This is a genomic window from Pseudomonas sp. P116, from assembly GCF_020149425.1.
In the GTDB taxonomy this organism is placed as follows: Bacteria; Pseudomonadota; Gammaproteobacteria; order Pseudomonadales; family Pseudomonadaceae; genus Aquipseudomonas; species Aquipseudomonas anatoliensis.
This window is the reverse complement of sequence record NZ_JACVHB010000001.1, coordinates 115,003-166,872: the sequence shown is the minus strand read 5'-3', so window position 1 is coordinate 166,872 and position 51,870 is coordinate 115,003. Positions and strand designations below refer to the sequence as shown.

66 protein-coding genes (2 of these 66 cut by a window edge) are annotated in these 51,870 nt (G+C 57.0%); 55 read left to right on the top strand and 11 right to left on the bottom strand.

The features are described 5' to 3' along the window. Nucleotides 1–483, bottom strand: partial view of a helix-turn-helix transcriptional regulator gene (locus tag ICA15_RS00840; protein WP_210555444.1) — the 5' portion only. 384 nt of this gene lie to the left of the window's left edge; 483 of the gene's 867 nt are visible here — the first part of the coding sequence; the start codon lies at nt 481–483; the stop codon falls past the left edge of the window. 107 nt (nt 484–590) lie between these two features. Between ICA15_RS00840 and ICA15_RS00835 the strand changes: the two genes are divergently transcribed. From ICA15_RS00835 to ICA15_RS00765, 15 genes are all read left to right on the top strand, one after another. Further along, complete coding sequence (locus ICA15_RS00835) at nt 591–797, top strand: Cro/CI family transcriptional regulator (RefSeq protein ID WP_007965032.1); 207 nt, start codon at nt 591–593, stop codon at nt 795–797. A gap of 64 nt (nt 798–861) precedes the next feature. After that, nucleotides 862–1,329: a YmfL family putative regulatory protein gene (locus ICA15_RS00830; RefSeq protein WP_210555445.1), complete on the top strand. Its 468-nt coding sequence runs from the start codon at nt 862–864 to the stop codon at nt 1,327–1,329. Between the two features lie 145 nt (nt 1,330–1,474). Beyond that, a complete protein-coding gene (locus ICA15_RS00825) occupies nt 1,475–2,197 on the top strand; it encodes a Rha family transcriptional regulator (protein ID WP_342345755.1) in 723 nt (240 codons plus the stop codon). A 1-nt stretch (nt 2,198) separates the two neighbouring features. Next, nucleotides 2,199–3,170, top strand: a complete 972-nt coding sequence (locus ICA15_RS00820; RefSeq protein WP_210555447.1) for a phage replication protein — start codon at nt 2,199–2,201, stop codon at nt 3,168–3,170. Beyond that, nucleotides 3,157–3,954, top strand: coding sequence for a hypothetical protein (locus ICA15_RS00815; RefSeq protein ID WP_210555448.1), 798 nt, complete (start codon nt 3,157–3,159; stop codon nt 3,952–3,954). The genes ICA15_RS00820 and ICA15_RS00815 overlap by 14 nt, the downstream gene beginning before the upstream one ends. After that, nucleotides 3,951–4,178 carry a hypothetical protein gene (locus tag ICA15_RS00810; protein ID WP_210555449.1) on the top strand — a complete coding sequence of 76 codons (228 nt, stop codon included), beginning with the start codon at nt 3,951–3,953 and terminating at the stop codon, nt 4,176–4,178. The genes ICA15_RS00815 and ICA15_RS00810 overlap by 4 nt, the downstream gene beginning before the upstream one ends. Beyond that, the gene (locus tag ICA15_RS00805) at nt 4,171–4,641 is read left to right on the top strand and encodes a hypothetical protein (protein ID WP_210555450.1); all 471 of its coding nucleotides are present in this window, start codon (nt 4,171–4,173) and stop codon (nt 4,639–4,641) included. Before ICA15_RS00810 ends, ICA15_RS00805 begins: the two co-directional genes overlap by 8 nt. Further along, nucleotides 4,638–5,219 carry a recombination protein NinG gene (locus ICA15_RS00800; RefSeq protein ID WP_210555451.1) on the top strand — a complete coding sequence of 194 codons (582 nt, stop codon included), beginning with the start codon at nt 4,638–4,640 and terminating at the stop codon, nt 5,217–5,219. Before ICA15_RS00805 ends, ICA15_RS00800 begins: the two co-directional genes overlap by 4 nt. Next, complete coding sequence (locus ICA15_RS00795; protein WP_210555452.1) at nt 5,216–5,761, top strand: hypothetical protein; 546 nt, start codon at nt 5,216–5,218, stop codon at nt 5,759–5,761. The genes ICA15_RS00800 and ICA15_RS00795 overlap by 4 nt, the downstream gene beginning before the upstream one ends. A gap of 200 nt (nt 5,762–5,961) precedes the next feature. Beyond that, nucleotides 5,962–6,177: a hypothetical protein gene (locus tag ICA15_RS00790; RefSeq protein WP_210555453.1), complete on the top strand. Its 216-nt coding sequence runs from the start codon at nt 5,962–5,964 to the stop codon at nt 6,175–6,177. Nucleotides 6,178–6,300: 123 nt separating this feature from the next. Beyond that, nucleotides 6,301–6,834 (top strand): hypothetical protein, encoded by a 534-nt coding sequence (locus ICA15_RS00785; protein ID WP_210555454.1) that lies wholly within the window; start codon nt 6,301–6,303, stop codon nt 6,832–6,834. 151 nt (nt 6,835–6,985) lie between these two features. Continuing rightward, nucleotides 6,986–7,438 carry a hypothetical protein gene (locus ICA15_RS00780; RefSeq protein WP_210555455.1) on the top strand — a complete coding sequence of 151 codons (453 nt, stop codon included), beginning with the start codon at nt 6,986–6,988 and terminating at the stop codon, nt 7,436–7,438. An 810-nt stretch (nt 7,439–8,248) separates the two neighbouring features. Further along, a complete protein-coding gene (locus ICA15_RS00775) occupies nt 8,249–8,620 on the top strand; it encodes a chemotaxis protein (RefSeq protein WP_210555456.1) in 372 nt (123 codons plus the stop codon). Next, nucleotides 8,620–8,958, top strand: coding sequence for a hypothetical protein (locus tag ICA15_RS00770; protein ID WP_210555457.1), 339 nt, complete (start codon nt 8,620–8,622; stop codon nt 8,956–8,958). Before ICA15_RS00775 ends, ICA15_RS00770 begins: the two co-directional genes overlap by 1 nt. Further along, nucleotides 8,955–9,455, top strand: coding sequence for a DUF2514 family protein (locus ICA15_RS00765; protein WP_210555458.1), 501 nt, complete (start codon nt 8,955–8,957; stop codon nt 9,453–9,455). The genes ICA15_RS00770 and ICA15_RS00765 overlap by 4 nt, the downstream gene beginning before the upstream one ends. Before the next feature lie 54 nt (nt 9,456–9,509). Here the strand turns inward: ICA15_RS00765 and ICA15_RS00760 are convergent, their stop codons facing one another. Then, nucleotides 9,510–9,818: a hypothetical protein gene (locus ICA15_RS00760; RefSeq protein ID WP_210555459.1), complete on the bottom strand. Its 309-nt coding sequence runs from the start codon at nt 9,816–9,818 to the stop codon at nt 9,510–9,512. Nucleotides 9,819–9,891: 73 nt separating this feature from the next. Here ICA15_RS00760 and ICA15_RS00755 point away from each other — a divergent pair, with 73 nt between their 5' ends. Genes ICA15_RS00755 through ICA15_RS00740 form a run of 4 tightly spaced genes read left to right on the top strand, consistent with a single transcriptional unit; the run spans nt 9,892 to nt 14,482 of the window. Then, nucleotides 9,892–10,509, top strand: a complete 618-nt coding sequence (locus tag ICA15_RS00755; RefSeq protein ID WP_210555460.1) for a hypothetical protein — start codon at nt 9,892–9,894, stop codon at nt 10,507–10,509. Nucleotide 10,510: 1 nt separating this feature from the next. After that, complete coding sequence (locus ICA15_RS00750) at nt 10,511–12,001, top strand: terminase (protein ID WP_210555461.1); 1,491 nt, start codon at nt 10,511–10,513, stop codon at nt 11,999–12,001. Beyond that, nucleotides 12,001–13,461, top strand: coding sequence for a DUF4055 domain-containing protein (locus tag ICA15_RS00745; protein ID WP_210555462.1), 1,461 nt, complete (start codon nt 12,001–12,003; stop codon nt 13,459–13,461). The genes ICA15_RS00750 and ICA15_RS00745 overlap by 1 nt, the downstream gene beginning before the upstream one ends. After that, nucleotides 13,379–14,482 (top strand): minor capsid protein, encoded by a 1,104-nt coding sequence (locus ICA15_RS00740; RefSeq protein ID WP_210555463.1) that lies wholly within the window; start codon nt 13,379–13,381, stop codon nt 14,480–14,482. The genes ICA15_RS00745 and ICA15_RS00740 overlap by 83 nt, the downstream gene beginning before the upstream one ends. Here ICA15_RS00740 and ICA15_RS00735 read toward each other — a convergent pair. Continuing rightward, complete coding sequence (locus ICA15_RS00735; protein WP_210555464.1) at nt 14,474–14,839, bottom strand: hypothetical protein; 366 nt, start codon at nt 14,837–14,839, stop codon at nt 14,474–14,476. The two genes, ICA15_RS00740 and ICA15_RS00735, sit on opposite strands and share 9 nt — an antisense overlap. Nucleotides 14,840–14,869: 30 nt before the next feature. Here ICA15_RS00735 and ICA15_RS00730 point away from each other — a divergent pair, with 30 nt between their 5' ends. The 16 genes from ICA15_RS00730 (at nt 14,870) to ICA15_RS00655 (ending at nt 26,897) form a co-directional block, all read left to right on the top strand. Further along, nucleotides 14,870–15,376, top strand: a complete 507-nt coding sequence (locus ICA15_RS00730) for a DnaT-like ssDNA-binding protein (RefSeq protein ID WP_210555465.1) — start codon at nt 14,870–14,872, stop codon at nt 15,374–15,376. A 3-nt stretch (nt 15,377–15,379) separates the two neighbouring features. Continuing rightward, on the top strand, nt 15,380–16,153 hold the full coding sequence (locus ICA15_RS00725) for a hypothetical protein (RefSeq protein WP_210555466.1): 774 nt from the start codon (nt 15,380–15,382) through the stop codon (nt 16,151–16,153). A gap of 117 nt (nt 16,154–16,270) precedes the next feature. Beyond that, nucleotides 16,271–17,044: a hypothetical protein gene (locus ICA15_RS00720; RefSeq protein WP_210555467.1), complete on the top strand. Its 774-nt coding sequence runs from the start codon at nt 16,271–16,273 to the stop codon at nt 17,042–17,044. 3 nt (nt 17,045–17,047) lie between these two features. Then, on the top strand, nt 17,048–18,025 hold the full coding sequence (locus tag ICA15_RS00715) for a major capsid protein (RefSeq protein WP_073474183.1): 978 nt from the start codon (nt 17,048–17,050) through the stop codon (nt 18,023–18,025). A gap of 58 nt (nt 18,026–18,083) precedes the next feature. Beyond that, nucleotides 18,084–18,389 carry a HeH/LEM domain-containing protein gene (locus ICA15_RS00710; RefSeq protein ID WP_210555468.1) on the top strand — a complete coding sequence of 102 codons (306 nt, stop codon included), beginning with the start codon at nt 18,084–18,086 and terminating at the stop codon, nt 18,387–18,389. 10 nt (nt 18,390–18,399) lie between these two features. Continuing rightward, on the top strand, nt 18,400–18,777 hold the full coding sequence (locus tag ICA15_RS00705; protein ID WP_210555469.1) for a hypothetical protein: 378 nt from the start codon (nt 18,400–18,402) through the stop codon (nt 18,775–18,777). Nucleotides 18,778–18,779: 2 nt separating this feature from the next. Continuing rightward, entirely contained in the window at nt 18,780–19,172 is a 393-nt protein-coding gene (locus ICA15_RS00700; RefSeq protein ID WP_210555470.1) for a hypothetical protein, read from the top strand. A 1-nt stretch (nt 19,173) separates the two neighbouring features. Next, nucleotides 19,174–19,830 (top strand): hypothetical protein, encoded by a 657-nt coding sequence (locus ICA15_RS00695; protein WP_210555471.1) that lies wholly within the window; start codon nt 19,174–19,176, stop codon nt 19,828–19,830. After that, entirely contained in the window at nt 19,827–20,246 is a 420-nt protein-coding gene (locus tag ICA15_RS00690; protein ID WP_210555472.1) for a phage tail terminator-like protein, read from the top strand. Before ICA15_RS00695 ends, ICA15_RS00690 begins: the two co-directional genes overlap by 4 nt. Before the next feature lie 71 nt (nt 20,247–20,317). Then, the gene (locus tag ICA15_RS00685) at nt 20,318–20,974 is read left to right on the top strand and encodes a phage tail protein (protein ID WP_210555473.1); all 657 of its coding nucleotides are present in this window, start codon (nt 20,318–20,320) and stop codon (nt 20,972–20,974) included. Between the two features lie 3 nt (nt 20,975–20,977). Beyond that, on the top strand, nt 20,978–21,358 hold the full coding sequence (locus ICA15_RS00680; protein ID WP_210555474.1) for a phage tail assembly chaperone: 381 nt from the start codon (nt 20,978–20,980) through the stop codon (nt 21,356–21,358). Between the two features lie 47 nt (nt 21,359–21,405). Then, entirely contained in the window at nt 21,406–21,675 is a 270-nt protein-coding gene (locus ICA15_RS00675; protein WP_210555475.1) for a DUF1799 domain-containing protein, read from the top strand. Beyond that, nucleotides 21,672–25,007 carry a phage tail tape measure protein gene (locus ICA15_RS00670; protein WP_210555476.1) on the top strand — a complete coding sequence of 1,112 codons (3,336 nt, stop codon included), beginning with the start codon at nt 21,672–21,674 and terminating at the stop codon, nt 25,005–25,007. The genes ICA15_RS00675 and ICA15_RS00670 overlap by 4 nt, the downstream gene beginning before the upstream one ends. Further along, nucleotides 25,007–25,345 carry a phage tail protein gene (locus ICA15_RS00665; RefSeq protein WP_210555477.1) on the top strand — a complete coding sequence of 113 codons (339 nt, stop codon included), beginning with the start codon at nt 25,007–25,009 and terminating at the stop codon, nt 25,343–25,345. The genes ICA15_RS00670 and ICA15_RS00665 overlap by 1 nt, the downstream gene beginning before the upstream one ends. Before the next feature lie 9 nt (nt 25,346–25,354). Beyond that, nucleotides 25,355–26,104: a phage minor tail protein L gene (locus ICA15_RS00660; RefSeq protein ID WP_210555478.1), complete on the top strand. Its 750-nt coding sequence runs from the start codon at nt 25,355–25,357 to the stop codon at nt 26,102–26,104. A gap of 1 nt (nt 26,105) precedes the next feature. Further along, nucleotides 26,106–26,897 (top strand): C40 family peptidase, encoded by a 792-nt coding sequence (locus ICA15_RS00655; RefSeq protein WP_210555479.1) that lies wholly within the window; start codon nt 26,106–26,108, stop codon nt 26,895–26,897. Between the two features lie 95 nt (nt 26,898–26,992). On the opposite strand, the gene ICA15_RS00650 is transcribed toward ICA15_RS00655, so the two are convergent. Together ICA15_RS00650 and ICA15_RS00645 are read right to left on the bottom strand one after the other, a co-directional pair. Further along, on the bottom strand, nt 26,993–27,223 hold the full coding sequence (locus ICA15_RS00650) for a hypothetical protein (RefSeq protein ID WP_210555480.1): 231 nt from the start codon (nt 27,221–27,223) through the stop codon (nt 26,993–26,995). An 85-nt stretch (nt 27,224–27,308) separates the two neighbouring features. Beyond that, the gene (locus ICA15_RS00645) at nt 27,309–27,575 is read right to left on the bottom strand and encodes a hypothetical protein (RefSeq protein ID WP_210555481.1); all 267 of its coding nucleotides are present in this window, start codon (nt 27,573–27,575) and stop codon (nt 27,309–27,311) included. 185 nt (nt 27,576–27,760) lie between these two features. On the opposite strand from ICA15_RS00645, the gene ICA15_RS00640 reads away from it, so the two are divergent. Then, on the top strand, nt 27,761–28,042 hold the full coding sequence (locus ICA15_RS00640) for a DUF4236 domain-containing protein (protein WP_210555482.1): 282 nt from the start codon (nt 27,761–27,763) through the stop codon (nt 28,040–28,042). A 101-nt stretch (nt 28,043–28,143) separates the two neighbouring features. Here ICA15_RS00640 and ICA15_RS00635 read toward each other — a convergent pair whose 3' ends face one another. Continuing rightward, a complete protein-coding gene (locus ICA15_RS00635) occupies nt 28,144–28,677 on the bottom strand; it encodes a hypothetical protein (protein ID WP_210555483.1) in 534 nt (177 codons plus the stop codon). 344 nt (nt 28,678–29,021) lie between these two features. Then, a complete protein-coding gene (locus ICA15_RS00630; protein WP_210555484.1) occupies nt 29,022–29,498 on the bottom strand; it encodes a hypothetical protein in 477 nt (158 codons plus the stop codon). A gap of 112 nt (nt 29,499–29,610) precedes the next feature. Here ICA15_RS00630 and ICA15_RS00625 point away from each other — a divergent pair, with 112 nt between their 5' ends. From ICA15_RS00625 to ICA15_RS00575, 10 genes are all read left to right on the top strand, one after another. Beyond that, nucleotides 29,611–30,201 carry a hypothetical protein gene (locus ICA15_RS00625; protein ID WP_210555485.1) on the top strand — a complete coding sequence of 197 codons (591 nt, stop codon included), beginning with the start codon at nt 29,611–29,613 and terminating at the stop codon, nt 30,199–30,201. Nucleotides 30,202–30,218: 17 nt separating this feature from the next. After that, nucleotides 30,219–30,620 carry a hypothetical protein gene (locus tag ICA15_RS00620; protein ID WP_210555486.1) on the top strand — a complete coding sequence of 134 codons (402 nt, stop codon included), beginning with the start codon at nt 30,219–30,221 and terminating at the stop codon, nt 30,618–30,620. Nucleotides 30,621–30,670: 50 nt separating this feature from the next. After that, the gene (locus ICA15_RS00615) at nt 30,671–31,279 is read left to right on the top strand and encodes a tail assembly protein (RefSeq protein WP_210555487.1); all 609 of its coding nucleotides are present in this window, start codon (nt 30,671–30,673) and stop codon (nt 31,277–31,279) included. Then, nucleotides 31,276–31,542, top strand: a complete 267-nt coding sequence (locus ICA15_RS00610; protein ID WP_210555488.1) for a hypothetical protein — start codon at nt 31,276–31,278, stop codon at nt 31,540–31,542. The genes ICA15_RS00615 and ICA15_RS00610 overlap by 4 nt, the downstream gene beginning before the upstream one ends. A gap of 332 nt (nt 31,543–31,874) precedes the next feature. After that, nucleotides 31,875–35,480, top strand: a complete 3,606-nt coding sequence (locus ICA15_RS00600) for a DUF1983 domain-containing protein (protein WP_210555489.1) — start codon at nt 31,875–31,877, stop codon at nt 35,478–35,480. Continuing rightward, on the top strand, nt 35,480–35,776 hold the full coding sequence (locus ICA15_RS00595) for a hypothetical protein (protein ID WP_210555490.1): 297 nt from the start codon (nt 35,480–35,482) through the stop codon (nt 35,774–35,776). Before ICA15_RS00600 ends, ICA15_RS00595 begins: the two co-directional genes overlap by 1 nt. A gap of 8 nt (nt 35,777–35,784) precedes the next feature. Beyond that, on the top strand, nt 35,785–36,510 hold the full coding sequence (locus ICA15_RS00590) for a hypothetical protein (protein WP_210555491.1): 726 nt from the start codon (nt 35,785–35,787) through the stop codon (nt 36,508–36,510). 144 nt (nt 36,511–36,654) lie between these two features. Further along, nucleotides 36,655–37,674, top strand: coding sequence for a tail fiber domain-containing protein (locus tag ICA15_RS28510; protein ID WP_210555492.1), 1,020 nt, complete (start codon nt 36,655–36,657; stop codon nt 37,672–37,674). Between the two features lie 171 nt (nt 37,675–37,845). Next, nucleotides 37,846–39,837, top strand: coding sequence for an acyltransferase family protein (locus ICA15_RS00580; protein WP_210555493.1), 1,992 nt, complete (start codon nt 37,846–37,848; stop codon nt 39,835–39,837). 57 nt (nt 39,838–39,894) lie between these two features. Next, nucleotides 39,895–40,317: a cell wall hydrolase gene (locus ICA15_RS00575; protein WP_210555494.1), complete on the top strand. Its 423-nt coding sequence runs from the start codon at nt 39,895–39,897 to the stop codon at nt 40,315–40,317. An 85-nt stretch (nt 40,318–40,402) separates the two neighbouring features. Here ICA15_RS00575 and ICA15_RS00570 read toward each other — a convergent pair whose 3' ends face one another. Both ICA15_RS00570 and ICA15_RS00565 read right to left on the bottom strand, forming a co-directional pair. Next, a complete protein-coding gene (locus tag ICA15_RS00570) occupies nt 40,403–40,867 on the bottom strand; it encodes a hypothetical protein (protein ID WP_210555495.1) in 465 nt (154 codons plus the stop codon). Nucleotides 40,868–41,067: 200 nt separating this feature from the next. Next, nucleotides 41,068–41,409 (bottom strand): hypothetical protein, encoded by a 342-nt coding sequence (locus tag ICA15_RS00565; RefSeq protein ID WP_210555496.1) that lies wholly within the window; start codon nt 41,407–41,409, stop codon nt 41,068–41,070. A 210-nt stretch (nt 41,410–41,619) separates the two neighbouring features. Between ICA15_RS00565 and ICA15_RS00560 the strand changes: the two genes are divergently transcribed. After that, nucleotides 41,620–42,843, top strand: coding sequence for a HEPN domain-containing protein (locus ICA15_RS00560; protein ID WP_210555497.1), 1,224 nt, complete (start codon nt 41,620–41,622; stop codon nt 42,841–42,843). 177 nt (nt 42,844–43,020) lie between these two features. On the opposite strand, the gene ICA15_RS00555 is transcribed toward ICA15_RS00560, so the two are convergent. Next, the gene (locus ICA15_RS00555) at nt 43,021–43,230 is read right to left on the bottom strand and encodes a hypothetical protein (RefSeq protein WP_210555498.1); all 210 of its coding nucleotides are present in this window, start codon (nt 43,228–43,230) and stop codon (nt 43,021–43,023) included. Between the two features lie 519 nt (nt 43,231–43,749). On the opposite strand from ICA15_RS00555, the gene ICA15_RS00550 reads away from it, so the two are divergent. From ICA15_RS00550 to ICA15_RS00520, 7 genes are all read left to right on the top strand, one after another. Beyond that, on the top strand, nt 43,750–44,730 hold the full coding sequence (locus ICA15_RS00550) for a quinone oxidoreductase family protein (protein WP_210555499.1): 981 nt from the start codon (nt 43,750–43,752) through the stop codon (nt 44,728–44,730). Between the two features lie 14 nt (nt 44,731–44,744). After that, on the top strand, nt 44,745–45,593 hold the full coding sequence (locus ICA15_RS00545) for a TauD/TfdA dioxygenase family protein (RefSeq protein WP_210555500.1): 849 nt from the start codon (nt 44,745–44,747) through the stop codon (nt 45,591–45,593). An 86-nt stretch (nt 45,594–45,679) separates the two neighbouring features. Continuing rightward, nucleotides 45,680–46,732 (top strand): 3-keto-5-aminohexanoate cleavage protein, encoded by a 1,053-nt coding sequence (locus ICA15_RS00540; RefSeq protein ID WP_210555501.1) that lies wholly within the window; start codon nt 45,680–45,682, stop codon nt 46,730–46,732. Between the two features lie 92 nt (nt 46,733–46,824). Then, complete coding sequence (locus ICA15_RS00535) at nt 46,825–48,153, top strand: MFS transporter (protein WP_210555502.1); 1,329 nt, start codon at nt 46,825–46,827, stop codon at nt 48,151–48,153. Next, on the top strand, nt 48,150–48,812 hold the full coding sequence (locus ICA15_RS00530; protein WP_210555503.1) for a DsbA family oxidoreductase: 663 nt from the start codon (nt 48,150–48,152) through the stop codon (nt 48,810–48,812). The genes ICA15_RS00535 and ICA15_RS00530 overlap by 4 nt, the downstream gene beginning before the upstream one ends. Then, nucleotides 48,809–49,135 (top strand): Rieske (2Fe-2S) protein, encoded by a 327-nt coding sequence (locus ICA15_RS00525; RefSeq protein WP_210555504.1) that lies wholly within the window; start codon nt 48,809–48,811, stop codon nt 49,133–49,135. The genes ICA15_RS00530 and ICA15_RS00525 overlap by 4 nt, the downstream gene beginning before the upstream one ends. Then, nucleotides 49,132–50,142 (top strand): YeiH family protein, encoded by a 1,011-nt coding sequence (locus ICA15_RS00520; RefSeq protein ID WP_210555505.1) that lies wholly within the window; start codon nt 49,132–49,134, stop codon nt 50,140–50,142. Before ICA15_RS00525 ends, ICA15_RS00520 begins: the two co-directional genes overlap by 4 nt. Before the next feature lie 152 nt (nt 50,143–50,294). On the opposite strand, the gene ICA15_RS00515 is transcribed toward ICA15_RS00520, so the two are convergent. After that, entirely contained in the window at nt 50,295–51,344 is a 1,050-nt protein-coding gene (locus tag ICA15_RS00515) for an AraC family transcriptional regulator (RefSeq protein ID WP_150616577.1), read from the bottom strand. A 355-nt stretch (nt 51,345–51,699) separates the two neighbouring features. Here ICA15_RS00515 and ICA15_RS00510 point away from each other — a divergent pair, with 355 nt between their 5' ends. Continuing rightward, nucleotides 51,700–51,870: the beginning of an RBBP9/YdeN family alpha/beta hydrolase gene (locus tag ICA15_RS00510; protein WP_210555506.1), read on the top strand. The gene runs 396 nt beyond the window's last position; only the first 171 of its 567 coding nucleotides appear in the window; its start codon is at nt 51,700–51,702; the stop codon falls past the right edge of the window.

Below are 51,870 nucleotides of genomic sequence, written 5' to 3'. Positions count from 1 at the left end.
CGCGGCGCGGACGTCATAATGGGCGATCCACACCTCATCCCCCACAGCGCCTGGCCGGTAGTAGTCAATCTCGATGGCGCCTCCGGCATCATCTGCGTCAGCGGCTGCCATCAATCTTTGTCTGGCAGTGTCGGTAAGCCCTTTGCCCTGCTTTTCAAGCATCGCTCGGACCATATCAGCGGCTGAAAGCGTCGAAGCAGATGGCCCTTCGGCGACACTTGTCAGTCCGCTGATCTCGCGCGCAAGTCGCTTGCTGAAGCGCTCGACAGGCACGCCGAGTAGGCGCGATAGAACCGCCGCGAACTTGGCGTTCAGAGGATTGGTTCCGTTCAGGTACATCGCTACCGCAGCGGCCGATATATCAGCCTCCGCCGCAAGACTCGCCTGGGTCAATCCAAGCGCGTTCTTTTTCGATACGAAAAGCGCCTTGGCGGCGTCGCACTCAGCTTTCAGTTCTGGGGACAGCTCTTTCTTTCTGCTCATCCGTGAAATTTAACCGTTGGTTAATTTTATTGCGTCAACCGCCGGTATTGCTTGAAAGCTAACCGGCGGTTAATATTGGGTCTGACAAAGTTTGCTGAGGCAACGACATGAAGAAGACGCCACTGCCAGAACTGGTTGAGCGAATTGGTCAGTCCGCTGTCGCCAAGGGCCTTGGCGTCAGCGCTCCAGCCATTTCAAAAGCCTTGAAGGCGGCCAGGGAAATCCTGGTCATTGAACATGAGGACGGAAAGCTGACAGCGGAGGAGGTTCGTCCATTTCCGTGCCAGTTGCCGGTACAGAGAACCGCCGCCTGACATGCCCGCCCGCCGATCCAGTGCTGCCATTTTGACTGCAACCAACCCAAGGAAAAACTAGGACATGAAAACCCCCGTGCTAGAGACCCGCCGCCAAGTTATGGCAGCCGTGTCCAACGCTTTCCCTGGCGGGATGGACTGTGCAGCCGCTCGTCTTGGCATCAAGGACAAGCGTCTGGAAAACCAGATCTACGAGACAGCAGGCTGCAAGCCGTTGAGCGATGCAGAAATCTTCGTGCTGGAAAGCGAAACGAAAACTGAGCATCTGCCCGACTACATCTGCGGCATGTATGGCGGTGTGTTCGTGAAGATCCCGGAAGCGGGGGAGTTAGACAACGTCGACCTGTACCAGCGCTCGCTGGCTGCATCTGCGCAGCGCGGCGCCCTTGATCAGATGGTGGCGTCAGCTTTGGAAGATGGCGAGATCGACGCGGGCGAAGCAAAGAAAATTCGCGCGCTACATGCCAAGTACATGTCGGCAAGCCTTGAGGCTGTCGGCGCCGTAATCGAGTTGCACAAGGCTCGCGGCTGAATCGCGGGCACAAAAAAGCCAGGTTCGTGGCCTGGCTCATTGCTACATCTGCGAGGCAATAATGAATACACAGAATGCTTACGTCAATACCCCCAACAATGTCGCGACACGTTTTTCTGATTCTGAAAACGTGTCGCGTACCACGATGTCCTCTCGCGAGATCGCTAACGTCACCGGCAAGCGGCACGCCAATGTGAAACGCGACATCGCTGCGATGCTGAAAGAACTGAAATTAGATGTACTCAGTTTTGAGCACATCTATCTGGACGGTCAAAACCGGGAGCAGGTCGAATACATGCTCGACCGCGAACACACCGACTGCCTGCTCACCGGCTACAGCGCCCCGATGCGCATGAAGGTGATTCGCCGTTGGCGGGAGTTGGAGCAGCAGCAGGGCGCTCGCGAGCAGGTTCTGCTCAATGGCACCAAGGTCGTTGGCGAGATCGCCATCATGGAGTGCTTTACGCGCCTGCTGAAGCCGGCTCCATCCTGCCAGATGGCCATGCTCACGAAGATCGCCCAGAACAACGGTCTTGACCCGAAGTTTCTCCCAGGCTACGCCGTCGACGCCGCGCCAGATGCTACCGGCGGATCCTCTATGCCCACCAAGTCAGCCACGGCCTTGCTGAAAGACAACGGCATTCGCGTGTCTCCCGCTGCGTTCAACCGAGCACTGGAAACCAAGGGCGTTCTGAAGCAGCTCCAGCGCAAGAACTCCAAACAGGAAATGGTTCCGTTCTGGTCGGTGACCGAGAAGGGCATGACCTACGGCAAGAACCTGACCAACCCCCAATCCCCACGCGAGACGCAGCCTCACTGGTACGTCGATCGCTTCCTCGAACTGGCCAAACTGGTCGGGAAGGCCTGATATGCAATTCACCGTCACGATCAATCAGGTAAAGGCGTTGGAGTGGGGGCTGAATTCTCAGCAGGCTCTGCTGTTCGCCTTTGTCTATGGCTGCCCAAGCTGGACAAAGCCAATCAAGACTGACGATGGGATCTTCTTCGCGCTGAGCAAGGCCAAGATCATCGAGGAGCTGCCGCTGCTCACTGACAAGCCAGACACTGCTTATCGCATGCTGAAGGCCCTGGAAGAGGCGGGTTTGATTGAGCTTTCCAGCACTTCGAACATCACACTGTTCCGCCTGACCGAAAAGGCGATCGAGTGGAACCAGAAGCTCGACGGGTCGGAAAAATATCCGACCCCACCAAAGAACGAGGGTCGGAAAAAAATCCGATCTACCTCGGAAAAAAATCCGAGCAAGGTCGGAGAAAAATCCGAACTAGGGTCGGAAAAATCTCCGACAAATCAGGATACCAATCATCAGGGTACCAATCAGGATACCAGTCAGGACTTGCAAGACGGCCCGGACAAGCCGGTCCGCAATCTGGTTCTGGTGGTTGATCGCACCGATGCGCCACGGGTTGAGATTCCCGCTGACATGCCGGGCCCCAAAGACCAGTCCTGCAAAACCTTCAAGGTCTGGGCGAACTACGCCATGGCCTACCGCAAGCGCTACAGCACCTGGTCGGTATGGAACGCCAAGGTCGGTGGCCAGCTCGGCCAACTGGTCGACCGCCTCGGCGGCGATGTCGCCCACCACGTCGCCGCGCACTTCCTGAAAACCAGCGATGCCGCCGTTCTGCGCAAGTGCCACAGCCTCAACGATCTGCTGGCCAATGCCGAGAGCTACCACACCCAGTGGGTGACGGGGCAGCGCATCAACGGAACAACCGCGCGCCAGATGGAGCGCACCGAAGCGAACGTCTCCGCCGCCGAGCAGGCCGCGCAAATGGTCTTGGCCAAGCGCCAAGCAGGGGAGCGCAATGAGTACCTTTGAAATGAATGACCAGCAGGTTGCCGGGCTCGCTGCTGCGATCTGCGCCACCGCCGAGGCCATGGGTCAGGAAATGAACCCAGGCACTGCGGCGATCATGGCCGAAGACCTTTGCGCTTACCCGGTACCGGTCGTGAAAGCCGCGCTGAAGGCCTGCCGCTTTGAGGTGAAGGGCAAGTTGGCAATGGCTGACATTCTTCAGCGCGTTCAGATTGCTGACGGCCGGCCGGGCAAGGACGAGGCCTGGGCGATCGCGATGACCACCAACGATGAATTCGAAACTGTGGTGCTGACCGACGAGATCCAGCTCGCACTCGCAGCGGCGAAGCCTGTCCTCGATGCCGGCGACAAGGTTGGTGCGCGCATGGCGTTCAACAGCGCTTACGAGCGTTTGGTAGGGCAAGCACGGGAGGACCGCAAAGAAGTGAACTGGCATGTGTCAGTCGGCTTCGACGCCGACCGCCGCACACAGGCGATCACCAAAGCCGTGCAGATGCAGCGAATCCCTCAGGAGCGCGCTCAGCAGTACCTGGCCGACTTGAGTGTCGTGCCGGTCACTGAAGACGGTCGGGCCGTCGTAGCGCTGCTCACGGGTGAGGTTGCGCGGCCTTCGCCAAAGCTGCGCGAGAGGCTCGCCGCGGTGAAGGATTCGATGCTTTCCATGCGCCAAGCATCAGCCGAGGAAAAAACAGAAATTCGAATTCAGGCAGCCAATGAGCTGGCGGATCGCCGGGCGCTGCTCATTCAGCAGGCCGAACAATTGGAAGCAAGGAGCGCTACTCAATGAGCATCGATAAACAAAAGCTTCAGAAGCTGCTGTGGGCCGAGGCGGCGTCGTACCGCACCGACTGCGCGGACTGGAAGCGCAACACGGAGGCGCTCCAAGACTTTCTCGGGGAGAAAACCGTGGAGGAGGTGGCGCTGGAACTGCTGGCCGAGAACGAGCGACTGACACAGCAACTCAGCGAGCTGATCAGCGGATTGCCGAAAAAGGTGGCCACCCATGGCTGACAAAATATCCGTGAACTGTCAGGCGAAACTCTCCGAGGCCATCACGAGGCTTAGCGCCATGTACCGCGACAAAAAGTTCGTCGTGGTGTCGCTGCGCCCAGGCAAGGACCGCACGCTCGACCAGAACCGGTTGTGGTTCGCGATGTACAAGCGCATCGCGGAAATGACCCAAATCGGCGATGAGGCTGAAGCCCGTCGCTACTGCAAGTTGCACGTCGGCGTGCAGATCCTGCTGAACGAGGACGCCGGGTTTCAGGCTGAGTGGTACCGGGTGATGCGTCATCTGCCATACGAATCGAAGCTGGACATGATGGGCGAATGCCATTTGTTCGGCCCGGACGGCTTCCCGGTGACCAGCCTGTTCAATCGTTCCCAAGGGATTGCGTACACCGACCGCATTGTCGCGCGCTTCGCACCTCAGGGCGTTTACTTCGATGATCTGCTGAGCCAGGAGGCCGCATGACGATCGCAAGGAAGCAGCCCAAAGCAAAAAAATGCTGTGTCGTATCGTGTGGGAAATCTTTCATCCCTTCGCGCATGGGGCAGGCCGTATGCAGTCCGGCTTGTGCGGCAATTGATGCCCCCCGTCATCAAGAGAAAGCTCGCAAAGCAATCGATCAGTGCGAGCGCCGCGAGATTAAAGTCCGTAAGGAGAAACTTAAGAGCAGGGCGGAACACATGCGCGAAGCCCAAGCAGCGTTCAATGAGTGGGTCCGCCTGCGTGATGCCGATCGCCCTTGCGTGAGCTGCGGTCGCCACCATGAAGGCCAATACCACGCCGGGCACTACCGCTCTGTAGGAGCGAACCCCGAGCTGCGATTCGAACCGCTCAACGTGTGGAAGCAATGCGCGCCATGCAACACGCACCTGTCCGGCAACTTGGTCCATTACAGGCTTTCGCTCCTCCAGCTGATCGGTCCGGAAAAGGTCGATTGGCTGGAAGGGCTGCACCCGGCCTGCAAGCACACCGTCGAAGAAATCAAAACTATTAAGGCCGACTGCCGAGCCAAGATCCGCGAACTGAAGAGGGCCGCAGCATGACTTATCGCAATGTGATTTCCGCCGTAGTCCGAGCCTTGGCCGCCGAGACAATTAGCTCCACGGGTGGCTGCGACTTTGAGCCTAAGGTGCAGTGCGCCAAGCAGAAAGGAGAGATCGTAGGTAAGGAGGCGGCGCTCCTCCAGGATTGTTGGGTGTTTGGTCGGCTGCACAAATCGCTAACTCCAGCTCACTGGCGCGCACTCGTGGCGAAGTACTCCACCCACGAGGAGCGTAAGCACGGCGCCATTCTGGAGCTGCTCAACTCGGTGAAAACGCCAGCGCCAAAGCGCTTCCGGGAGTGTGCAGTGCTTACTTGGGCGATTCCTCAAGTTGCCGGCGCTGAGGGTAAGCGTTCTGCCTCCGTACTTCCGGCCGCCTGGTACGACATCACCAACTGGGGCAACGACGGCAAGCCGGAATCCACCCGTTATCGGTGGCGCTCTTCGATTCGCAAGGCTCTGGACGACCAGGTAAATGAGGCTCTCACTGCCGCTCAAGAGCTACTAGACGCAGAGGGTCTAATCGAAAGTTGCGCCGCGTAGCAAAAAGCCATTGCAATTAATGAGAAAGTGAGAGAGTATTTACCCATCCTGTCGATCTTGCGCATTATGGATTGACATTAGGAAGCCTCGCCAACGTGCGGGGCTTTTTTATGGCCGCTCGTCTAGGAGATCGCACTCCTTGTTTTCGAATCTTCTCTCAGTAGTAAGCGCAGCCCCTGCGCGTCTGACGGGAGAGAATCATGATTGACGACAACAACGGCCCTGAAGCGCCATACCCAGGACCAAGCGAGCAAACGCCTGACGCTGGTGAAGGACATGATTCGGGTTTAGAGCAGACCGAATCTGAGCCGAAGCAGGGCACTGACGAACGACCAGAAGATTGGAACCCACCACCCGGAAACCCAGGCTCTGATCAGGATGCCCAGACGGACCGCGATAACGGCGGTGCGAAGTAAAATCCATTGAGCGCGCATTACTCACATAACCCGGCCAAGAGCCGGGTTTTCATTGCCTAGCAAAATGTGAAGACGTCACTAATATCTCCATTGCCCCTTTTGGGGTTCTTGGGAGGGACGCGTATGAAGAATTTGGCAATGATTGCACTAGCATCTGTTTCCATCGCAGGGTGTCACGGAGTTACGACCCCTCCTTTTCCGACTCTTGCCAATTACAGGGCGGTGGCCACGAGCGAGCCTCAATATCTCGCTGCTTGGGCGGATCTGGATGAGGCGAGTGAGTACTGTAGGAAGATCCACAATAATTACGAAGCACGCTCAAAAAACGCCGAAGAAGCCAAGCTAGGTATAGGTAGCGCAGGTGGCGTATTGGGTGTGACTGGCGCAATGCTTGCGGCTGCCGGAACAGGCGGAGTCGCAGGAGGTATTGCGTCGGGCCTTTCGGGGGTTGCGAGTACTGTACTCGGTACTGCAGAAAAGGGCCCCTTAGGGACAGCAGAGTTCACCGCTCAAAAGGTCAGTATTGCGAAAATGGTTCAAACGGCATCTGATGATGCAATAAAGTTGCCTGTCTCAGATCACGCAAAAATTTTTGCGATCGGACACGGCTTGAGAAATTCATGTTTCGCGGCTGAGGCCTCAGACAAGGCAACCTAATTTTTACAAGGTCAGATTCAGTTATCGAATTTTTTAGAAAGCCCGGCCATCGCGTCGGGCTTTTTCATATCCAGCATTCAATCTTCCCAAAATATCCGTGTAGGATTGCTTTGGCATCATTTGGCCAGCTAAGAGTGATAGGGAAATGGATATGAACAAAGCTGCATTTGCGATTTTGCTTTCCTTGGCTTGTGCTTCAGCTACAGCCGCAACCAACGAATGGCAAACTGGCTGGGGCCAAGGGAAGACTGAATTTTTTGCTGGCGATGAGGCAAAAAGTTACCTGAACTTTGCCTGCGACGAGAATGACGAGATGAGCCCTGTAAGCGGCTCGGCAACTATTGCGGGCAAAGAATTCTACTCGCACAACGATAAAGGCGGTTTTGACGTTATCGTTGACGGTGTCGAGTACAGCAACCCTTTCTTTGTTGAGTGCAACGCCTGTTCCGGAAATTTTCCTGAATTTTGGGCTGCAATGCGCAAGGCAAAAACCATTGAGTTGAAGGCTGAAGGTCTGACCAGTCAGATTCCAACCAAAGGGCTGAGCAAATTGACCAAGCCTTATAACTCGAAAGAAAACCCTTGTGGGACGGGTGCCTGGTAAGTCATCTGTATGTCAGAACCCGGCCGCCGCGCCGGGTTTTTTATTGCCTCGAATTTACCTGTAGCCAGGACAGCCCTCGGGAAGGCCTGGACATCGATAGCCGGATAGTGCGACGTACGGAATCAACACCGGCAGCCTGCGCACTCTGACCTCACATGCTTGTGGAGTGGCGCGAGACTGGATCAGCGAGATCGATGCATTGCTGTGTCGACGCTGGGATGGTCTTGGGTGGACTTCGGGAAAGACTGTGCCCCTATTCAAGATTCTTCCCACCGCAGGTGGTTTTTCGTTTCTATGAAAGAACTGGTACCGTGCTCGCTCTCTCATTTTTTCAGGGGCTTGAAGTTGGCGTCTTTCACTGTTGGAAAACCTCTAGACAAAAACGATTCTGAAGAAGATGCGCTATATCCAATTCTTCGGGACGGGGATCCTGTCGGTGAGCCCGTAAGAGGCAAGAAGGCTGCGGCGTCGCGTGCTGCGTATTTGAAGCAGAAAGACCTAATCGCCTTCCTTCGGAAACAGAAAAAAACATCTGCGGCTGATTACAATCGATCTTTGAATAGGCTCAGGGGGGAATTTCTCCGTTTGGGAGAGCAGCGACGCACTGGAATTATTGCTCCTAAAGTACGCTCCATCGACAGCGAGCCTACCCTGAATTAGACAACTGCTCCTCGTATCTAATAGAGCCTCAGCATTCGCTGGGGCTTTTTCGTTTTCGGCTCCCCTCACCCATTGCTCCGAGCTGGGAGTGCTGCGGACGCCGATCTATTGCGCTGGCCTGATGGTCCAGCTTTTCATGATGGAGTTGCGATGGATCCTACTGACCTCGGCCCAGGCACAGCTACCTGGCTGGGCGGTACCGGAACCGTGTTGCTGGCAGCCTTCCTTTGGCTGCGTAAATTCCTCTCGAAGGATGCTGCTGACAGGGCGATGGATAACGCCGACATTTTCACGCTTCGCCGACTGAATGAGCTCCTGGACTCCGAGCGTATTGCACGAAAGGAAGCGGAAGCTCGCGCCGATCAGTTCGCCAAAGAGCGCAACGAGCTCGCCGCAGCAGTAGGGCGGATGGAGGGGAAGATCGAAGCCCTCACCAGTCAAGTAGCACAGCTCACCGCAACGGTTACCTCGCAGAGTGAAGAAATCGCCCGACTGCGTACCAAGCTGGGAGGCATCAACTGATGGACAGATGCGCTATGGAATTCATTGCTCGTCGCTGGTGGCGTCGGGCGGAGGTCTGGGTTATCGCTGCGCTGCTTCTCGCCGGCAGTCTGATACTCGGTTTCCAAGCTGGCGTATGGTCAGCCAGTAGTGAGCAGACAAAACAGCTTGCCGAGGTGCGCGCAGCTTACGACGCCGCGCTGGGCAAACGTGACGTTCGCCTCAACAGCCTTGCAGAGAAGGCGCAGGACGCGGCAGTGAAGGTGCAAGAGGCATCGAACTCGGCAGTCCAAGCGGCGGACACCGCCAGCAAGGCAGCGGAGAAGGTCAACGAAGCCGTCGAACGGCAGGCCCCATGAGCGCCTTGCTGAAGTTGGTCCCGCCATGGATGTGGGTCGTGCTGGCAGCGATGGCCACCGCAGGTTACTTGGCGCTGAGACTGGATAGCGTGAAGGACGATCGAGCAGCCATCACCGCCGAGCGCGACACTGCCACCGCCCGCGTGGACTCACTCACCAACACGCTTCACCTTCAGCGCGAGATCACCAATGACATCAACCGAGTCTCCGACGATGCGAAAGCCAAAACTGAGCATGTGTCGGCTGCCGTTGCTGTTGCTGATAACCGGGCTCGCAGCCTGCAGCAGCAAATCACCGACCTCATCGCCAAGCGAAAGTCTTGTGCTGCCGAGGTTGCCAGCGGAAGCAAGGCAAGAGCCGACCTTACCGTTCTGCTCGCCGACCTGCGTAGAAGCGCTGACGAAGAAGCGGGAAGACTGGCAGAAGCGCTTGATCGAAGCCGAATAGCCGGCTTTGCGTGTGAGGCGGCATACGCCGCAGCACAGAAGAGCAAGTAGGTCGCGACACGTTTCGCGAGAGTGCAAATTGTGTCGCGACACCATCTTTGGCTGTTACGCCCTTACGGGAAACCAGAGCCATCCATCCTCTTCCAATGGATAGTTAAAGGTACGAGTGATCTCGAACGATCTGACCTCGCCACTTTCTTCATCAGAAACGTCAATGCTATACGCCCCGTTCCATCCGGGGAAAGCGGGAGTGTGCAAGGCCAACCAGCCAGCACGTTGTATCACGGTACCCGCGTCTTGCACGCCTTGATAAAAGCTTCGTTCGCCGGGGCTGTGGTGGTACTCCGCGCCGTAGATTACAACCGGATCCGCCACAGTTGTGTGCACGGTGATCGTGGCTTTGGGATGAGTCATGTATTTGCTCCTTGCTGAAAGAACCTAACCAATACCGGCAACCAGCCATCATTTCAAGTCGAAAAGAGTTCCTATGACAACCAAGCAACCCGACTGGGAGCGGATTGAACAGCTCTTCAGGGCTGGTCTGCTCTCTGTCCGAGAGATCGCCGCTGCTTGCGGTGTTTCTCATACAGCAATCAACAAGCGGTCGAAGGCTGAAGGCTGGGATCGCGACCTTAACGCCAAGATCAAGGCTAAAGCGGATTCACTGGTTTCCAAACGGGAGGTTTCCACAAAGGTTTCCACGGAAACGCTGGCAACCGAACGTGGAATCGTAGAGGCCAACGCCGAGGTCATTGCTGACATCAGGATGGCCCACCGAACAGACATTGGCCGCTCTCGTCGCCTGGCCAACAAGCTGCTGGATGAGCTGGAGTCGCTCACCGATGAGCAGGGATCGATCAAGTCTCTGATCAAGCAGTTCAAGGAAGGCGATCACGAAGACGGCGAGGCGATGGCTGACATGCTGGCACTGGCCAACAAGATCGGCGCGCTTCCATCCCGGACCAAGACTATGAAGGAATTGGCCGAGACACTCAAAACGCTGGTTGCCCTGGAGCGCCAAGCTTACGACCTGGACCTGAAAGCCGGCGGTAGCGATGCCGACGAACTCTCAAGCCTGATGGACGAACTATCGAAGGACGCCTGACATGAAGTCCGAGCACATGAAGCTGCTCCGGGATAAGCGTTGGAGGCTCAATAATCTCTACTTCATCACTGACAAACAGGGGAAGAAAACCCGCTTCCGGATGACGGACGAGCAGATTGAATACTTCGATGGGATGCACACGCGGAACATCATCCTTAAGGCTCGTCAGCTCGGCTTCACCACTGAATGCTGCATCATCCAGCTCGACGCCGCTCTATTCGAGTCGGCCAAGTGCGCGCTGATCGCCCATACCCTGAACGACGCCAAGCGCCTGTTCCGGGAGAAGGTGAAGTACGCCTACGACAATCTGCCGAAAGAGATCCGCGCCGCGAACCCTGCGAGCAACGATGCCGCCGGCGAGCTGGTGTTCAGCAAGGGCGGTTCGCTCTACGTCAGCACCTCATTCCGGGGCGGCACGCTGCGTTACCTGCACGTCTCCGAGTTCGGGAAGATCTGCGCCAAGTTTCCGCACAAGGCGCGCGAAATCGTCACCGGCGCATTTGAGGCGGTGGCCACCGATTGCTTCGTCACGATTGAATCGACAGCGGAAGGCCGGGCTGGCTACTTCTTCGACTACTCGCAAACTGCCGAGAAGCAACTGCTCTCCGGCACGCCGCTGGGCAAGCTGGACTGGAAGTTTTTCTTCTTCAGTTGGTGGAAGAACAAGGCCTACTGGCTCGACCCGACCGACGCGGTTATCCCGCAGCGCCTGACCGACTACTTCAACGAGTTGTTCGCCAAGCACGGCATCGAGACCAATCCTGGTCAGCGCGCCTGGTACGCAGCCAAGGAGAAGACGCTCGGCGACGACATGAAACGGGAATACCCGTCTCTGCCGGCCGAAGCGTTCCAGCAGTCGATTGAGGGCGCTTATTACGCCAAGCAGTTCACCAAGCTATACGCCTCTCAGCGCATTGGCGCGCTGCCCGACAATAGTCATTTGCCGGTACACACGATTTGGGATATCGGCGTCGGCGACTCCACGGCCATCTGGTTTGTTCGGATCGTTGGCGAGGAATACCACGTCATCGACTTCTACGAGAACAGCGGGGAAGGTCTTCGGCATTACATGAAGGTGCTCAAGGATCGCAAGTACACATACGGCGATCACTGGGGCCCCCACGACATCGATAACCGTGAATTCGGCAGCGACGGCAAGACCCGGCGCGAACTGGCCCGAGAGGGCTACGAGATCGACGGGCAAAAATACAGCCTCAAGTTCAGCGTTGTTCCAAAGCTCGGTATCGACGAAGGCATTGAGCAGGTTCGGGAGATTCTTCCGGCCTGTGCCTTCGATGAGTCCAAATGCGAACTGGGTATTTCCTGCCTGGAGAACTACCGAAAGGAGTGGGACGACAAGCGCGGCTGCTGGAAAGACAAACCACTTCACGACTGGTCATCGCACGGCGCGGACGCCTTCCGCTACTTCGCTGTCTCGATGGGCCGACGCAAACGCACAGGCGGAACACGCCGAATTGGAGGCTTGGCCTGATGCCAGTGCAATCGACAAACCCCGACTACGACGCGCACATCGCCGAGTGGGAGATGATGGACGACGCCCTCGAAGGCGAATGTGCCGTCAAGCGCAACGACCGCAACCTGCCCAAGCCGAGCGGCATGGTTGAAGCCGAGAAGCTCGACGGTACCGGCAACAAATACCTCTACGAGAACTACACGAACCGGGCTCAGTACGAACACTGGGTGCGTGACTCGCTGCGTTCGATGATGGGCCTAGTCTCGCGACTGATCCCGGAAATTGAACTGCCCGCCGGCCTGAAGGGGCTGGAGGACAATGCCACGGCGGACGGCTTCGGCCTGAAGCAGCTGTTCTTCCGCATGGTGCGCCAGGCGGTCTCGCACGGTCGGGTGCCGCTGGTGGTGAACATCGATGATCGCGGCGAGCCGTACTTCTCGACGTATGCCACGCGCAACGCGATCAACTGGGATACCGCTGATCAAGGTGGGCGGCAGGATCTGGTTCTTTCGGTGTTCCGCGAGTTCCGCAAGAAGGGCGGCGATCGCTACAGCCACGACTGCGACACGGTTTTCCGTGAGTTCTTCCTGAAAGACACTGTCTGCCACACCGCAGTGCGTAATGAGGGGGGCGAGCTCGTCGAGGATGAGAAGCCTTTGGGCACTACTGGCACAGACAACCGGCTGGTCAGAGGCCTGACCTACCTGCCGGTGATCTACTGCGGTTCTACCGACAACTCGCCGGACGTCGACGAGGTGCCTCTACTGACAATGGCGCGCGCCGCGTTGAAGTCGTACCAGCTGAGTGCTGACTACTTCACCGCGCTGCACCAGACTAGTCACCCTCAACCGTGGGTGTCCGGACTTGATGAGTCTGTAGAGCTCAGCGTGACCGGGCCATCAGCTGCTTGGGATCTTGGCCCGAATGGCGAGTGCGGTTACCTGGAGTTCCAAGGTGCCGGCATTGAAGCGGTCCACAAGGCCATGGAGGACCAGAAAAACGCCGCGCTTGAAGCCGGCGCTAAGGTCATGGACGTGGGCGGCACCGAGTCGGGCGAGGCCCGCAAGACCCGCCAAAACGACCAGCACGCCACACTACACAGCATCGTCATTACGGTGGCCGAGGCGGTAGAGCAGGGTCTGCGATACGCCGCTGAGTGGAAGGGGTACGACCCCACGCAGGTCAAGTTCAAGGTGAACCCTGAGTTCGTAACGCCTGAGGTGAGCGCCCAGGTTCTTGCCGAACTGCTCAAGGGCGTGATGGCTGGGACGATCAGCGCCGACACCTACTGGCAGTACCTCACCACCGGCAAGTTGCCGGATCGCCCCTACGAAGACGAAGCCGACCTGATCAGCGATGAGCGCGAGTCGGCCGGCATCAACTTGGACAAAGACGATGCCAACGACAAACCTGGCGCAGGCGGACAGCCAACTGCTGGAGCAGACGACGCGCCACTCGGTAATGCTGGAGCGGCTTAAGGCCGGCGAGGTCAAAAAATTCGAGAAGTACCTGCGCCAGATTGACAAGCTGGTGCGCGAGCAGTTGACCCGCAAGGAGCTGACTACCTACAGCCGGGACCGTCTTGAACAGTTTCTGGCCCGAGTGGACGGCAAGCTGCTGGAGATCTACAAGGCCTATGGTGATCTGGTGCAGGCCGATCTAGTCGATATCGCACTGTACGAGTCGACCTTCGAGGCCAACAGCCTGAGCAATGCGCTGTCCATCAACGCAGTGGTGCCGAGCAATACGGTCATTCGCGCGGCGGTGTTTTCTTATCCGCTGCAGGTGAAAGGCATCGACGGCGGCAAGCTGCTGAAGAGTTTCGTCAGCGGCTGGACGCGCACGGAGACGATGCGTGTGACGAACACAATAAGGCTCGGCTTCGGCCAGGGCCAGACCAATGCCCAGATCATTCAGGCGATTCGCGGCACCGCGGCGCGGAACTTCACGGATGGTGTGTTGGCGGTGAGCAATCGCAACGCTGCATCCGTGGTGCAGACGGCAATCCAGCATGTGGCCACGACGGCACGAATGGAAACGCTGAAAGCCAACAGCGACGTGGTGCTCGGCTATCGCTGGGTTTCGACGCTCGACCGCAAGACCTCGCAGCAGTGCAAGGGCTTGGATGGCATGCGCTTCGACCTCGGCAAAGGGCCTCTGCCGCCGGCGCACATCAATTGCCGGTCGACCACGGTGCCTACAACTAGGCTTTCGGAGCTTTTCGCCAAGGACGCCACGCGCGCTTCGGTGGGCGATAACGGTGGGGAACAGGTCGACGCAGGCTTGAACTATTACGAGTGGCTAGCGACACAACCGGCGAGCTTTCAGGATCATGCGCTCGGACCAGTGCGAGCCAAGTTGTTTCGCGATGGGGGACTGACGCCGGAGAAGTTCGCCAAGCTGCAGCTCGACAAATCGTTCAAGCCGCTGACCCTGGCGCAACTGAGGGCGGCCGAGCCAGACATGTTCATCCGCGCGAATCTATTGGCGTCAGCCTAAGATGCTACCTGGCCAATCCCGCGATACGTTATTGAGCATGGGAGGTTCTTTCCCGATAAAAATTCGTAGGGATCCGACTTTGTAATCTCCGGGAATGTCAGAGCGCATCAGTACGTGCGGGTCTTCTCCTTCTTGGAACTCGTAAGTAGCAATTCCAACCTCGCACTGTGCCTCATTCAGAATGAGCGGCAAACACTCTTCAGTAAGCTGAACCACTACAGGGGCGCTTGACTGTGTCAAGACGCCTTGGAATCCGATGAGAGTTTTGAGGCCGGATTTGTGGCGTATGCAGAAAAGAAGTGCGCCATCTTCACAGCCTTTTGTGGGGTAAAGTTCGCTTAAGACAAAGCGGTACATTTTTCTTCCTTAATTGAGTATTTTGGCGAGATGCTTATATCTGAACGAGTGCTGGTAGTCGAGCATGGTCAGGGGAGTAGGTTTTCCAATAGCTTCGTTACGCTGGAGAAGCTGACTTTCTACCGCGACTACTACGGGTTCCGGATACCTGAAGCTGAGGCTGAGCAGGTCGAACTGCTCCTGCGCGCCGCTGCTGACATCAACGGTCGGCAGTGGAAGGGCCGAAAAGCCAAGCCTGAACAGGCAATGGCCTGGCCCCGGCGTGACTGCAAGATCGAATACCAGACGCTGTCCGAGACGTTCGTGCCCTTTGAACTTGAATGGGGCCAGGTGCGGCTGGCAGTTGAGTTATACGCCGCTGAGCAGGGATTCCAGATCGAAGAGCCGACGCATTGCATGGAGCCAAACGGGCGACGAACTCGGCTCAACCGCGATACGCCGGGCTTTCGCATGCGCCCACCGCCATACGCGCCGAGTAGGACGCAGTTCGCCGATTATCTTAGAATGCGCGGTTTGCGCTTGGTCGCTAAGGAATAGCTGATGTTCAGATTAGTGCGTTGGATGCTTTGGCTTATTGCGCTAGTCGCAATGATCGCTCTGGCCTTTTTGCTCGGCTTGTCTTTTGGGGTCGGAAATAATCATGACAAGTTCATTGCTGAAACCGTACCTATCCTCTCCATGCTAGGAGGGTGGGTGTCGGGTTTAGGCGCACTGCTTGCAGTGGGCTTTGCACTCTTTCAATCTAACAGACAGCAGGAGAAAGAGAGAGCGAGATGCCGAATTATTGTCGAGGAAGGGGAGTGGTTTCTGACAGTTTTAGTAGTATCTGAGGGGATAATTCCAACCAACATCCTGTCAGCCTCCATTTCATTTGACGGCGGTTCCCACGTTTACCATCTATCGAAATTCCCGAGACTAGGTGTGGTATTTCCTACGAAGCTCGAGAGGGGTGACGTTTTAACCCTCGTTGACGTTCATCGTGATGATTATCGAAGGCTAGCGTTATGTATCGCTGACATGGTTGTTGCTGATCTAAAAGCATCCGAATTGACACCAAACATAAATGACAAGCAAAAAGCTGCTGACTATTTCGCTGAGCTAAAAGCATGCGGTGAGCGCGATGCGAAACTTTTATTAAAGACCGCTCACAAGGACATGATTCAATCCCTACCATCCAGCTTAATGCGCACTCTCTTCTCTTTAGTGGAATCAGAACACCGGATGCAGTGGGAAGTAGACAGAGAGGATCAACGCAAAGACCTCGCGAAATACGATTACCTATTCGATGAGACTGATGAGTCGCCATCTAATTGAGAAAGCTTACGTTATCGAGCTATTGATCTAGACGAAACACTTTTAAACGAAAACCTCGGCCTTGCCGGGGTTTTTTTATGCCCGTCAGGCGGGCCAATCCATCCCCAGGGGATACACATGCCATTTGAATTTGACCCGGCCGCCGCTGGCCTCACCCTCGACGCAACTCAGACCGCAGCCCTCCAGGAGGCGCTTGGCGGCAAAGTTCAGGAGTATCTGGACAAGGAAGTAAACGGGCTCAAGTCCAAGAATCAGGAATTACTGGGCTCTAACCGAACCATCAAGACCGAACTGGACAAGCTGAAAGGTCAGTTTGAAGGCCTAGATATCGATGCGGTAAAAGGCTTGCTCGCTAAGGTCGGTCAGGACGAAGAAACCAAGCTGATCGCCGAGGGCAAGCTCGACGAGGTGATCAACCGCCGCACCGAGCGCCTGCGCACTGACTCCGATAAGCAAATTAAGGCCGCGAATGAGCGGGCCGACAAGGCCGAAGCCTTCGCTGCCAAGTACAGCGACAAGGTACTGGCCGATTCTATCCGCGCCGCAGCTATCAAAGCCGGCGCGCTCCCCGAGGCTGCCGAGGACATCATCCTCCGCGCCCGGGGCACTTTCAAACTCAGTGAAGACGGCGAGGCCATCGCCACCGACCGTGACGGCGAGGTCGTTTACGGGAAGGACGGGAAGACCCCGCTGTCACCGCTCGAATGGGCGGAGTCACTGCGTGAAACAGCAACACACCTGTGGCCAAGGGCTCAGGGTGCCGGCCCGACCGGCGATCAAGGTGGCAAGGCCACGAAAAAGTGGGGCGAGTACACGGAAACCGAACGCGCTGCGATCGCCCGCGACAACCCCGAGCTGTTCAAGAAAATCCAGGCCACCAAAGGAACCTAATTCATGGCAACTACCCAACTGACCGACATCTTCGTCGGTGACTACTACGCCTCGCTGGAGCCGGTAAATAGCCCGGAAAAAACCGCTGTCTACGAGTCGGGCATCGTCACCCGCTCGCCTGTCCTGGACGCTATCGCTTCCGGCAGCCAAGGCACCGCCGAGATCAGCTACTGGCAGGATCTCAATGCTGATGAAGCCCCGAACATCAGCAACGATGACCCGAACGACCAGGGCGAAGTCGGCAAAGTCACTCAGGACAGCATGCGTGCTCGCGTCCTGTACCTCAACAAAGGTTATGGCGTGGCCGACCTGACCGCCGAACTCGCGAACAGCGAGCCTCAGCAGCAGATTCGCAACCGCTTCGGCACCTACTGGACGCGCCAGTGGCAGCGTTACGCTCTCGGCGCAGCGCGCGGCATCATCGCGTCGAACATCGCCAACAACGGCGGCGACATGGTGATCGACGCAGGGGCGACCATCAGCGCGAACGCCTTTCAAGATGCCGCTTTCACTGCCGGCGATGCGGCCGACCAGTTCGGAGCGATCGGCGTGCACTCGGTAGTGATGAACCAGATGGTCAAGCAGGATCTCATCGAGTATCTGCGCGACTCCGACGGAAAAATCATCTTGGCCACCTACCTGGGTAAGCCGGTGTTCATGGACGATGGCCTGGTTTACGGCGCTGGCAAGTACCTGTCGGTATTCTTCGGCCAAGGCGCATTCGGCTACGGCGAAGGCACGCCGAAGGTTCCGGTGGAGATCGAGCGCAAACCGGGCGGCGGTAATGGCGGCGGTGCCGAGGTGCTGTGGGAGCGGAAGACGTACATCCTCCAGCCTGCTGGCTTCAGCTGGAAAGGCTCCGAAGCTCAGAACCTCAGCCCGACCGCGACCCAGTATGCCGCTGCTGCCAACTGGGAACGCGTGTTCAGCCGCAAGCAGGTCCCATTCGCCGCCGTCATCAGCGGTACCACCACGCCGTAATCCGGCCTTCACTTACCCTGGCGTCTGCATGGGCGCCGGGCTGCATTTGAGGTGACTCATGAAAGTTATCTATACGGACAAACCGAGCAAAGAGCGCGGCGTGTGCTACCGCCTGCTGAGCGAATTCTTCGGCGTCATTGGCACTGCCACTGAGGTGGTCATCGAGGGTGATGCGCCTGAAATTTACGATGCGTACGAAGCGGCGGGCATCAAAGTTTCGGACGGCAAGGAGCCAGAAAATGCTGAAACCGACCCTCTGAAAATGAAGGTCCCCGAGCTGAAAGACTGGCTGACGGCGAAGGGCATCGCCTTCGACCCAGCCGCCAAGAAAGAAGACCTGCAGGCTCTGGTGCCAGCCGAATAAGGACAAACACATGACCGACTTCATCACCGTTGCCGATGTTGACGCTTCGCTGGGTCCTGGCTGGGCCGGCGCCGGTGATCCGGTCCTTGCTGTGACCATGGCCAACGCTTGGCTCACGGCCAAGATAAAGCGGGCTGTTCCCAATCCGGTTCCGATCGAGATCAAAACAGCCGGCGCTCAGGTCGCCAAAGATGCGGCGGCGGGCAAGCTGTACACGTCCACGCAGAAGGAAGTGCAGAGCAAGACGGTATCGGCACAGTCCGGAACGTCTGTGAGCAAGACCTACGTGGAGGGCTCTACTGATCAGTCGGCGGGCGTGAATTTCGCTCTGGCGCTGCTGGCCCCGTGGATCACGCGCTCCGGCGTGATGATGCTGAAAAGGATCTGATCATGGGCATGCGCGAGGAGATCCGGGCCGAACTGGCCGAAGCGTTCGACGATCCGGATGGCTTGGCCGACGCAGTCAGGCCGGTCACAGGCGTGCGCAAGGTTGCGGGCGAATATGACCCTGACCTCGGTGGCGAAACGCCTGAGACCACTGTGACTTATACCGGACGCGGCGTCATGGGTAGCTACCTTTCAAAGGAAATCGATGGCTCCCTAATCCAGACCACTGACAAGAAGTTGCTGGTGCTGCAGAACGAACTGTTCGTGTCTGAGGCCGGTGTTCCGACGGCGGTACTGGCTGCCCCAGCCATCGGCGATATCGTCAACGGGCTGCGGGTGATGAACGTGTCTGCGGACCCTGCTGATGCAACGTGGACAGTTCAACTGAGGAAGTGACATGGCGAATAAATACGCGAGCATGAACGACAGCTTCGCCGAGAATATCCGCGACTTCGCCGAGCGCGCTCAAGCCGGAATCGACGCAACCATCCGCGAGATCGTGATCGAGATCGGCAGCAGCGTTATCCGCATGTCACCGGTGGGAAATCCTGAAATCTGGGCAGCGAACGTTGCTCACCGCCAGACCAACACCCGCGCAGCCGAAGACTATGACTTCAAGGTCGCAATGCGCAACACGATCATCAACCTCAACGAATCGAACTTCACGAAGGCCGGCAAGCTGCGGCGGGGTGTCAAGTATGCCAAGCCCCTTACAAAGACCGAGCGTGACCAGAATTTCAATGTGAATGGCCTGGTGACGGGCAAGGATTACGTCGGCGGGCGGTTTCGTGGGAACTGGCAGTTTTCCATTGGCACACCTACAGAGGGCACGCTTGATCAGGTCGATCCGGCTGGCGGTGTGACGCTGGCCAAGCTGCGCCTTCAGGTCCAGGCACTCACCGCGGGCGAGACGGCCTACATCGTGAATAACCTGCCATACGCGGTGCCTCTAGAGTACGGCCACTCCAAGCAGGCACCGGGCGGCATGGTGCGCGTCACCCTGGCCCGTTTTCAGCAGATCGTCGACGAAGCCACAAGGAACAACCGGGTATGAGCCACGCCATTATTGCCTCGATCTACGAGGCCAAGCTCATTGCCTGGAGCAAGGCCCGGCTGGAGCCGATCAAGGTTGTATTCGAAAACGTCCAATACGTCCCGGCCGACAGCGAAACCTATCTGCGGGCGTTCTTGCTGCCGGGCGATACCGCGAGCAGCACGCTCGCCGGCGACCACCGCGCGTTCATCGGCGTCTACCAAGTCAGCATTGTGGCGCCGGCCGGCACCGGCAAGGCGAAGACCAACCCGCTTGTGGCGGAGCTGACCACGCTGTTCCCGCTTTATGCGCGAGACACAAAGGCAGGCATCACCGTCGTTACGATGTCGCCAGTTGATGCCGGCCCCGGGATACCTGATCCACCTACATACACTGTACCGGTGTCGTTCGAGTATCGAGCTGACATCGCCACTTGAATACGCCCGTTGGGCATACCCCGAAACCCGCCTCTGTGCGGGTTTTATCATTTCTGAAAGAGGAAACACCCATGGCCGGCATCCAAATGCCCAACGGCGCCACCTTCGAGATTGCTGCCACTTACGGCCCCACGATCCCATTCACTGCCTTGACGAACGCCAATCCAGCCGTCGCTACCGCGGCAGCGCATGGCCTGGCCGAGGGCGATGTTATCGCCGTCAACTCCGGCTGGACTCGCCTTGAAGGGCGGGGCGTACGAGTTGGCGAGATCGCCAGCGGCACTTTCGCGCTGGAAAACGTGAATACCGTGAACGTCCAGCAGTATCCGGCCGGCTCGGGCATTGGCTCGGTACGAGAGGTGACTGGTTTCACTGAGATCTCGCAGATCACCGAGCTGAACTCCAGCGGCGGCGATCAGCAGTTTCTGACCTTTGGCTTCCTGGCCGACGATGATGATCGCCAGATGCCAACCACCAAAAATCCGATCACGCTGACCATCACCGTTGCCGATGATCCCTCCAAACCCTACGTGGAAGTCTGCGAAGCTGCAGACGACGACAAGCAGGCGCGCTTGCTCCGACTCAACCTTCCTGGCGGCAGCAGCATCATCTACAACGGCTACGTGTCTATCACTTCGACACCGACCATGTCCCGCAACAACCTGATGACCCGTGTCATCAGCATCGCGTTGACCGGTCGCCCAACTCGCTACGCGGCCACGGTGTAAGCCATGGCCAAATTCAAGTTGATCCAGAAGCCGACCTTCAAAGCGTCGGTGATGATCCAGCGGGCGGGCTATAGCGCCGAAAAGGTGGAGTTCGAGTTCAAGTACTTGGACCGCACCGAGCTTGCGGACCTGTATACCGCCTGGAATGAGCGACACAACGAATTGAGCACGCAGGTCGGCGACATGGACCTCAAGGCGTTCACGGCTGCTCAAATCGATCTGCAGGTTGAACAGCTCCTGGCGGTGGTAGTCGGCTGGGATATCGAAGAGAAGTTCACGCCTGAAAACGTGCGCATCCTCGTCAACTCGATCAACTCGGCCCCCAAGGCTGTGCTGAACGCATACGCCGAAGCCTTCAGCGAAGCCCGCCTGGGAAACTCCTAAGCGCCTCCCGCGCCCTGTATGAGCCTGGGCCATCAGATGCAGACCTGATGGCCTTCGGCTTATCGCGCCAAGACATTCCCGACAAGGAAGTCGGCATCTGGCCGGACAACTGGGAGGCCTTCAAAGTCTTCGAGGCCATGAGCACCCAGTGGCGCACAGGCGCGTGCGGCGCAACAGGGATGGACTACAGCGTTCTATCCGGTGTGATTCGGATGTGTGGCGTACCGATCAGCCAGCGACAAACCATTTTCAGCGACTTCCGGCGAATGGAGGCTGAAGCCTTGCAGGTGATGGCGGAACAGAGAGATCAAAAATGAGCACCAACTTCGCTTCCCTGGGTATTGCGGTCGAGTCGTCACAGGCTGCAAAGGCTGCTGACGATCTGGATAAGCTCGTCGATTCGGCAGGAGGCGCCCAGAAGGCCATTGATGACCTGGGCAAAACGGGCGAAGGCCTGGCCAACACTGGTAAAAGGGTTTCCCAGGCAGAAGCGGACGTTGCGCAAAGCATCGATAAATCAACGGCGGCAAGGGACCGTCAAGCCGGGGCAAGTCGCAAAGCAACTGACAGCGCAGTAGCGGAAATCTCCGTCATCAGTCAGCTCGACAAGGCGATGACGGGCAATATCTCGAGCATGGAATCGCTGGTTCAGGCCGAGGGATTGCTGGAGCGCGCCCGCAAGGGCGGCTTGGTCACCATCGAGGAGCAGGCCAAGTACCGGGATCAACTGGGTAAGGCCTACGACAAGATTGAAAAGGCGGAAGCCAAAGAGCTGGCCCAGAAGCAAAAGCTGATTGATGCTGAGAATCGCCAGATTGAGGCGCTGAAGCGCACCGTCAACGGTATTGATCCAGTGACCGCCAAGTTGGCGAAGCTGGAGGCTCAGGAGAAGGCGCTAAACGACCTGCACAAAGCTGGGCAGATTGATGCCGAGCGCTATAGCGAAGCCCTGGCCAAGATCGGCAAGGATCGAGCGGGCCTGACTGAAGCCGCGGGAGCATTCGACAAACTAAAGCTCGGCACTCGCCAAGCTCAAGAAAACGTCATGCAGCTCGCCAATGCCATTCAGGCGGGTGATCTGGGCAGTGGTGCGCGCGCGATCGCTCAGCTGGGCGCTGGCGCCGGTGAATCGGCCAAAAATCTCGCGGGGATGCTGATTCCGGCTGGCCTTTTGGTCGCTGTAATTGGGTCGCTGGGCTACGCCTACTTCGATGCGATGAAGCAGGCGCGCGAGTTCAATGCCGCTATCAACGGCGGTACGAATGGTGCTGGGCAGACCATCGCCAGCCTGAAGGACATGGCCGAAGGCGCTGGGCGCGTCACCGGCAATCTGTCCGGCGCCCGCGAGGCAGTTGTTTCGCTTGCATCCGGAGCAGCTACCAGCGGTACGCAAATGCGTAATCTGGCTGAAGCCGCAGCGGCCGTGAGTGAAGTAACTGGCCAAGGCGCTGCCGAACTCGCCAAGTCTTTCGCCACCGCTGGCGACACGGCAACAGAGGCCGCAGGCAAGATCAGTAGCCAGTACGGGTTGCTGACCCTCGAGCAGTATCAGGTTATCAAAGCACTTGATGATCAGGGCGAGAGCCAGCGTGCGCTTGATGTTCTCAGCGAAGATGTGAATCAGGCCGCACTTAAGCGATTGGAAGCCTATCGCGCGTCCCTATCAGATGTTGAGCGCGACTGGGACAAAATCAAATCAGCCATCAAAGGCGCGTACGCCGAGGTCCGTTCGGAAATATTCCCGGACTTGGCCAAGCAGATCGAGATCACTCAGCGCATTCTGGATACCCGCAAGGGTGGCGGAGTAGCGGGCACAATCTCCAATGGTCTCAGCTCTCTGAACACGGCGCTGGGCCTGGGCACTGGCGTGCATGACGACTCAACAGAAGCTTTGGAGAAAAAGCTCGCCGGCCTCAAAGCCAGAATGTCGGCAAGCACCGATTTGGCAATCGCCACCGGTGAGAACACAGATGCCAATCAGAAGGCTATCGAAGTTCAGAAAGCGCTCGATGCTCAGCTTGATGACGTTAATCCGCTAAATAAGCGCAAGGCCGCACTGGATAAGCTCAACCAGCAGTTCAAAACCCTGTACGAGAATGCGGAGAAAACAGGACAGAAGTCACCCCTGCTTGAGGGCGTATTTTACGACGGCAGCAAGTTCTCTGGCGGCGCCTACGACACGCTGAAGAAAGGGCTTGAAAATAAGAACAAAGATCCGAAATCGGCAGCGTCTCAGGTCGACCTGGCAGGCTTCAATGATGCCAAAAACGCTTTGGCCGCCATCAGCGCTGACTATAAAAACGCTCAGAAGGAACTGGAGGCAGCGCAGAAGGCCGGGCTTGTTTCTCAGGCTGACTATGCCCTGAAGCGCGAAGCGTTGATCGGCAACGAGCGTGACGAAGTGAACAGCGCGTACGAGGCTGAGATTGCTGCGCTGGAAGCTGCAAAGGCGAAAAAGACCACGACCGCGGCGCAGAGCATCCAGCTCGACCAAAAGATCGCTGACGCGCGCGCCGGCATGGTCAAGGCGCAAAAAGACGCTGACAGTCAGTTGGAAGTGCTGCGCCTCAATGAAGAGGAAAGGGTCAAGAAGCAGACCTACACGATGGACCAATATGTCCAGGCGCTGAATCAGCAGCAGCGGGCGCTGGAGCTCGCAGGGAAACGTGCGGTCCTAGGTGTCGGTCAAGGCGATCGTCAGAATGCGCTTAATGGTGAGCTGAACAGCCAGCAGGATCGGTTCGCACAGCAAGCATTGGAATTGGCTAACCAGAAGTTCGACCCATCTCGGAAGATGTCCGAAGAAGAGTTCGCACGCAAATCGCAGGCGCTCGCCGATGCGAACAAAGCTGCAACCGATCAGATCCGGCAGAACTACGCCGATGTCGAAAAAGCACAAGGGGACTGGACCAAAGGCGCAACTTCGGCCTGGGCAAATTACCTGGACTCGGCGAGCAACATCGCCGGACAGACAAAGACCTTGTTCGGCAACGCCTTCAGCTCGATGGAAGACGCAGTCGTCAACTTCGCCATGACCGGCAAGCTTTCGTTTGCGGATTTCACCAAGTCGATCTTGGCGGATATGGCTCGGATCGCGACCCGTCAGGCCAGTTCGGCGCTGCTGAGTAGTTTGGTCGGAGCGGGTGCGAGCTACTTCGGCGGAGCCGCGGCCGCTTCGTCAGCAGGCTCAACCGCTGCGGGTTATAGCGGTGATCTCTCTGGTTTCACGCCGGGTAGTATCCAGGCGAACGGTGGTGCATGGTCTGGCGGCGTTCAAATGTTCGCAAAGGGTGCGGCGTTCACGAATTCCATACTGAACCAGCCAACCGCGTTCGGGATGGCTGGCGGCGATATCGGCGTGGCGGGCGAGGCGGGACCAGAGGCGATCATGCCGCTGACCCGAACCGCCGGTGGCCAACTTGGTGTTCGCGCAATCAGTGGCGGCGGGAGTGGTGGCGGCAACGTTTACAACTTCCCTGTCGCGGTATCGGTTCAAACCCAAGGCAGTGTCGGCGCTGCCAGCACGGAAGACACAACACAGCTTGGCAAGGGCATCCAGCAGGCGGCAAAAACTGAAGCTGAAACCGCTATTGCCCGAGCGCTGCAGCCGGGCGGTTCGATCTGGCGTCTTACAAATGGGAGGGGCTGATGGCCATCGAGACATTCACCTGGCCGACTCAGCACGGTGACTCGCCCGAGATTTCCTATCGGGTGCGCACTTCGCAGTTTGGTGGCGGCTACAAGCAGGAAGTCGGCGACGGGCCGAACAACAAGGAAGACGCGTACCCCATAACCTTTAGCGGCTCCCAAGCCAAGGTGCTGGAGATCATGAGCTTCCTTGACCGACACGCCGGCGCGAAAGCCTTCCTCTGGACGACGCCTCTTGGTCAGCTCGGCCTGTTCACCTGCAAGAACCCCGTACCCACTCCGGTGGGCGGCGGCGTGTTCAAACTCACCGCAACGTTCGAGCGGGCATTCCAACCATAAGGGGCAATCATGCCGCTGATCAGTGACATTCAGGTGCTTGAGCCTGGCAGCGAAGTGCTGCTCTTTGAATTGGACGGCACGGAATACGGCGCGGACGTTTTGCGCTTCCACGGGCACGCGATTCCGCACACGGCGGCCGAGTTGATCGCCGCCGGCGACAATTCCGACCAACTGCCGGCGAAAGCGATCTACTGGCAGGGCAACGAGTACAGCGCCTGGCCGATGCAGATTGATGGCATTGAGGCGAACGGCGACGGCACTGCAGTTCGGCCGACACTGTCGGTTGGCAACGTCAATGGTCGCATCACGGCGCTGTGCCTCGCGTTCGAAGATCTGCTCGAGTTCAAGTTGACGATGCGCCACACGCTCGGCAGCTACCTCGACGCGGCGAACTTCCCCGCCGGCAATCCGACGGCAGACCCAACTCAAGAGACGATCGAGGTCTGGTACATCGACCAGAAGACGAGCGAGGACGGGGAGACGGTCAGCTGGGAGCTGGCCAGCCCGGGCGACGTCGGCAACGAGTCAATCGGTCGACAGGCCACAACCCTTTGCCATTGGTGTCTCACCGGCGGCTATCGCGGGCCGAACTGCGGCTACACCGGCCCGTACGTCACGAAAGACGGCGTCATCACCGATAACCCTGAACTGGACCAATGCGACGCCACGCTGGGCAAGGGTTGCATCCCACGTTTCGGCGAAGGCAACCCGCTGCCGTTCGGTGGATTTCCCGCAGTTTCTCTGATTGCCCGGAGCTGACATGCGCAAACACATTTTGAACGCGATCCAGGCGCACGCGCGGCAATGCTATCCCGCAGAATCGTGCGGTCTGCTGCTGGCCGTGGGCCGCAAACAGCAGTATTACCCGTGCCGCAACGTCTCGACCGAGCCGAACGAAGAATTCCGGATCGATCCCGAGCAATACGCAGCGGCCGAGGACGTCGGCGAGGTGATCGGTGTGGTGCACTCGCATCCGGACGCGACCAGCCGGCCGTCACCGCGCGACCTGGCCATGTGCGAAGCGACCGCGTTGCCCTGGCACATCCTGAGCTGGCCCGAAGGCGATTTGCGAACGGTCATGCCGTCCGGTGAAGTGCCGTTGCTGAAACGCCCCTTCGTGCACGGCGCCTGGGACTGCTGGCAGGTCTGCGCTGATTGGTACAAGCGCGAGTGGGGGCTTAAGTTCGAAGCGTTCAAGCGCGCCGACGGCTGGTGGGAGAGCAAGGACAACACCAGCCTGTACGAATCGAACTACGAAGCAGCCGGCTTCTACCGCGTCGACCAGCCTAAGCGCGGCGATATGATCGTGATGGAAGTGGGGCGGACGGTTTACCCAAATCACGCCGGGATATTTCTGGGTGCCGATCCGGCGTTGCCAGGTGAGGATGCGGCGACATTCGGCCCCGGGCCGTTCCTGCTGCACCATCTGTACGGAAGGCCGTCGGAGGTCATCGTTTTCGGAGGGCCATGGTGGGACAGAACACGCCTGATTCTTAGGCACAAAGATGCAAAATCGATCATGATTCGACGTGACCATGGAGAGATAGTATGACGTTACAGATAGCAGTTACTAAAAATGGGCAGATAGCGGTTTCTGGTTTAGGGCTTGGATGGGTGCCGGTAGTAGCTCCAGCACCCACCACTCAGTCAGGAAATGCGTGACTGAAGCAGAGTCAGGATGTCCGTGTATTGGGCCTGATTGCCGTTCTGTACTTGAACTGTTTTCAGGTCTTCAAGCTCAGCCTTCAGTGCTTGCTTGTCCAAAGAGTCTATTTTTGAAATCGATCTGATAATCGCCATCAATGCATTGATGGTTACCGCAGATACAGAGTTGGCTGTTTGTTCCAGCGCAGCTACGCGCTGATCAATGGTTTGCATCTTTCGACCTCCAGGTCATTAACGCGCCGAGATTGGCGCAATCCCAGTCCTTGGGCTTGCAGGCAAAGGACTGGGCACTCTAAGGTCAATCTTCCTCTGGGCCGTTCGGATCCGACGGTTCCGCTATGACGTCCATGTACTTGTTGAAGACTTCAACGAACTCCGGATCTGCTGTTTCATTTTTTACCACAAGGCTAAACGTTTCCTTTTTCTTGGTCGAAAAGTGGGTGTCAATTACAACGCCGCTCACTACGTACTGTGTGCCGCACTGAATAGACGTTTCCTCCTCAAATTTCTCGTGTTGTTTGATGTAATTTACCAGCGGGAGAAGCAGCTCTTTTTTTACGCGCATCGTCTTTACCTTGATCCTTTCTGTTCTCTTGATGCTCTCTCAACAAACATGGCATCAAGGCACAACGCTACTACGCATGGATCCAATTTTTCCACTGGGCTTTCATCCACGCTGGATGGGCGAACAGCTTGGCGTAAATTTTAATCGGACTATGATGGCTTTTCGCTTTCTCAAGGAGTTGAGCAATGGCATTTCGCATTCGTAAAAGCCTTAAAATCGCCCCAGGCATTCGCCTCAATGTCAGTAAGAGCGGCCTCAGCACATCGATAGGCGGAAAAGGCACGACGGTGAATCTGAGCAAGCGCGGGACGAAAGTAACGAGCAGCCTTCCGGGAACAGGGCTTTCTTCATCCAAGCTGTTTGGCGGAGCGAAGAGTGGCGTTGCTAAAACCGCGCCTACACCTATGTGGGCACACATTGTCATATGGCTCATAATTGCCGCTGTTCTCTGGGCAATCTTTAGTTGAGCAAAGCCCCAGCTCGTTGCGGAGTTTTTTCATTCCCTGAATATTACACAGATGAGGCTCTGCGTTTGGCGATGGCTGCTGTTGCAAGTCGGAAAGCTTTCTCAAGGCCGCCTAGCCGCAAGCGCGCCATCCAAATCGCGAGCCAAATCGTCAGCGAGAATTCCTAAAACGGTCCACATCGCAATTATTCGATTGCGAACAGCAATGGCGTGCGTGCTTTCGTCTTCGCCTTCTGGATCATAGGATGCGCCACCTTCGAAGACACTGAGAGCAACCGACTCGCTCTGCTTAAAGAACTTCAGCAAGAGCGTACCTAGTCGCACTGGCTCGTTCCGATGCCCCAAGGCATTGCGCAGGTTGTTGAGTGATTTAACTGCATCCCAAAGCCCGGGTGATGCGGCTAGACCCGCGATTGATTTGCACAGCTCAGTAGCTGTCCCAAAGGTGAATATGTCGTTTCGGTCGTGCGGGCGAGAATATTGAGCGACGCCCGCAGAGATCACATCGTGGAGCCTCTCCTCAATCATCATGTGACCCCGAAGCACAGCCGTTAGAAGCGCATCATCTTGGTCGAAGGCTTGATGAAATTGCGTGATCTTATTACCGATATCCTGCGTAAAAGGCGTTCTCTTCATTTTCATCCTTGAATAAGCGTGGGCGGCGAATGGTGTCAGGTCTTTCGTCCGGGCTCGCGAGAGGCTTCGATCTCAGCGCGGTCATTTGCTTGGGCAAACATCTCGAGAAGCATCTGGTCATGAGCTTTCTGAGTAACCGAGTAAACCATGCATCGGTCAAGCAGGATTGTTTGCATGCTTCGAGCTGAGGCCAAGTGCTTGGGCTCGACGGAAATTGTCGCCGTTCTGCCGCTCCGTTTATCGGTCACTTCCAAGTTGTACCGGCCAATTAAGCCGTCTTCCCGTTTGGTTTGGCCTAGGCATTTGAGGGTTAGATTCTGTTCCGACACGCGGGTCTCCGTTGACTATGATTTGTTCAGGAGATCAGCAAATGCCCAAAGCATCGTCCCTACTGATGCTACGAAGAACGCATGCTTCTTAATTTTTTTAGATAGGATGCGTTGGATCGCATCATTTGCGAGGGTTAAGCGACGCTTGTGCTCTTTTTCTGAAATTTCGATGATGTGCTGTGCGCTTGTTTTGGGATTTATACCATACAGATGAGGATTCCTTTTTACCTGCATCAACACTACTTCGACTGTGACACCTTGGACAAGGCTCATTATTTTCTTGACGTATTGATCAAGAATACCGGTGACTTCAGAAATCATTGCCAAGAAAACGAGAAACGCGCCAAACCTCGCTAACCACATCCAATCTCGTGTCCAGAAGCTGATTCCGATTCCAACTGCAAGGACCATAGTGACGAGCAGATAAGCTGCCGCTAAATAGCGCTTTGGAATGTTGAATCCCTTGCCCATCACCTCATCAATGTCTCTCATGTATTTTCTGCGACCTCGCAAATCTAGTTCGGTCGTGTAAGCCTAGCCAACCGGCTGCTTCGTTTCCTCCATTCTGATGATATCTTTCCTATTTGTCACAGGAGTGACCTGCATGAAACTGATCGTAGGAGCTGTTTTGTCCATGGCGTTGGTCGGGTGTCTCGACCAGAGCAAGCGGCCAGAAGGGCTTGTTAACGCAACGAAGCAGGCAGAAGGAATCGTGATAGCTGCCAAATCCCCTGATGCAGCTGTTAAGTCGTGGTGGGCAGTCAGAGACGCGGGCATAGCCCTTGATCGTGAGGCTTGTTATGAATTCGAGAAAATGAAAAGCCCTACGATCAAGAAACTAAAAGCACTGGCTTCGAAAGATCTCCTAATCCCGGAAGTATGCATCGTCGACGATCCATTGTCGTTTGACCGAAAAATCACCAAGGTTGAAATTGAGTCTGATACTAGATCAGTGGTCATGGCGGTGATTAAAAACTCCACCCCTCCGGACCCTGGAGCAGAATTTGACGATAGCGATAGAGAGGCCAAAGAGTCTGGGGAGAAATACCGGTATACGCTTGAGCGGAAAGACACATCAGGCAACTGGCAAATCTCAAGGATTGAGAATTTCCCCTCCTATGCTCGGGATTGGGAAGATGCATATACAGAGCCTAAACCATCAATCAACCGGTACGTTTACGATCAGTACCAGTAATTAAGGGAGTGACCTGCATGAAATTGATCGTAGGAGCGCTGACGGTAGCGCTGTTGGCGGGGTGTGCGACTTCGCCAGTTCCGGCCGACAAGGCTGATCCAGTGCCGAGCAATCGGCTTTTCGCCTTCAGTGGGAAGTCTGAATCCCAGCTTGTTGTTACGCGCGACAGCGGCCTATATGGATCCGGCTGCAATTACCGGCTGTACATTGATGGAGCCCTGGCAGCTGAATTCGCCTCAGGCGAGGTGGCTCGGTTTGGAGTAAAAGCCGGAAAACATATCCTTGGAATCAAGCCGAGCGCCGCATGTGGCGGCTGGGGCTTGGTTGAGCGCGAGGTCGATGTAAAAACCGGTGAGACGGTCAGGCGTCGAATCACGCTGTCGGGCGACAATTTCGACATTTCACCCACGGCAATTTAAATGCATTCCCAAGCCCGCATCAGCGGGCTTTTTTGTGCTCGGAGAAGAACATGGCTGACGTTGCAGCTGTTTACAATCCAATGACCACGATCCTTCTGTCTGGCTCATTGGCCAAGAAGTTTGGGCGAGTCCATCGTCGTCAAGTGGACAGTAAGCGTGTTTGGGAGGCTTTGAAGGCGTTGAAGGTGACGCTGGAGGGTTTTGAAGATGAGATCCGGCGTCTTGATCGGCTAGGGATGCGATTCGCCATCTTTCGCAATCGGAAGAACGAAGCGGTAGAGGGTTTTGATCTGGGTGGTACTCGTGAGGTCCGAATAGTCCCAGTCGTCTCGGGCAGCAAGCGCGCCGGGTTGATGCAGACCGTTTTGGGAATCGTGCTAATCGCCGTCGGCTTTTTCGCCTACGGGTCTACCACGGCTCAAGGTGCGGCATTGATCGCAGGCGGTATCGCCTCGACCGCAGGCGGCGTGATCCAAATGCTCAGCCCACAAGCAAAGGGGCTCTCGCAAAGCGCCTCCCCCGAAAATTCCCCGTCCTACGCCTTCGGCAGCGCCAAGAACACCACAGCCAGCGGAAACCCGGTTCCGATCTGCATCGGCGAACGCCGGTGGGGCGGGATGATCATCTCGGCCTCAATCCTGGCAGAGGACAAAGCATGACCCTAGTTACCTACGGCATCACGATCCACGACCTGCAGCGACTTGAAGGTGGATTGGTTTGCGGCGAAGAGGCGGTGGTGGCCGTTCTGGATAACGGGCGCGAGATTCATCGCGAGCGTTTCACAGGCAAATGCACATCGCCAAGCGGCTACACGCGAAAGTATCGCGGCAAGCCAGGCCTTACCGCCGCTCTGATCTCTGGCAGCTGCCGTATGGGTTTCAGCTTGAGTGAGCCGGCAAAGGCTGCTCCAGCCCACCCATAAAATCATCTGAGCCAAGTCGGTGAGATCCGTATTCAACTTGGTACCTTGGCCATCGAGATTTGGCCTCGGCTTCTGCTGCCTCTTTTGAAGCATAGATGTCGACGAATCGCCATGGCGAGCTTTGCACAACGCCCCAACCCAGTACGCAATCTGCGTTATCCGGGTCTTTTGGAAGGTTTTTAGCGAGGCTTCTGATTGACATGGCCGGTCCTCGGTTGTGAGAAAGCAGGAAATTACTACTCCGCAACGTGTGGTCGCTACTGGCATTTCATCCACGCTGTATGGACACCCACACCGCTCGCGAGGCGGTTTTTTTATGCCTGGAGGAAAGCATGGGCGCAGCAGCACAGATCGATATCCACGGCGAGAAGGGCGGCAGCAGCAAGCCCAAGTCGCCGACCGAAGCCAGCGACAGCCTGCGCTCTACCAACTTGGCAAAGCTGCTGATCGCCGTGGGCGAGGGTGAGTTCGATAGCGTTCCGACCGATTACGACATCTACCTGGACAACACGCCAATCCGTGATGCCAGCGGCAACTACAACTTCCCGAATGTGAAGTGGGACTGGCGCCCTGGTTCGGTGGATCAGACCTACATCCCGGGTATTCCATCTGTGGAGAACGAGACGTCGCTGAACATTGAGCTGCGCAGCGATTCGCCGTGGGTGCGCTCGATCACCAACACTCAACTTTCGGCCGTGCGCATGCGTTTGGCCTGGCCAGCGCTTCAGCGCTCTGACGATCAGGGCAACGTCGGCGGCTACCGCATCGAATACGCGATCGACGTGGCCACTGATGGCGGCTCCTACCAGCAGGTGCTGGTGGATGCCGTCGACGGCAAGACCACCACGCGTTACGAGCGCTCAAACCGCGTCGATTTGCCGGATGCAACCAGTGGCTGGCAGATCCGTGTGCGCCGCCTGACGCCGAACCAGAACAGCAACAAGATTGCTGACACCATGTTGGTGGCGGGTTACACCGAGGTCATCGACGCAAAGCTGCGCTACCCGAACACCGCGCTGCTCTACATCGAGTTCGACGCCGAGCAGTTCACCAACATCCCGGCCGTGACCGTGAAGTGCAAGGCCCGGCGCTGGATGGTGCCGAGCAACTACGACCCATTCCAGCGCACCTATACCGGAACGTGGGACGGTTCGATGAAATCGGCCTGGACCAATAACCCGGCGTGGATCACTTACGGCATATGCACCGAAGACCGTTTCGGTCTGGGCAAGCGCATCAAGTCTTTCATGGTCGACAAGTGGGAGCTGTACCGGATTGCTCAATACTGCGATCAGCTGGTACCGAATGGCTTGGACGGTGTGGAGCCGCGTTTCCTTTGCGACATGAACCTACAGGGCAAGGCTGACGCCTGGTCGCTGCTACGCGATATCTCGGCGATATACCGGGGCATGACCTACTGGGCTCAAGGTCAGCTGGTGATGCAGGCGGACATGCCGCGCGCTCAGGACTTCGACTACGTCTTCACCCGGTCCAATGTGATCGACGGCAAGTTTTCTTATGGCAGCGCCTCGGCGAAAACCCGTTATACCCGGGCACTGGTCAGTTACGACAACCCGGCCAACAATTACGACACCGACGTCATCCCCTTCGCCGATCTGAATCTGCAGCGCCGCTACGGCGACCGCCCGACCGAGCTGAGCGCCATTGGCTGCACTCGCGCCTCAGAGGCGCAGCGCCGTGGCAAGTGGGCGATCCTCAGCAACAACCAAGACCGCACTGTTTCATTCAAGACCGGTATGGAGGGAGTGATTCCGCTGCCTGGGCACATCATCCCGGTGGCCGATTCGCTGCTCGCCGGTCGTGAGGTCGGCGGCCGCATCTCGGCGGTGGCGGGGCGGGTGATCACGCTCGATCGCGATACCCAGGCCAAGGCCGGCGATCGGCTGATCATCAACCTGCCGGGCGGCCGTGCCGAAGGCCGTACAGTGCAAAGCGTCAACGGCCGCGGCGTTACCGTCACGGTCGCCTACAGCGAGCCGCCGGTGTCGCAGTTGCAATGGGCGCTCGATGCCGATGACTTGGCTATCCCGCTGTACCGCGTGCTGCGAACCAAGCGGACCACCGAGGGTGACTACGAAATCAGCGCACTCCAGTTCGAACCGAGCAAGTTCGCTTTCATCGACACCGGCGCACGCCTAGAAGAACGCCCGATCAGCGTAATCCCGATCACCGTAGTTCCGGCGCCGGCGAGTGTCACTGTCTCGTCGACATCCTCAATCGTTCAAGGGATGGCCGTGGCCACCATGACGATCAGCTGGCCTGTCGTGGATGGCGCAGTCGGCTATGACGTCGAGTGGCGTAAGGACAGCGGCAATTGGATTAAGGTGCAGCGTACTGGCATGACCAACGTGGACGTCGTAGGCATTTATGCCGGCGCCTACGTGGCCAGGGTTCGTGCGGTGAGCGCGTTCGACATCACGTCGCCATGGCGCAACTCGATCCTGACCAACCTCAGCGGTAAGCAGGGGTTGCCGCCGGCGGTGTCGTTCCTGCGTACTGTCAGCAAGGTCTACGGCATCGGCCTTGAGTGGGGGTTTCCACCAGGCGCCGAAGATACTCAGCGGACTGAGATCTGGAACAGCAAGACCAACGACCTCGCCGCTGCTGTGAAGTTGGCAGACTTTGCCTATCCACAGGCGAATCACGAAATGCAGAACGTCGTTCCCGGTACCAGCCTGTTTTTCTGGGCGCGGCTTGTAGATCGAACTGGAAACGTTGGCCCATGGTTCCCCGCGGTAAACGGGGTCAACGGGCAGGTAAGCATCGACCAGTCCGAGTACGAGCAATACTTCCTCGGCAAGATCCAGGAGTCGGCGCTCGGCCAAAAGCTGTTTGAGGAAATCGGGAAGATTTCTGGTGACGGTGAAGGCTCGGTGAATGAGCGGCTTGAGCAGGCCAAGCAGGAACTGCAAGACCTAATCAGCGAAATCACCGACGCCATGGCGTATGACCCGACCAAGCCGTACAGCAAAGGCGAGGTGGTCCGGCTTGATGGACGATTGTTCTCGGCGGTGAAGGCGGTGCCGATCGACACCGCTCCTCCGAATGCCGAGTTCTGGTACGACATGGGCACGATTGCCGAGACCACCAACGCGATGGCGCTGCAGATCCAGCAGCATTCGACCAAAATTGAAGACATCGACGGTAAGGTCACCGCGCAGGCGTCAACGATGCAGGCCCTGCAAGCAGCGTGGCGAGAGGATGACGGCACCGGCGCAATGAGTGAGGCGCTGAAGGCGTATCAGAACACGGCCAGCATCGTGACGAATGAGAAGGTGGTAGCGGAGGAGAAGCTTGCGTCAGCGACGCGCTTCACGTCCCTCGATGCTGCGGTGGGGAAGAATGCCGCCAATCTCTCAACGCTAGAATCTGCGATTGCAACGGACAAGGAAGCTACTGCGCAGCGAATCGAGACCATCTCGGCCACCGCCAACAACGCCACCGCAAAAGCAGAAACCGCGAGCACTGCTGTTTCCGGCTTGAACGGCAAAGTGTCTGCGCTCACCACCATCAAAACATCCACTACCGTCGGTAACAGGACGGTGATGGCCGGACTCGCCATCGGCGTGGAAGGAGAGCAGCAAGAGTCGCAGATCCTTGCGTTCGCTCAACGGTTCGCGATCCTCGATGAGGTGAGCGGCCAAATGATTGCGCCATTTGTAGTACAGGGCGGCCAGGTGTTCATGAACACCGCAATCATCAGCCAAGCCTTCATCAAGGAGCTGGTCTTGGGTATGACGCTTCGATCGGCGGCTCTCAACTCGCAAGGGTTGCCATTGCTGGAGATCGACATACCGGCGGGTACGTTCACGCTTCGTGGCCAGTCCAGCACCGGTTATACGTTGCTGAACAACAACGGCATCTATGTCTATGACTTGAACTACATCGAACGCGCAGCGCTCGGGAAGATGACGTAATGGATTATTACGGTGCGAGAACGAAAGACGCCATGGGGCGGGTAACGCTTGAGTCGTCAACGATGACAGTCCGGTCGATTGTGACCAGGCAAGTCACCGTTCCGCCCATCACCAGTGACTTCACGAGCTTTATCAGCATGCCGGAGATTACTGCGCAGTCGTTTGTATGCGTGACCCTCACCAGCCAGCCGAATGAGAACTTTTCGTTGCCCGCTGTGTTTTGGTCGCCAGGGCAGCTCAGGGTTCGGCGGGGACAAGGGCTCGTGCTCAACGTGTTTATTCTGACCTACCAATAGGAGGCGGCATGGACTATGGATTCAGGTCGCGTAACGGCCAGAATTTCTTCCAGATCGACAATGACAACAAAGTCTTGAACGTAGCGGCATCTGGCAGCTACGCGATAGGGAAAACCCCCACGTCATCGACAACGATCACCACGGCGGTGATCACTTACCCAGCGCCAATAACAACTGCCGAAGCGCCACATGTGTTCTTGAATCCGAACAACCACGGTATGTATCACACGTTGATGCAGATGGGCGGGCCGGGCAACTGGACCGGCTTCTACTTCAGATTGCATTTGATGGCGCCTTTCAACAGTACCGACTGTAGCGGTCGATGGCTGGTCGCTACATTCCGTTCAACGTCACCACCCAATGAATACGATCTGCGTTTGCGTAATGCTGCGAATGAACAGATTTTTGTGGGTGCGGACAATCTTCTGGTGATGACAGGTTTCCCGATCAATGAAGGCTGGACGCTGGACAACCGCGGAGGCGAAGTGTCCGGGATCTACTGGAGCGGCTACCAGATGCCTTGGACGGGTTCCTATGAGGATTACTTCCTCGCCTCGACCTTGCTCGGAGGGAAGATTTACAACGGCAACACAACACTGGACACGCCCTGCGGTTTTCACGCGGGAGTTCGGACTACCCTCAATGGCTATGTCGGTGCAGTGGTGAGTTCGGAGGGGGGCACTGCCAAAAACGGCAGAACCACTTTTGCTGCACGACCCATGCGCCCGTTATGAAAAACCGAGCCCGCCCAGTGCGGGTTTTTTATTATCCAGAATTAGGATACTTCCATGCCTTGGCTTAGGATTGGGTCAGTTAATGTAACGAACGGGTCGACAACGGTATCTAGTGTAAGCGCAGACTTTGCGGCGAACGCAAAAGTGGGTGACGCCTTCATTGGTCAGGATGGTTTGAGTTACGAAATCGGTAATATTGCAAGTGCGACGGTGATGTCCATCGTTCCGGCTTACAAGGGGCCGACAGCCATTGGTGCGCCCTATGCAATCATGCCGGTGCAGGGCTATCCCAAGGCACTTGCCGACGCATTCAGCGATATCAATCGTCAGTGGGGGGTGAAGCTTTCCGCGCTCGGCACCACCGGTAATTACGAAATTCTGCCCATATCGAAGGGAGGAACAGGCACTTCAAATTTGAGTACTGATGCGGTCCCCGAAGGACCTACCAACAGATACTTTTCCGGCAGCAGAGTGCTAGCGTCCTTGTTAGATGGGTTGAGCACAGCCAGCGCAGCCGTAATCGTTGCGGGTGATAATGTTCTTTCAGCACTCGGGAAGCTTCAGGCGCAAATAACCGGTAGAGCGCTCAAGGGCAATAACAACGATATCACTGGTCTATTAGCGACTGCCTACGTTCGCACAAGCGGCACAACCAATGTGGCGCAAGGTCAGGGGCTTTATCAGCTTTGGAATACCGGCGCGGGTGGGTTGGTCGGATCGGGTGATTGGGTTTGCAACCAAGGTGGTGGCACGGGTGGCTTCAGTTGGCGCTCTGTGAATCTAAATAACACCGCGACCGGCCCCACCATGACCTACACCTACGCCGGAAACCTCAATGTTCCAGGCACCGTTAGCCAAGGTTCAGACCGTCGCCTGAAGACAAACGACGTTGAAATTCTCGATGGCCTTGATCGAATCCTGCAAATCCGCCCGGTCGAGTTTGACCGTCGTGACTTCCTTGACTCCACTGAATACCCACACCATGAAGTGGGGGTAATCGCTCAGGAGCTTTTCGAGATCACACCGTTACTGGTCACTCCAGCGAAACCGGATATTGAAGAGGATATCTGGCGGGTGAATTACACAGGCCTGATTCCCTACTTGGTATCGGCTATCAAAACTCTAAAGGCCGAACTCGATGAGCTGAAGGCGAACGCTCAATAGATGTATCCAAACGGCACAGATCCCGCCGTTGCGCCTTCGCACCAACGACAGAGAAAAAGTGAGGCTTGCACTGAAGGAATCTAGACTATGAACGGTTTATTCAGCATTGGATTGATGGGGTTGTTCAGGTAAGTTGTCGCGCAAATCAGATATCTGGAAGATTTACGCCTGATGAATGTTGGCCAGCCGGAAGGCAGTTTTACCGTCTCAAAGAAACCTCATGCACCGATTCATCCAAAATATCGTGCCGACATTGATGGTCTGCGGGCCATCGCTGTCTTGGCCGTTGTTGGATTTCACGCCTTTCCTTCCTTCCTTCGTGGCGGGTTTGTTGGCGTCGACGTTTTTTTTGTGATCTCTGGGTTTCTGATCTCGAGCATCATTTTCGGAAGCCTAGATCGATCGTCATTCAGTTTTGCAGAATTCTACGGGCGTCGGGTCAGGAGGATATTTCCAGCGCTGATCACCGTTCTTCTTGTCACATTGCTGGCTGGCTGGTTTCTGCTGTTTGTCGATGAGTATTCGCAGCTTGGCAAACACACCGCTGCGGGCGCCGGGTTCGTTTCAAACCTCGTCCTATGGGGAGAAAGCGGATACTTCGACAATTCCGCCGAAACAAAACCGCTGCTTCACCTCTGGTCTTTGGGTATAGAAGAGCAGTTCTATATCGTGTGGCCGATCCTACTTTGGGCTTTTCACAAAGCACGGCTGAACTTCCTGTGGGTGCTGGTCGGGTTGGCTTGTGCCTCGTTCCTGCTAAACATCATCGGGGTTGAAAAAGATCAGGTAGCGACCTTTTATTCTCCTCAGACCCGATTCTGGGAACTGTTGGCCGGATCTGCTTTGGCCTACCTCTTGATGTATCGTCCTTCGGAGAGCGAAGCTGTAAATGGCAAGCTCCTGCGGAATTTGAAGGCGCTGCTGGGTGCTTTTCTGGTTGGTTCTGCGTTAGTTCTGGCGAGCAAGGACAGGGCTTTCCCGGGCTGGTGGGCAACACTTCCTGTGCTCGGCTCGGCTTTGCTTATCTCGGCCGGACCGCATGCGTGGCTAAACCGCGTCGTGCTTTCCAATCGAGTTCTGGTCTGGGTCGGCCTGATCAGCTTCCCTTTGTACCTCTGGCATTGGCCGTTGCTGTCATTTGCCCGAATTGTTCAAGGTGGAGAGCCGTCTTTCGCCATGCGTACAGCCTTGGTTGCGGCATCAATTGCTTTGGCCTGGGCGACTTACGTTGTTATCGAGCGCCGCACGAGGCATGTTCGTTCGCTCGCCCCAGTGCTGGTTTTCATGATGCTTGTAATAGGTGCTGCTGGCTTCGGTATCTTCGCAAGTGGCGGGGCGCCGGAGCGCGCTATCGCCGTGAAGTCGACCGACATGCAGCCCGCCAAGGACATTCCTGATTACAGGGCGTGTACAGGTGCTGGCTTGTCTGGCTTGGATATGTGTAAGGAGCCAAGTGCGATCGCACCGAATATCGCCCTTGTGGGTGATAGCCACGCCGACGACAAATTCCCCGGCATCGTAGCGAGCGACAAACAACGATCATGGATATTGCTCGCCAACAACAGTTGCCCGCCAGTGCTTGGCGTTTCGGTAGTCGGCAGTCAGCCAGATTGCAGTCGCCGCATGGAGGCGATTTTCGGCTGGCTGCAACAACAGGAGGGCGTCCGCGTCGTTGTGCTCTCGTTCTTTGGTGGGTATTTCCTGCCAAGCAAATACGCAGCGGATCACGTTAAGAGCGGTCTGGGGCCGGGTTTTGTGAAAATCAGCATGGATGGAGTTGAAGGCCTGTCCTATGCCGATATGTTCAAAGCGGGGCTGGATAGCGCGATTTCAAGACTGGAGGGATCCGGTAAGAGAGTGGTCGTGAATATCGACGCCCCTGAGCTCCCTTGGTTTCCCCGGGACTGCTTGAGAAATCCATTGATGAATTGCACGCTGACGCGGCCCGATGTTCTCGCCCGACAGGGTGAGCTTCGGCGCATGCTTGAGGCGCTGCAGGCTAAACACCCGAAACTGGAAGTGTACGACCCGCTGGGCGTCTTCTGCGCGAATGACGTTTGCAGCATCAGCAAGGGTGGGGTTTTGCTATATCGAGATTCCCACCACCTTTCCGAAAGGGGGAGTCGAATCTATGCCGAAGATTTCCTTCGCATATTGAAATAGCCCTGATCTAAACCCGAGCCGGCCATTGCGCCGGCTTTTTTTCGCCTGGAGAAAAGCATGACCTTTACTGAAAGAGACCGCGACATTCTTGCTCGCACGCTGTGGGGCGAGGCGCGCGGTGAAGGAACGGCCGGCCAAATGGCCGTGGCCTGGACGATTCGTAATCGTGTGTTCGACGGAAAGGAGAAGTCATGGTGGGGAGAAGGCTACGCGGGCGTTTGCCAGAAGCCGTACCAGTTCAGCTGTTGGAACAAGACCGACCCGAACTATCAGTTCCTGATCGGCGTGAAGCAGATCCCGCTCCGCGAGCTGGCGCAATGTCGGATCGCTGCTGACCAGGTGATCGATGGAAAGGTGCCAGATCCAACCGGCGGCGCCACGCACTACTACGCCACCAGCATCAAGGCGCCGGCATGGGCGGCGAAGGCCAAGCAGACCTTGAAGCTCGGGCACCACATCTTTTTCAGAGACGTCCCGTAAGCGAGATTCCCTGCAAGAATTTGAATCTAGGTGATATTCCCACGGCATAAGTTACAAATATCGCGTCGATAGATGCGCAGTAAATCTACATAATGACCACAAGCTTTTTAGACTGACATACATACATTGCATTACCTTTTGGAATCTCTAGGGCGATTGCGTAAGCTCCCGGTACAAGCGCTGTAGTGTCTAAAACAAAGTTATACCCTGAATTAGTAAGCTCCTTGTTATTATAGGCCTTAGCTACATCAGGACGGTCGAATCTCACAGGGTCCTTGGCAGTTGCTTCGCCTTGTGCGCCAGTTAGGCGCATTTGCAGGTTTTGCGCTGTAACTTGTGTGGCGTCGTCAAATGCCCAGCCCTGAATTTCAACTTTGCCTCGCTTAACATATACAATAGCGTCGGGTTTTCCAGAAATTACATCCACGCTGCATTTATCTGAGCCGTTCATAGTTACGGTTTTACTCGCAGTGTTGTCGTCGCAGCCTGAAAGAAAGACCGCTGTGAGAGACATAAAAGCTGCCGCACTGATTTTGCTCATGGTTTTCATGTTAACCGTCTAGGCCTGAAATTGGCGCATTCTACGTCAATCCATCCCATTTGGTTATCTTTGGCTACGCCTTTTTGACGACCTATCCCCTCCAGGATTCTTGCGACTAACAGCCTTGAAAGAGCTTTAATCGTACGCTAGCTCTGTCAGCTAATCCCCTGCGTTGCGTGAGCGCAGTCTGCTTATCCGGATTCTGTACGCTATTCTCGCTCCGCCTGCTCATTGAGCAGTCGCTGGTTCTCATGGAGCGGACGGTCACACTGATCTGCGACCTGCGTGAGGTTCCTGACTTGGCTGAGCAACTCCGTGCTCTCGCTTTGTATGCAGGCAATTTCAGACCTTCGGTCAGCCAGTTGCGAGCGCAGCGCATCTCGCTCGCCGGCAACTTCGTTATTCATCTCCACCAATCTGAAAATTTTGTCCCGAGCCTGGCGCAGTTGCAGGTTCAGCTCCGGAACTTCGTTCTCGTAGAGCAGGATTTGATTCCGGCAGGTTTCGATTGGCGTTGGGCTCAGAGCCAATCTGTTATGACTGACCGACATCGACCCGATGCTGTCCTTCAATCCGCCCGAAAGCAGACACTACTGGCTGAGCAACACGTCGACACCACCCGTTCGTGCGTAGCTGCTCAGTTTCGTTTGCCTCATCCGGACACGCGATCATGCGCCCATTGCAGGAGCCTCACCAAGGATGGCTAGATCTGGATAGAATCGGTCGATTTATAGGTGGCACTTCACGCGGGAGATTTTTCAATGGATAGATGGGGCGTCCTTGGCGAGGTTCTTAAGTTCGAAATCGAAAACTACGGGGACACGCTTATCTCGGAGATTCCCGCGCAGTTTGGCGGTGGAACGCACGTTTCGGTGCAACCCAATCTATTAGATGCGGTGCAGCAGCTTCCAGAAATGAAGGAGTTTAGTGATTCGTTCATCTACACGGGAAACGGCAGATTCAGCCTGCAATCGCGTTTGGTTGGAGAAGCCCTTATTCGTCTCGGTGTAAAATACGGCGTTGATGCGGCGCTGAAAGGACTCTCTAGCTTCTTAGCAACCGGGCATACCATCAGTTCCGAGATAATAATTTTAGGTGGAATAACGGTGCAAGAAAGGACTGCCATCGGACATGGATTATTTTTGTGTCCTCCAGAGGACGTTCCTGTCGACGAATTTCAAAAACAGTATTCCCAGGCGAAGAGGCATAGCCCATCGATCCCACTCGGGAAATTTGATCTTTCGGAAAAAAAAATTGCAGGGGCGGCATTGATCCGACCGAACGCTAAACATAGCCGATTTGTCACACACTCCAGCACGGCACAACCCGGGCCCGATGCCCTCCTAGCAATGACAGCGGTGCAACTGCTCACACTTATAGGTCCGAGTTCGCCAATTGTTTATCGACATTTTTTTGAGCTTGACGATGGTGAATTCCTAAAAGGCAGTAGCCCCGAAGGATATGGATGGGCAAATGAAGAAACTCGGGTCTCTCATAACGTCCAAGTAGGACTACCTGACTTCGACGGATTTGAAGAGCTTGTCTTAAAGTTTATTAGCCTGACCGAAAAGGACCGAACGCACCTCGCTGTTTCGCTACATCGCTTGAATGAGGCCGTCCGGCACCGTAGCGAGGTCGATAAGGCCTTGGATCTCGGTATAGCCCTGGAGTCTTTATTACTTTCTGGGAAGAAGGAGAAGGAGCAACTGTCGTTGCAGTTCCGATTGAGGGGGGCATGGCTTCTAGGCCAAAACGGCTCGCATAGAACCGAACTCTACCGTCAGTTTCAGGAGTTATACGACCTGCGATCAATGGCGGCTCATACGGGGACGGTGTCACTTAAAAAAGGATCAGTGTCCGACGTTTTATCGAATGGTCAACGACTGTGTGCGGACGCTATAAAACGGATAATCGAGAATGGTGGTTATCCTGATTGGGGTGCTCTTGTAGTAGGGGCCGACTACATTGTTGAATCGGAAGGGTAGCCATTGCTACTTGATGGTGTCGCCTAAAACGTCAGTCATGGCGTGCTAGAACAACATGCGTGGGGCTCGCCCTACAGCGCGCAGCGCCGTTGCCGACTGCCTGTGCTTGGTGTGGCTTAAGGCTTTGAGTAGTCGTCGAACGGCAGCCTTTCGCGAATGGCAGCTATTCGATAGCAGTTAGTCGGGCGTCATCAAAACCGCTAGCGTCATCTTGATGAATTCTTCGTTCTTGTCGATTACCCATAGTGCGCCGCGGACGTTCTCCGCGACGTCGGCAGATCCGCGCTGTTCGACCCAGTTCGTCAATTCCATGATGGCGGCTTCGAGCGCGAGTTGGTTTTCGTTGATCTTGAAGAGTAGGGAAGGGAGCAGATCAGAGTTCGGCATTTTGGTTTCCTCCGTGGACGAAACCAGAGTAGCAGGGAGATTGATTGTTGGCAGAGCGCCGGGGAGAGCGCCAATAGGCGCGGGGACTTTTTCGGGGATTCGTAAATTTCAGTGAAGGTCAGTGCGGCACCGTTTGCAGCGAGCGCCGATAGAAGACTCAACAAATACTGGGGTTTCATCCCGTTTTCAAGCATGGGGTGCTAGGGGTCGAGTGTTCGAATCACTCCGTCCCGACCATTATTCCTGAGTAAACTCAGACACTTAAGCCGATCAGTCAGATCGGCTTTTTTGTACCCGCGCAAAACTGCCCGTTGTCTTCTCAGATCCTTAAGAAGGTCGGGCCACCCAACAAGCTCGACAAGCCCCCCAAACATCTCCCAAGCCCCCATCTCCCCAGTTGTCACCAAATGAAAAGCCATTGTCGTCTGATGAGAAGCGGTTCGTCAGGCTGCGTCCTACAGTCCAGTCAGCGTTAATCGACGCTGCACGCCAAACTGGCAGACTGGAGAATAAGAAAACATGGCCAAAGCCGTACGCTTTTACGAAACCGGTGGTCCCGAAGTCCTTCGTTATGAGGAGGTCGACGTTGGCGACCCCGGTCCGGGCCAGGTTCGGCTGCGTCATGTGGCGGTTGGCCTGAACTATGCCGATACATACTTTCGCAATGGTACTTACCCGATCCCGATGCCAAATGGTATGGGGGTTGAAGCCTCCGGTGTGGTTCAGGCTATTGGCGAAGGGGTTACCCATGTACAAGTGGGTGATCGTGTCACTTACACCGGTTTTCTCAATACCCTGGGTGCCTATAGCACTGAGCGTTTGATCCCCGCCGCGCCGCTGATCAAGCTGCCGGAAACCATCAGTTTCGAGACTGCCGCCGCCATGACGATGCGCGGCCTGACGTCGGCGTACCTGATGCGGCGCATTTATGATTTCAAGGCCGGCGACAGCATTTTGCTGCATGCCGCTGCTGGTGGCGTGGGCCTGATCGTTTCGCAGTGGGCCAAGCTGCTTGGCCTGACTGTCATCGGTACGGTGTCCACCGAGGCCAAAGGTGAAATCGCTCGGGCCCATGGCTGCGACCAGGTCATCAATTACAGCCATGAAGATGTCGCCTCGCGCGTTCGCGAGCTGACCGATGGCGTCGGCGTCAACGTGGTGTTCGACAGCGTCGGCAAGAACACCTTCATGGGCTCGCTCGATTCGCTCAAGCGCCGTGGTCTGATGGTTTGCGTCGGCACGGCATCTGGTCCGATTCCGGCTCTCGATCCGGTGATGCTGGCGATGAAAGGTTCGCTTTTCCTGACGCGTCCGGCCCTGGCCGATTACATCGCCGACCCGGCGGAAAAAGCCGCGTTGGCGGGTGAGTTGTTCGACCATGTTGGCAGTGGTCGGATCAAGATTGGGATTAACCAGCACTACGCTTTGCAGGACGCTGTCCAGGCTCATCGCGACCTGGAATCACGCAAGACCACAGGCTCGTCGATTTTCGTCATCTAAGGGAGTCGCCTGCCATGAAAGTCGAACAATTGACCTGCAGCATTGGCGCCGAACTGATCGGCGTGAACCTCGCCGATGCGGTGCATGACGACGGTCTTTTTGCCGAGATTCGTGCCCAGTTGCTCAAGCATCGGGTGGTGTTCCTGCGTGATCAGGACATTACTCGCGCCGAGCACGTAGCGTTCGCCCGTCGCTTCGGCGAGCTGGAAGGTCATCCGGTGGCGGGCAGTGATCCGGAGCATCCCGGGCTGGTGCGCATCTACAAGAACCCCGATCAGCCGATGGATCGCTACGAAAATGCCTGGCACACCGACGCAACCTGGCGCGAGGCGCCACCGATGGGGTGCGTGCTGCGTTGCGTTGAGTGCCCACCGGTGGGCGGCGACACGATGTGGGCCAACATGGTCGAGGCTTACGCGCGTTTGCCGGAGGACGTGAAGGTGAAGATTGCCGACCTGCGTGCCCGTCACAGCATCGAAGCGAGCTTTGGCGCCGCCATGCCGATCGAGAAGCGTCTGGCGCTCAAGGATATGTACCCGGATGCCGAGCACCCGGTCGTGCGCACCCACCCGGAAACCGGGGAAAAGGTGCTGTTTGTCAACGCGTTCACTACGCACTTGAGCAACTACCACACCCCCGACCGGGTGCGCTTTGGTCAGGACGCCAACCCCGGCGCGAGCGAGTTGCTGCGCTACCTGATCAGCCAGGCCTATATCCCCGAGTATCAGGTGCGCTGGCGCTGGAAGCCCAACAGCATCGCCATTTGGGACAACCGCAGCACCCAGCACTATGCCGTCATGGATTACTCGCCGTGCCATCGCAAGATGGAGCGTGCCGGAATCATCGGCGACAAGACTTACTGATCGAGCCCTTTTGCATCGCACTCGTAAACACGTCTGCCCGGCATGATCGCGGGTGGGCGCGACAATCATAAGAACAGGAGTAACCCATGCAATTCTTCGACGATTCCCTGCACCCGGAAAACATGGAAAAGGTCGTCATCACCGTGGCTCCGTATGGCCCGGAATGGATGCCGGAGGACTTCCCCGAAGACATCCCGCTGACCATGGACGAGCAGGTGCAAAAAGCGGTCGAGTGTTATGAGGCCGGTGCCACGGTCTTGCACTTGCACGTGCGCGAATTGGACGGCAAGGGCTCCAAGCGTTTGTCCAAGTTCAACCAGTTGATCGCCGGCGTGCGTGAAGCCGTGCCGGACATGATCATCCAGGTCGGTGGTTCGATTTCCTTTGCCCCTGAAAGCGATGGTGAAGCCGCCAAGTGGCTGTCGGACGATACGCGACATATGCTCGCCGAGCTGACGCCAAAACCGGATCAGGTCACGGTGGCGATCAACACCACTCAGATGAACATCATGGAGCTGCTCTATCCGCAATACCTGGAAGGCACGACCCTGGCCAACCCGCTGGTTCAGGCCGCCTACAGCGAAATGACCGTGCCGGCCGGCCCGGCCTGGGTTGCCGAGCACCTCAAGCGTCTGATGGACAACGGCATCCAGCCGCATTTCCAGCTAACGGGCATGCATGCCATGGAAACCCTTGAGCGTCTGGTGCGCAAGGGCGTCTACAAGGGCCCGTTGAACCTGACCTGGATCGGCATCGGCGGCGGTTTCGATGGCCCCAACCCGTTCAACTTCTTCAACTTCATCCATCGCGCGCCGGACGGTTGCACCCTGACCTCAGAGTCGCTGCTCAAGAATGTGATGCCGTTCAACACGATGTCGATGGCCATGGGTCTGCACCCGCGTGTGGGCAATGAGGACACTATCATTGATCACAAGGGCGATCGGTTCGGCTCGGTTGCGCAGATCAAACAGACCGTGCGGATCGCGCATGAACTGGGTCGCGACATCGCCACCGGCAAAGAAGCGCGTGAGATCTACCGCATCGGCGTGCAGTACCAGAGCATCGAAGAAACCCTGTTGGCCAACGGTATGGCGCCCAACCGAAAGGCTGGGCAAAAAGGTGTGCCGCAACGCGGCTGATTGGCAGTAGAGGCGGAAGGTCCATGGCCTCCCGCCCGCTGCACTGCAACACGCTTGATAACAACAATAAGACAAAGCTTTGAGGAGGCTGAATGGCCTTTCACCCAATCGCCGCAGACGATGACGACGATGCTGTCGGCGTCGCGCGCCCGTATGCCTGGATCGTCTTTGCACTGACGTTCGGGCTGTTGATTTCCGATTACATGTCGCGCCAGGTGTTGAATGCGGTGTTCCCGCTGCTCAAGGGCGAATGGGCGCTGAGCGACGGCCAGCTCGGCCTGCTCAGTGGCATCGTCGCCCTGATGGTCGGGCTGCTGACGTTCCCGCTGTCGTTGCTGGCGGACCGCTTTGGCCGGGTCAAGAGCCTGGCGCTGATGGCATTGCTGTGGAGTCTGGCCACGTTGGGTTGCGCCTTCGCGCAGGACTATCAACAGATGTTCATTGCGCGATTCATGGTTGGCGTCGGCGAAGCGGCGTACGGCAGCGTCGGCATCGCGGTGGTGATCTCGGTGTTTCCCAAACACCTGCGGGCCACGCTGGCCAGTGCCTTCATGGCGGGCGGGATGTTCGGTTCGGTATTGGGTATGGCGCTGGGCGGGGCAATCGCGAGCAAGCTTGGCTGGCGCTGGTCGTTTGCCGGTATGGCGCTGTTCGGCCTGCTGCTGGCAGTGCTTTACCCGATCATCGTCAAGGAAGCACGCATTGCGCCGCAGCGTGCGTCCCTCGCGGCGAACAAAGCGGCGGCAGCAATCAAGCGGCCATTGCGCACGCTGTTTTCCAGCCGCTCGGTGATCGCGGCCTATATCGGCAGTGGCCTGCAACTGTTCGTCGCCGGCACCGTCATTGTGTGGATGCCCAGTTATCTCAATCGCTATTACCACATGGCCACGGACAAGGCGGGCGGGGTCGCGGCGATCATCGTGCTGTGCAGCGGCGCGGGAATGATTCTGTGTGGCGTGCTCAGCGATCGACTGTGTCGCCATTCGCCGGAACGCAAAGTCGCCCTGGCCATCGCCTACTGCCTGGGCAGTTGCCTGTTGTTGTCGGCAGCGTTCGCCCTGCCAGCGGGGCCGGTGCAATTGGCGCTGATCGGCCTCGGCATGTTGATCGCGGCCGGCACGACTGGGCCTTGCGGCGCCATGGTCGCCAACCTCACGCATTACTCGGTCCATGGCACGGCTTTCGCCACGTTGACCCTGGCCAACAACATGCTCGGGCTGGCGCCTGGGCCGTTCATCACCGGCAGGCTGTCCGATGTGATCGGCTTGCAGGCAGCTTTCCAGTTTGTGCCATTGCTCAGCATCGCGGCGGCCGCCGTGTTCTTTTATGCCAAGTGTCATTACCACAAGGACATTGCCCGGCTTAAGGGTGAGCGGATCGATGATCTGGTGGACGAATCCGTCGTAGGGGTGAAGTTGTGAGTGGTCGTTTACGTATTGATGTGTTCTTCGATTTCATCTGTCCCTGGTGCCTGATCGGCAAGCGTCAACTGGAACATGCGCAGGTACAGTTTCGCAGTCGCCATCCGGGTGTGCAGATCACCACGGTGTGGCATGGCATGCAATTGTTGCCGCAGTTGCCGGCACAAGGTGAGCCCTTCGCCGATTTTTATCGCAAGCGCCTGGGCAATGCCGATGCAGTGCTCATGCGTCAGACCCAGGTGCAGCAGGCTGCCGCAGCGGTCGGACTGGCCATTGATTTCAGCCATATCGCGACAATGCCTAACACCGCAGACGCGCATCGTTTGTTCCAGCGCGCCAGTGAGCTGGGCAATCTTGCCCATCGTGACATCTTGCTTGAGCGCCTCTTCGCCGCTTATTTCCAGAGAGGCGAAGACCTCGGATGCCGCGAGACCTTGCTCGCGATTGTCCGCTCCTGCGGCATGAATGCGGAGGCCTTCGCCGATTGCCTGACGGGCGATGGCACGGCATTTGGCGGATCACCCGGAGCGAACAGTGGCGTGCCGAGTTTTCAGTTCGACCGCCGCATGACGGTGGTAGGCGCGCAACCTGCTGCGGCATTGCTTGGGGCCATGAGTCAGTCACTGAAAGAAAGTGATTGCGAGCGGCAGCCGACATGAGTCTTCGTATCCCTGTGCCTGCCGGAAAACTCCCGCGCGTGGGCGCTCGTGCACTGTTCGAATTCGATGACAAAAGCCTGGCGATTTTCAACGTCGAGGGCGATCTGTTCGCCATCGACGACAGTTGCCCGCACCAAGGCGCCTCGTTGTGTGGCGGGCGCCTTGAGGGGCGAGTGATTCAGTGCTGCGCCCACGGTCTGCGCTTCGATCTGCGCAGCGGTTACTTGCTCAATTCCAGCGCAGTCAAAGTTGCCAGCTACCCGGTCGAACTCATCGACGGTCAGGCATACATCGTTGTCGTTGCCGAGGAGTCCGCGCCATGAGCGCCATTGCTCTGACTCGTATTCACAGCCGAACACGGGAGCTGGCGCCAGGTTTTGTCGTCAGCTTGATCGTTGCCGGCGCAGCCTCTTTTTTGTCCGAGCATTACGCTGCGCCGGTGATGCTGTTCGCGTTGTTGCTGGGCATGGCGCTCAATTTTCTTGCCGGTGACGGTGTCTGCAAGGCCGGCATCGAGTTCACTGCGCGCACGGTGTTGCGCATCGGCGTGGCGCTGCTGGGCATGCGCATCACCCTCGAGCAAATGGCGGCGTTGGGCTGGAAGCCTGTGGTGCTGGTGGTGATTTTGGTGGTGGTGACCATCGGCGTCTCGGTGATCGCGGCCAAGGCAATGGGCTTTCAGCGTTTGTTCGGCATGCTCACCGGTGGCGCCACGGCGATTTGCGGTGCCTCGGCCGCGTTGGCGCTGGCGGCGGCATTGCCGAACCATCCGCAGAAAGAACGCGCGACATTATTCACGGTGATCGGGGTGTCGGCGCTGTCGACCCTGGCGATGATCGTTTACCCGATGATTGCCAATTGGCTGTCGTTGTCACCGCAAGTGGCAGGCGTATTCCTCGGGGCGACCATCCACGATGTCGCCCAGGTCGTCGGCGCCGGTTACAGCATGTCGACCGAAACCGGTGATACGGCCACGGTGGTCAAGTTGATGCGGGTCGCCATGCTGCTGCCGGTGATCGTGTGCGCGGCGATGATCTCTCGCATGCAGGGCGCTGACCCCACCGGCAAACGGCCGCCGCTGCTGCCTTGGTTCGCCGTCGGGTTTCTGATTCTGGCCTGCGTCAATAGCACTGGATGGATAGCCCCGGTGGTGCAGGGATCGGTCAATGAGTTGTCGCGCTGGTGCCTGGTGGTTTCCATCAGTGCCTTGGGCATGAAAACCCAGCTCAAGGAGCTGGCGGCTGTCGGCATCAAGCCGATCCTGCTGATGGTGGGGGAGACGGTGTTCCTTGTTGTGCTGGTGCTGTTGTTGCTGCGTTGGGGCCTCTAGAGCCTGACGCGAACGCTTATGGCAGGGCTGCACTGCGTTTGACTCTGATCGCAGTGGGGCTTCGACCGGAGTGATGAACACCGGTCTTTTGCGGCGATTGCACCAGCAATTGCCGTTTTTTTTGTCAGTTGCGCGAGGGGTTTTCAGTCGTCTCAGGGTTCCGTGTGGCCGGGCAGGGGGCTCGGCGTACTGGCTGGCTTGGGTTGTTTTTGCGCGCTGCGCCAAGCTGCCGGCGGCATGCCGAACTGGGTGATGAACCAACGTGTGAAGGAACTTGCCATTGAATAGCCAAGCATGTCCGCGATCCGGCCCAGCGAGTAATTCGGGTTTTCCAGATAGCGCAGCACCAGGTCACGGCGCACGTCGTTGATCACGTCATTGAAGGCGCAGCCGTCATCTTTGAGACGGCGCTGCAACGTTCGAACGTTCATGCCGTGGGTCTGGGCGATTTGCTCGATGGTGGCGCGTCCCATCGGCAACAAAAGGTAGATGGCTTTGCGCACCTCGAACAGCATCGAAGGGCCTTCGTGGTTCAGCAATGAGTCGAGGTAGCTCTGGGCATAGCGCGCCATTGCCGGGTCAGCCAAGGGGTTGGGCACGTCAAGGCTGGTATTGGGGCAGACAATGCCATTGAACTCGCTACCGAACTCCAGCTTGCAGCCGAACAGGCGACGATGCAGTTGCAGGTTGTCGGGGGGCTGATGCGTGAAATTGACACTGTAGGGATGCCAGTGGGCGCCGAGCAGGGCCGCGCACAAGCGGAACATCACCCCGATTGCCAGTTCATTGGCTTGTCGGCAGGGCATCGGCGATTCAGTCACCACCTCTTCGCGAATGATCACCATCTTGCCGGCCTCCTCGATGAAGAGGGCCAGCGAATCGTTCATCAGATGGCGGTAGTGCACCAACACTTGCAACGTGTCGCGCAGCGTCCGCTGATGGCTGAGCAGCAGGCTGACCACGCCAAAGTCCGAGAGCTGGCGTGACTCGGCCATGCTCAGCCCGAAGCTCTGGCAGCCACTGGCCGCTGCCGAATCCTCAAGCAGGCGCACGGCGGCGTCGATCGGGATGCGATGTTCAGGGGCTTGCAGTTTGGCCTTGCTCAAGCCGACACCGGCCAGCACATCACCCGGATTGAATCCCAGGTATTGAGTGACCTCCAGGTAGTTGGTCAAGACGGCGGCGCGAACAAGCTTGGGCATGCGAAGGTCTTTCCTGAGCCGGTTGCGATTCAAATTTGCGTGGCGACTATAGCCAGCACATCAGCAATTGAACAGTTGTGACGTTGTCGAAAACCGTCGCCCGATGCTGTCCAGAATCACCCCGCCGTTGTGCCGCAGTCGACGCTCACCCATTGATTACAGTGAGCTGTGGAGAACCTGCGGGGATATTCGACCAATGGTCGCTTCGCGCCAATACCTGAAACTTTGTCATGAAAAGAAAAGAGCCTGACGTCCAATGAAAAGCGCTTCGGGCGGGCGCTATCTAATGTCGGAACTATAAAAAGCCCCTGGCGAACAGAGCCAGTCGAGTCATCGAGAAAGCGAAGGTGTTGAAGTGGACAAACTGCAAACTGTCGCAACCGTTCTGATCGTCCCGGGTCTGCGCGAGCACGTTGCCGAACATTGGCAGACGTTGCTGCACACCCGACTGTACAAGGTGCGCAGTGTGCCGCCGCTGGAAGCCGACAAACTCGATTGCAGCAAGCGGGTCGAAGCGATTCAACAC

What these genes read in the sequence shown, in the direction of transcription:
- ICA15_RS00675 (WP_210555475.1), top strand. Translation starts at nt 21,406, where the DNA reads ATGGCCTTCGGCTTATCGCGCCAAGACATTCCCGACAAGGAAGTCGGC.
- ICA15_RS00635 (WP_210555483.1), bottom strand. Translation starts at nt 28,677, where the DNA reads ATGAAGAGAACGCCTTTTACGCAGGATATCGGTAATAAGATCACGCAA.
- ICA15_RS00750 (WP_210555461.1), top strand. Translation starts at nt 10,511, where the DNA reads ATGAAGTCCGAGCACATGAAGCTGCTCCGGGATAAGCGTTGGAGGCTC.
- ICA15_RS00830 (WP_210555445.1), top strand. Translation starts at nt 862, where the DNA reads ATGAAAACCCCCGTGCTAGAGACCCGCCGCCAAGTTATGGCAGCCGTG.
- ICA15_RS00630 (WP_210555484.1), bottom strand. Translation starts at nt 29,498, where the DNA reads ATGAGAGACATTGATGAGGTGATGGGCAAGGGATTCAACATTCCAAAG.
- ICA15_RS00540 (WP_210555501.1), top strand. Translation starts at nt 45,680, where the DNA reads ATGCAATTCTTCGACGATTCCCTGCACCCGGAAAACATGGAAAAGGTC.
- ICA15_RS00715 (WP_073474183.1), top strand. Translation starts at nt 17,048, where the DNA reads ATGGCAACTACCCAACTGACCGACATCTTCGTCGGTGACTACTACGCC.
- ICA15_RS00720 (WP_210555467.1), top strand. Translation starts at nt 16,271, where the DNA reads ATGCCATTTGAATTTGACCCGGCCGCCGCTGGCCTCACCCTCGACGCA.
- ICA15_RS00710 (WP_210555468.1), top strand. Translation starts at nt 18,084, where the DNA reads ATGAAAGTTATCTATACGGACAAACCGAGCAAAGAGCGCGGCGTGTGC.
- ICA15_RS00825 (WP_342345755.1), top strand. Translation starts at nt 1,475, where the DNA reads ATGTCCTCTCGCGAGATCGCTAACGTCACCGGCAAGCGGCACGCCAAT.
- ICA15_RS00645 (WP_210555481.1), bottom strand. Translation starts at nt 27,575, where the DNA reads ATGCGCGTAAAAAAAGAGCTGCTTCTCCCGCTGGTAAATTACATCAAA.
- ICA15_RS00550 (WP_210555499.1), top strand. Translation starts at nt 43,750, where the DNA reads ATGGCCAAAGCCGTACGCTTTTACGAAACCGGTGGTCCCGAAGTCCTT.
- ICA15_RS00790 (WP_210555453.1), top strand. Translation starts at nt 5,962, where the DNA reads ATGATTGACGACAACAACGGCCCTGAAGCGCCATACCCAGGACCAAGC.
- ICA15_RS00735 (WP_210555464.1), bottom strand. Translation starts at nt 14,839, where the DNA reads ATGTACCGCTTTGTCTTAAGCGAACTTTACCCCACAAAAGGCTGTGAA.
- ICA15_RS00725 (WP_210555466.1), top strand. Translation starts at nt 15,380, where the DNA reads ATGTTCAGATTAGTGCGTTGGATGCTTTGGCTTATTGCGCTAGTCGCA.
- ICA15_RS00655 (WP_210555479.1), top strand. Translation starts at nt 26,106, where the DNA reads ATGCGCAAACACATTTTGAACGCGATCCAGGCGCACGCGCGGCAATGC.
- ICA15_RS00685 (WP_210555473.1), top strand. Translation starts at nt 20,318, where the DNA reads ATGGCCGGCATCCAAATGCCCAACGGCGCCACCTTCGAGATTGCTGCC.
- ICA15_RS00590 (WP_210555491.1), top strand. Translation starts at nt 35,785, where the DNA reads ATGGACTATGGATTCAGGTCGCGTAACGGCCAGAATTTCTTCCAGATC.
- ICA15_RS00650 (WP_210555480.1), bottom strand. Translation starts at nt 27,223, where the DNA reads ATGCAAACCATTGATCAGCGCGTAGCTGCGCTGGAACAAACAGCCAAC.
- ICA15_RS00535 (WP_210555502.1), top strand. Translation starts at nt 46,825, where the DNA reads ATGGCCTTTCACCCAATCGCCGCAGACGATGACGACGATGCTGTCGGC.
- ICA15_RS00680 (WP_210555474.1), top strand. Translation starts at nt 20,978, where the DNA reads ATGGCCAAATTCAAGTTGATCCAGAAGCCGACCTTCAAAGCGTCGGTG.
- ICA15_RS00640 (WP_210555482.1), top strand. Translation starts at nt 27,761, where the DNA reads ATGGCATTTCGCATTCGTAAAAGCCTTAAAATCGCCCCAGGCATTCGC.
- ICA15_RS00700 (WP_210555470.1), top strand. Translation starts at nt 18,780, where the DNA reads ATGGGCATGCGCGAGGAGATCCGGGCCGAACTGGCCGAAGCGTTCGAC.
- ICA15_RS00755 (WP_210555460.1), top strand. Translation starts at nt 9,892, where the DNA reads ATGACAACCAAGCAACCCGACTGGGAGCGGATTGAACAGCTCTTCAGG.
- ICA15_RS00515 (WP_150616577.1), bottom strand. Translation starts at nt 51,344, where the DNA reads ATGCCCAAGCTTGTTCGCGCCGCCGTCTTGACCAACTACCTGGAGGTC.
- ICA15_RS00670 (WP_210555476.1), top strand. Translation starts at nt 21,672, where the DNA reads ATGAGCACCAACTTCGCTTCCCTGGGTATTGCGGTCGAGTCGTCACAG.
- ICA15_RS00600 (WP_210555489.1), top strand. Translation starts at nt 31,875, where the DNA reads ATGGGCGCAGCAGCACAGATCGATATCCACGGCGAGAAGGGCGGCAGC.
- ICA15_RS00570 (WP_210555495.1), bottom strand. Translation starts at nt 40,867, where the DNA reads ATGAAAACCATGAGCAAAATCAGTGCGGCAGCTTTTATGTCTCTCACA.
- ICA15_RS00525 (WP_210555504.1), top strand. Translation starts at nt 48,809, where the DNA reads ATGAGTCTTCGTATCCCTGTGCCTGCCGGAAAACTCCCGCGCGTGGGC.
- ICA15_RS00560 (WP_210555497.1), top strand. Translation starts at nt 41,620, where the DNA reads ATGGATAGATGGGGCGTCCTTGGCGAGGTTCTTAAGTTCGAAATCGAA.
- ICA15_RS00545 (WP_210555500.1), top strand. Translation starts at nt 44,745, where the DNA reads ATGAAAGTCGAACAATTGACCTGCAGCATTGGCGCCGAACTGATCGGC.
- ICA15_RS00805 (WP_210555450.1), top strand. Translation starts at nt 4,171, where the DNA reads ATGGCTGACAAAATATCCGTGAACTGTCAGGCGAAACTCTCCGAGGCC.
- ICA15_RS00795 (WP_210555452.1), top strand. Translation starts at nt 5,216, where the DNA reads ATGACTTATCGCAATGTGATTTCCGCCGTAGTCCGAGCCTTGGCCGCC.
- ICA15_RS00575 (WP_210555494.1), top strand. Translation starts at nt 39,895, where the DNA reads ATGACCTTTACTGAAAGAGACCGCGACATTCTTGCTCGCACGCTGTGG.
- ICA15_RS00660 (WP_210555478.1), top strand. Translation starts at nt 25,355, where the DNA reads ATGCCGCTGATCAGTGACATTCAGGTGCTTGAGCCTGGCAGCGAAGTG.
- ICA15_RS00705 (WP_210555469.1), top strand. Translation starts at nt 18,400, where the DNA reads ATGACCGACTTCATCACCGTTGCCGATGTTGACGCTTCGCTGGGTCCT.
- ICA15_RS00765 (WP_210555458.1), top strand. Translation starts at nt 8,955, where the DNA reads ATGAGCGCCTTGCTGAAGTTGGTCCCGCCATGGATGTGGGTCGTGCTG.
- ICA15_RS00695 (WP_210555471.1), top strand. Translation starts at nt 19,174, where the DNA reads ATGGCGAATAAATACGCGAGCATGAACGACAGCTTCGCCGAGAATATC.
- ICA15_RS00780 (WP_210555455.1), top strand. Translation starts at nt 6,986, where the DNA reads ATGAACAAAGCTGCATTTGCGATTTTGCTTTCCTTGGCTTGTGCTTCA.
- ICA15_RS00565 (WP_210555496.1), bottom strand. Translation starts at nt 41,409, where the DNA reads ATGTCGGTCAGTCATAACAGATTGGCTCTGAGCCCAACGCCAATCGAA.
- ICA15_RS00580 (WP_210555493.1), top strand. Translation starts at nt 37,846, where the DNA reads ATGAATGTTGGCCAGCCGGAAGGCAGTTTTACCGTCTCAAAGAAACCT.
- ICA15_RS00745 (WP_210555462.1), top strand. Translation starts at nt 12,001, where the DNA reads ATGCCAGTGCAATCGACAAACCCCGACTACGACGCGCACATCGCCGAG.
- ICA15_RS00625 (WP_210555485.1), top strand. Translation starts at nt 29,611, where the DNA reads ATGAAACTGATCGTAGGAGCTGTTTTGTCCATGGCGTTGGTCGGGTGT.
- ICA15_RS00620 (WP_210555486.1), top strand. Translation starts at nt 30,219, where the DNA reads ATGAAATTGATCGTAGGAGCGCTGACGGTAGCGCTGTTGGCGGGGTGT.
- ICA15_RS00555 (WP_210555498.1), bottom strand. Translation starts at nt 43,230, where the DNA reads ATGCCGAACTCTGATCTGCTCCCTTCCCTACTCTTCAAGATCAACGAA.
- ICA15_RS00800 (WP_210555451.1), top strand. Translation starts at nt 4,638, where the DNA reads ATGACGATCGCAAGGAAGCAGCCCAAAGCAAAAAAATGCTGTGTCGTA.
- ICA15_RS00810 (WP_210555449.1), top strand. Translation starts at nt 3,951, where the DNA reads ATGAGCATCGATAAACAAAAGCTTCAGAAGCTGCTGTGGGCCGAGGCG.
- ICA15_RS00615 (WP_210555487.1), top strand. Translation starts at nt 30,671, where the DNA reads ATGGCTGACGTTGCAGCTGTTTACAATCCAATGACCACGATCCTTCTG.
- ICA15_RS00785 (WP_210555454.1), top strand. Translation starts at nt 6,301, where the DNA reads ATGAAGAATTTGGCAATGATTGCACTAGCATCTGTTTCCATCGCAGGG.
- ICA15_RS00690 (WP_210555472.1), top strand. Translation starts at nt 19,827, where the DNA reads ATGAGCCACGCCATTATTGCCTCGATCTACGAGGCCAAGCTCATTGCC.
- ICA15_RS00665 (WP_210555477.1), top strand. Translation starts at nt 25,007, where the DNA reads ATGGCCATCGAGACATTCACCTGGCCGACTCAGCACGGTGACTCGCCC.
- ICA15_RS00770 (WP_210555457.1), top strand. Translation starts at nt 8,620, where the DNA reads ATGGACAGATGCGCTATGGAATTCATTGCTCGTCGCTGGTGGCGTCGG.
- ICA15_RS00775 (WP_210555456.1), top strand. Translation starts at nt 8,249, where the DNA reads ATGGATCCTACTGACCTCGGCCCAGGCACAGCTACCTGGCTGGGCGGT.
- ICA15_RS00740 (WP_210555463.1), top strand. Translation starts at nt 13,379, where the DNA reads ATGCCAACGACAAACCTGGCGCAGGCGGACAGCCAACTGCTGGAGCAG.
- ICA15_RS00730 (WP_210555465.1), top strand. Translation starts at nt 14,870, where the DNA reads ATGCTTATATCTGAACGAGTGCTGGTAGTCGAGCATGGTCAGGGGAGT.
- ICA15_RS00610 (WP_210555488.1), top strand. Translation starts at nt 31,276, where the DNA reads ATGACCCTAGTTACCTACGGCATCACGATCCACGACCTGCAGCGACTT.
- ICA15_RS00760 (WP_210555459.1), bottom strand. Translation starts at nt 9,818, where the DNA reads ATGACTCATCCCAAAGCCACGATCACCGTGCACACAACTGTGGCGGAT.
- ICA15_RS00520 (WP_210555505.1), top strand. Translation starts at nt 49,132, where the DNA reads ATGAGCGCCATTGCTCTGACTCGTATTCACAGCCGAACACGGGAGCTG.
- ICA15_RS00815 (WP_210555448.1), top strand. Translation starts at nt 3,157, where the DNA reads ATGAGTACCTTTGAAATGAATGACCAGCAGGTTGCCGGGCTCGCTGCT.
- ICA15_RS00820 (WP_210555447.1), top strand. Translation starts at nt 2,199, where the DNA reads ATGCAATTCACCGTCACGATCAATCAGGTAAAGGCGTTGGAGTGGGGG.
- ICA15_RS00595 (WP_210555490.1), top strand. Translation starts at nt 35,480, where the DNA reads ATGGATTATTACGGTGCGAGAACGAAAGACGCCATGGGGCGGGTAACG.
- ICA15_RS00835 (WP_007965032.1), top strand. Translation starts at nt 591, where the DNA reads ATGAAGAAGACGCCACTGCCAGAACTGGTTGAGCGAATTGGTCAGTCC.